A 56,689-nucleotide genomic window follows, 5' to 3' on the forward strand; every position below is an offset into this window, starting at 1 on the left:
CAAGCGGAAGATCGGATCGTTGGGAACATCGTGCCAATCGATCAGGTGCTTGATCACATAGTCATTGACCTTGAACGGCAGCACCCGCGCCACCAGGCTGATGGACTCCATCAGCTGCGGTGCATGCCTGACCAGTTGCGCAATCTGCCCGAGCCGCTGATGGCTGAACACGCGCATGGGCGGGGATGCCAGCTGCGTTCGACGCACGACGGGGGGCTCATTGTAGGTTTCATTGGCTGAAACCTTGGTTATCAGGTTGTCCATCAGCAGTTCCGACCTCGATTATTGAAGTTGTATTGAGTCAGTTTCCAGACGAAGCAAACCAGCGCCGGGTCGGTATGGGCCCGGCGTTTCACAGGGTTGAATTGAGGTTTACGCAGCGCCACCCTCACAGCTGGCAGCGGCCGCGTCGGGGCTCAAGGCCCAGCGGGCGACCGCGCTATCGGGCTAGCGGTCCTGGGCGGCATAGGCACGCTCAAGCTGGTCGAAACGTGACTTGTCCACCAACCGCTGGCGCTCGGCGAAGGGCACCACCAATGCCGGGTCTTCATCCAGGCGCCCGTGCTCGAGCAGTGCACCCAGGGCCCGCTGCATGCCCAACGCGGCACTCTGCAGGCCGGCATTGGCGTACAGCACGATGCCGTAGCCCAGCTCGGCGAGCTCGGCACGGTCAAGCGTCGGGGTCTTGCCACCGATCACGATGTTGATCAGGTTCGGCGTGCGGAACAGCCCAGGTAGGCGGCGAATGTCCTCCAGACGCTCGGTGGCCTCGATGAACAGGATGTCCGCCCCCGCCTCGACATAGCGATGGGCACGCTCGATGGCCGCCTCCATCCCCTCTACGGCGCAGGCATCGGTGCGGGCGATGATCATCAGGTTCGGGTCTTCGCGCGCATCCACTGCGGCCTTGAGCTTGCCCACCATCTCGGCGCAGCTGATGACCTCCTTGCCGCTGAAATGCCCGCATTTCTTCGGCAGTACCTGGTCTTCGAACTGGATCGCGTCCGCGCCGCTGCGCTCCAGTACCCGCACCGCATGGCGCACGTTCAGGGCGTTGCCGAAGCCGGTATCGGCATCGACGATCAAGGGCAGCGCGACGCTGTCGCGCACCCGGGCCGCATGGGCCGCCATCTCGTCCAGGCCAACGAACCCCAGGTCGGGCAGGCCCAGCGACATGTTGGTGACGCCGGCACCGCTCAGGTACAAGGCCTGGAAGCCGACATCACTGGCAATCCGAGCGCTCAGGGCATTGAACACGCCGGCTACCAGCAGCCCCTGGCGTGCTTCGACCTGGCGGCGGAACGCGGCTCTGCGCTGCATGCTTGAATCAGTCATGGAAACACCTCATTGAGAGAACTTGAACAGGTCCTGGGCGGTATGGCGCAACACATTCAGGCGCGCCAGCGGGTCCGGCACCCACTGCGCCAGGGACGCTTTCGCGGCGGCGAAGTCGACCCACTGGCGGTGCTGGGTATGTGGCCAGTCGCTGCCCCAGAGCAGCCGCGAACTGGAGAAGGCCTGCAGTAACAGGCGGCTGGCGCGCTCGCCGAACGCCTGCCCGGCAGGGTCGGCATGCCCTGCTGCGCAGCGATAGGCCCCAGACAGCTTGACCCACACCTGGCCGCTGTCGCCCTGGCCCAACAGGTACTGGAAACCCGGATCGGCAGTGCCCTGCCGGGGCTCCGGACGGCCGAAGTGATCGACCACCACCTTGCAGCCACTGCGCAGCATGGGGTTGAGCAGATAGGGCAAGTCCACAGCCTGACGCTGCACTTCGATATGCCAGTCCAGCGCCTTGATCCGTGCCATGAAGCGCTGCCACGACGGCTGCGCCAGGTCTGGCAACGCGGTGCCCAGCAGGTTCAGGCGCACACCGACCACACCGCACCTGGCCAAGGCCTCGAGCCGGGCCTCGGCGATTTCCGGTTCAACCACCACCACCGCGCGAAAGCGCTTGGGGTAACGCGCCAGCACGCCCAGCAGGAAGGTATTGTCGGTACCGAGAAAACTGGGCTGCACCAGCACCCCATGGGAAATCCGCTGCGCCGCCAGTTGCCGCGCATAGTCATCCACCGTGGCGCTGTAGTCGGGCGTATGACGCCGCTCGCGCAACATAGGCAGGCCCTGCACGAAGACATGGGCATGACCATCGATGGCGCTCACCGACGCGTCCGTGCGGGCATGCCAGCGATCGGCGAAACCATCGCCATCGGCGCCTGCCGCTTCGAACGGCGATCTGCTCATGACCTCGACGTCCCTGTCCATCACTCGCTCCTTGCTGCCCAACGCTCAAGGCATTGGATCCAATCGATGGCGCCATCCTATGAAAACCAGGGATTGATATCTATTATGCGAACGATCAAAAAACATAACGTGAGCGTATGGAAACCCGACATCTGCGTTATTTCCTGGCGATTGCCGACAGCGGCAGCATCACCCGCGCCGCCGAACAACTGGATATCGCCCAGCCAGCCCTGAGCCAGGCCCTGGTCCGCATGGAAAAGGAGCTTGGGGTCAAGCTGTTCGAGCGCTCACGCCGCGGCGCGTTGCTGACCCCCGCGGCCAGCGCCATCATCGATGACCTGCGCGCCAGCCTGGCCAACATCGACGCCGCCACGCAGCGCGCCCGCGCCATCGGGGCCAAGCGCGCCGGGCGCCTGATCATCGGCTTCGTGTCCACGGCACTGTTCGGCACCCTGCCCCGTGCCCTCGACCGGATGCAGGCACGCCACCCCGGCGTCGACATGGTGTTGCGCGAAATGAGCAATGCTGAACAGGCCCTGGCCCTGCAACGCGGCGAAATCGACATCGGCCTGCTGCATACGCCGGTGTCGATCCAGGGCAACATGCGCGAACAACGCATCAACCAGGACCCCCTGATCGCGGTACTGCCCAGCGACTACCCGGTGGGCGAGGATGGCAAGGTCGGCCTGGCGCAGCTCGCGGCCACTGGCCTGGTGTGGTTCCCCGAACAGCAGTTGCCGCTGATCCGCAACGCGATCCTCAGCACCTTCCGCCGCCAAGGCCACCCCATCGAGATCATCCAGGAAGCCAACCGCACCCTCACGGTGGTGGCCTATGTCGCCGCCGGGCGTGGTGTCTCGCTGTTGCCGGCCACGGTGCAAGCCCTGCATTTCGAAGGCACCCGCTACAGCCAGATCCGCGACGGCGCCGACCTGCCGCACTTCGAGCTCAGCGCCATCTGGCCGGCACAGTCCCGGGCGAGCATGGCCGATCACTTTGCCGAACTGCTGTTCGAGCCATGAGCGCAGCGCCGCCGTGCCCAACGTGAAACAATCCGCTGCCTCGCGGCAGCGGATTGTCATGGCAGGCCACGTGCGCAGCGGACACCCGGCACGTCTGCCGGGCGCCGCTGCGGGCAACGGCTAGCGGGCGTTGGCCGACACCGCCTCATGGGCGGCCTTGGCGCCGTTGATCAACGGCCCATAGCGCCGGCTGAACTCCTGGTTGTAAGGCACATGGTCCTTGTTGACCCCACTGTCCCAATTGACCGACCAGGTCATCAGCCCCTTGATCGACACACCCTTGGCATACAGGCGCTTGAACGCATTGGTCAGCGCCGTCGGGTTGCTCACATAGCCGGTGGCTGCGGCGTCGACGTTGGCCGGCAGGCCGATCACCAGCTTGTCGGGGGCAATGCGGGTGAAGCCGCGGGTGCCAGTGGCCAGGCTTTCGCTGAGGTAGAAGAGGAAGTCCTCCTTCAGCGCCTCGTTGTTCTGGGCAATCCAGGCGCCGCGGCCATTGTTGGCCTCCTCGACCCACAGCCCATCGCCACCCTGGTTGTAGAACTGCGGGGCGATGAAGTCGTAGTACCCCTCCAGCGCCTTGAGGTAGTCGACGTAGCGCCCGGCGCTGGTCAGGTAGGGAAACTCCGGCGCCATGCTGATGATGAAGTGCTTGCCCTGGGCCTTGTAGTGGTCCTTGACCAGCTTCAGCGCGGCAGGCAACACGGTCTTGTTACTGGCGAAATCAATCGCGCTCTGTTCAAGATCGATGTCCAGCCCGTCGAAACCGTAGGTTTCCACCAAGCGGATGATTTCATTGGCCAGTGGCTGCTCATGGCCCTTGTTCAAGGCAATATGCGCATCGGCGCCGCCCAGGGACATCAGCACTGCCCGGCCCTGGCTGTTGAGCACGCCCACCTGGCGGCGGAACTCGGCGTCGGACAGGTTGTACGGCTTGAAGGTCGGGATGCCGCTGCCTTTCATGAACGCCACCGCCACCACGTTGTAGTCGCGCGGCACCTCCTCCAGGCTCATGTTGGCGAACTGCCCGCGTTGGTAGCCATCGGCAGGGCCAGCCGGCCAGTTGTGCCAATAGCCCATGAGGATCTTCTTGCCATCCAGGCTCGGCATGCGCGAGGCGGCATCGTCCTGCCCCGCGGCGTGTTGGTTGAAGTCAATGTTTGCCATGTTCTAATCCTTCAGAACGCATGGAAGACGGCCGGCTTACTGGAAGTCGACGTCGAAGGCCTGGTAGAAGGCGTTGCCGGTGTTGGCGACGATCCACATCAGCACGATGACGTGACGGCCTTTCTTGTTGGCCGGCAGCTTCACTTCGTGGTCGACCTTGGCCTTCAACTCGCCGGCATGGCTGTAGTACGGCACCTGCGGGTAGAAGTCCTCGGCGAAGGGTTGCGCGTCGAGCTGTGCGCGGCTGATGCGCTGTTTCGGGTCCCAGCCATCCTTGGTGATCAGCCAGCGATAGCCACGGGTGGTGTGGGGCGCGGTGTACTTCCAGGTCACCTTGAACACTTGCCCGGCGTCGACATTGATCAACGGCCAGGTGAAGGCACGGTTGAGCTTCTTGCTCATTTCCTCGTCGGTGAAGTTGACGCAGTCGCGGGCGTCGGCCTTGCCGCCGCTGAGGATGTAGCCATCGGCCGGTGGCGCGACGCTGGGGTTGTCGGTTTGGAACGGCGCCGGGAACGGACCGGCGGCCAGGGCCGGGAAGTTCTTGCCACCTTCCATTTCATCGACCTGCCAGCCGCTCAGTACACCGAGATCGATGGCGACCATGCCGCGCGAGGCTGGGGTGGTGACACGACCGTGACGCAGTGGGCCTTGGGTTTGTGGTTTGTTCATGAGTATTGCTCCATTGAGTTTGAGAACTCTCCCTTTCCAAAGGAGAGGCCTTCACCCTAACCGAGCTGCTTTTTCTGTCCACGGGGGGCTTTTTCGTGCGCCAGCGCCCTGGTGCGCAAATCTCCAGCAAATACTGGATGCATATCCAGTATCGCTAGTTTTCACTGACTCGCCCTGGCGCGAAAATCCTACGTGCCAAGGGGATACCTGCCGATGTCGCGGCCGATCCACGCCTAGCCTTGCTGGCGAACCAGGCAACGCCGCCAGACCGATCACCCCGAGCCGCTGAAAAAATCCCCGCGCCTTCATCAAATCTTGAAAAGCCCTTGAATTGGCCTTGTCAAAGCGCCCGTAAGCTTGCGACGTCTGCTCGCCCACCCTGGGCGTCACTTGCCGAGAAGGATCGACCGCGTGCGCGTCGCCACTGGATTTCGTAAAACCCTGATCACCCCACTCGCCCTGAATGCCGCACTGGCCAGCGTGCAGGCGCAGGCCGACCAACAACCCAGCGCCACCGCTGGCATCTGGGGCGACAGCACCGATGTCACCCTGGGCCTGGCTGCGGTCAACGGCCCCCGCTACCTGGGCTCGAAACGCTCCAGCGCAGCCGTGCTGCCACAGCTGCGGATCGAGCGCGGGATCTTCTTCTTCGACCTCGAGGACGGCCTGGGCCTGCAATGGCAAGCCGCCTCGGGCTTTGCCGCCAGCGCCTCGATTGGCCGCGATGCCGGCCGCGCCGATGGCGACAGCCAACACCGCCATGGATCGGACACCCTCGCAGGCATGGGCGCAATCGGCGGCGCCAGCGTGCTCAACCTGCAGGTCAGCCAGCCGCTGAGCGACTGGCTGGCGGTAAGGGCCAAGGCCGAACTGCGTACCGGCGGGGAGCAACGCGGCGACCAATATGCCTTGGGCTTTGTCAGCACCTTGTTCGCAGGCGACCGCGACAGGCTTACCTGGAGCGTCGACGCCCACGCCGGCTCCGCACGTTTCAACCAGACCTACTTCGGCGTCAACGCCGCACAGAGCCGCAATACCGGGTTCGCCCGCTACAGCGCCGACCAGGGCATCTATGCCTACTCCTCCGAGCTGTCGTGGCTGCATGCCTTCGATGCGCACTGGTCGAGCGTCGCCGGTATCGAGCTGAGCCACTACACCGACCAGGTGCGCAACAGCCCGATCATCACCAGGTCCACCACCGCCACCAGCTACCTCGGCGTCAACTACAGCTTCTGAGCGCCCTTCGGCGCCACGCACCGCGAGACCCACGTGACCCGCAAACTGATCCTGATCATCGAGGACGACGCCGACAGCGCCAGCATCCTCGAGGCCTACCTCAAGCGCGATTTCTTCGAGGTGGCGCTGGCCAGGGATGGCCATGCCGGTGTCGAGCTGCACCACCGGCTCAGGCCCGACCTGGTGCTGCTCGACATGATGCTGCCCAGGCTCGACGGTGCTGAAGTGCTCACTGCCCTGCGCAAGCGCGGCGACACCCCGGTGATCATGGTCAGCGCCATGGGCGACGAGCCGGAGAAGCTCGGCGCCCTGCGCCATGGCGCCGACGACTATGTGGTCAAGCCGTACAACCCCAGGGAGGTGGTGGCCCGGGTCCAGGCAGTGCTGCGCCGCACCCAGGCCACTGGCACCCACCAGACGCGCCTGCGCTTCGAGGCGCTGTGGCTGGACCGCGACAGCCGCGCGGCGGGGGTGGTCCAGACCGATGGTCGGGAACGCGCCATCGACCTCACGCCGACCGAGTTCAACTTGCTGGCGTTGCTGCTGGCAGCCCCGCACAAGGCCTTCGGCCGCGACGAACTGCTGGCCCGTTGCCTGCCGGACAGCGACGCCCTGAGCCGGGTGGTCGACGCCCATATCCACAACGTCCGACGCAAACTCGAGTTGCACGGGATCACCGGGGTACTGGTGACCGTGCGCTCGGTCGGCTACCGCTTCCACTGAGGTGACTGCAATGAAACGTCCGCCAAGGCTATGGCAATGGGTCGGTTGGCGCATGGGCTTGATCGCTGGCGGCGCCGTGTTGTCGATGGCGCTGATCATGTGGGTGCGCTACCTGTGCTGGCAGCTCGAGATCGACGCCAAGATCCCGCTGCATGCGCGCACCCAGTTCGCCGCGTCGATGGCCGCGCCCCAGGGCCGTGAAGGCGAGATCTGGGCCTACATCAGCCGCTACTACAGCCTCGACGATATTCGTCCCGGCATCAGCGGTGCCGACTGGTGGACCATCGCCTTGCTGTTGAGCGCGGCGCTGCCGTTGATCCTGGTCACCGGTTTTCTGTTGCTGCGGCCACTGTCGAGCCGCTTCATCGCCATCGCCAAGGCCGCGCGCCAGGTCGCCGGCGGCAACCTCGACATCAGCCTGCCGATCAGCGCGCGCATGCCGCTGGAGGTGCAGCGCCTGGCTGGCGACTTCAACAGCATGACCCGCCGCCTGCGCCTGTACGAGCAGGAGGTCCAGGCCTCGAGCGCGGTGTTGGCCCATGAGCTGCGCACGCCGCTCAATGCCGCGATGGGCCGGGTGCGCGGCATGCTGGACACGGTGTTCCCGGCCAACCCGGAGCAGCTCGGCCTGGTCCTGCACCAATTGGAGCACCTGAACCTGCTGGTCGACGATCTGCTCCTGCTGTCGCTGGCCCAGGCCGGGCAGCTGCCGCTGCAGCCCTCGCGCTTCACCCTCAAGGCCCTGCTGGACGAACGCATCACCTGGTTCAAGCCACAACTGGCGGCGGCCGCGCGCAAGGTCTGGGTGATCGGCCTGCCGGCCGAGCAGATCCATGCCGACAGAAAGCGCATCGGCCAGGTGTTCAACATCCTGCTGGACAACTACCTGCGCTACGCCGCAGCAGGGGGCGACCTGTGCATCCAGTGCCAGGCGACGGCGCAGCGGCTGACCCTGAGCTTCCAGGATCGCGGCCCGGGCCTGTCCGAGCAGGATGTGCAGCGGGTGTTCCAGCGGTTCTGGCGCCAGGAACCCTCGCGCAACCGCCATGCCGGCGGCAGCGGGCTCGGTTTGTCGATCGCCCAGGCGATCTGCACCGCCCATGGTGGTTCGATCGAAGCCTACCAGGGCGTGCAAGGCGGCCTGGTGATCGAGCTCAGCCTGCCCCGTGGCTGAGGCTGGCAGCGCTTCATATGGCGCCGCGCTTACCGGCAACGGACAGCACGCATCCTCCCGGCAAAATCGGATTGAACAGGCGCGCCCGGCCCAAGGCCTAACGCAGGTCAGCCACCTCGAAGGAGCGCGCCATGACCCACCCCCAGCAACCCGATCCCTACGTCGATGAAATCCCCCACGACCCCGGCGAGCCGGTGCCCAAGCCTGAACCCGAAGCGCCAGCCCCCGACTGGCCCGAGGGCCAGGTGCCGCCAGAGGAGCAATCCGACGGCTGATGCATTGTGGCGCATGCGTGGAAGGTGAAATCCGTCCGGCCCCAAACCTGCGCGTGACGCCCAGCAACCGCACCTTGCGCAATCATTCACCGGCAACCAGGAGGCACGCCACATGAACGATCGCATTACCCGCCTGTTCACCGACACCACGCTGTTCGGTGTCTCCATCCTCAACCTGCTGCTGGCGCTGGGCGCAGCCCTGCTGACCTTCGTCATCGCCCGCGCGGCCATTGGCTTGCTGCTGCGCCGGGTGCAACGCTGGTCGGAGCATGACGGCGCCATGAGCCAGGTGCTGGCCAAGGTCCTGGCCGGCACCAGCAACGGCTTGCTGCTGCTGGCCTCGCTGCTGGTGGGCCTGGGCATGCTCGACCTGCCCGAGCGCTGGCTGACGCGGGTCGGCAGCCTGTGGTTCGTGGTCGCCGCGCTGCAGATCGGGCTGTGGGCCAACCGCGCCATCGGCCTGGGCCTGAGCCGCTACTTCAGCCGCCAGCACGGCGCCGGCCTGAACCAGGGCAGCGCCCTGGCCACCCTGTCGGCCTGGGGCGCACGGGTGCTGCTGTGGTCGGTGGTGCTGCTGGCGATGCTGTCGAACCTGGGGGTGAACATCACCGCCTTCGTCGCCAGCCTCGGCGTGGGCGGCATCGCCGTGGCCCTGGCGGTGCAGAATATCCTCGGCGACCTTTTCGCCTCGTTGTCGATTGCCGTGGACAAGCCCTTCGAGGTCGGCGACTTCATCGTCATCGGCCCGCTGGCTGGCAGCGTCGAACACGTCGGCCTGAAGACCACGCGCATCCGCAGCCTGGGTGGCGAGCAGATCGTCATGGCCAATGCCAGCATGATCGGCAGCACCATCCAGAACTACAAGCGCCTGCAAGAGCGGCGTATCGTCTTCGAGTTCGGCCTGTCCTACGACACCCCCACCGAGGCGGTAAAAAAAGCGCCGGGCATCGTCGAGGAGGCGATCAGGGCCCAGGAGCAGGTGCGCTTCGACCGCGCCCACTTGCGCGGCTTTGGCAAGGAAGCGCTGGAGTTCGAGTGCGTGTACATCGTCAAGGACCCCGGCTACAACCTGTACATGGACATCCAGCAGGCCATCAACTTCCGCCTGCTGGAACGCTTCTCGCGAATTGGCGCCAAGTTCGCCGTGCCGGTACGGGCGATCAAGGTCACGGCCCTGCCGCAACAGGCCAATATGCAGAACCTGGGCTAGGCAAGGCGCAACCGCGGTAGCAACCAACCTTGCTGGCGCACCTGGCACCGGCTGCGCCGGTGTTCGCCGGCAAAGCCGGCTCCTACGCCGAGAGCAGCCTACTGTGCCCTGTAGGAGCCAGCCTTGCTGGCGAACCAGGCGCCGCGGTGACACGGCGCAATCATCCTCTTTAGCCCAAACCATACTGGCGCAGCGCCCGGCGCAGGTCGCGGGTGCCGACCACACCCTCACGCGCCAGGGCCTGCAGGGCGACGAAGGTGATCCAGTCGCGCCCCAGGCCCTGGCCGGATGCCAAGGTATCGGCCCCCAGCGCGGTGAACGGCGCATCGACATGCGCAGCCAGCTGGTTCACCACGAATGCGTCGTAGCCGGTCACCGCCACCACCGGCACCCCTGTGCTGCCCAGGCACGCGTCCAGGTGCGAACGTCGCGCGGCGTGTTGCCGGTGCTGGCGGTTCCAGCGCAGCACCGCCGCCGCCTCGCGGGCCAGGCGCGTGTAGCTGGGGCAGCTCCACACCTCGCAGGCCACACCCCAATCCTGGGCGAGCTGGCGGGCAGCGGCGCAAACCTCCTGGAGCATCTGCCCGGCCCCCAGCAAGCGCACCTGCGGGGCTGCGCTGCCGCACAGCCGGTACATGCCGCGGTAGGCATCGCGGCGGTCGCAATCGAGGGTTTCATCCGGCGCGTCGTGCAGCGTCAGGTAGCAAAAACCCGGGCGCCCCTCCAGGTAGAACTCGCGCAGCGCCCCGGCCATGATCGCCTGCGCCTCGGCCCCGCAAGCCGGATCGAACGGCAGGCAGTGCCAGTTGGCCGCCAGCCACAGGGGCAACCACGGGTGTGCGCCCTTGGCCCAGCGCGAAGGCAGTGCCTCGATGTCGTTGAGGATGATGCCGCGATCGGCGGTCTGCGCGGTCAACATCTCCAGGTGGGCCGAGGTGGCCGAGCGGGTGAAGTAGAACAGTGGCCGCTCATCGTTGCGCGCGCTGTCGCTGAACCACAACGGCCAGGCACTGATGGCCAGGCCCGGTTGCTCGGGGTCGGCGCGGTCGTCGATCAGCCAGAACTGGCCGTGGCTATGCCGATCGCGCCGCAGTGTCTCGACCAGCCCGAGCGCCGCCCGGCGCGGCGAACCGGGCTCAAGGGCCGTGTGTTCAAGGCTGCGCAGGCAGGCCGCTGCCGCCTGGCCGGTGTGTTGCGTGCGTTGCAGATGCAGGGTGTCCATGGGGCGTCCCTCCCGATACCGCCCTTGCACGGGCGTGGTGGATGAGGCAATCTGATTGCAATTGCAATCAAAAAGGTAACACCGATGAAGACCTCCGCGCCACTGCACCTGTACACCGCCGACACCCCCAACGGCCAGAAGATCTCGATTGCCCTGGAAGAGCTGGGCCTGGCCTATGGGCAGACCTTCGTCGACCTGAACAAGGGAGAGCAGAAGACCCCGCAGTTCCTGCGGCTGAACCCGAACGGCAAGATCCCGGTGCTGGTCGACCAGACCCGCGACCTGGTGCTGTTCGAGAGTGCCGTGATCCTTACCTACCTCGCCGAACGGCAAGGCGCGCTGGCGGGCGACAACGCCGATGAGCAGCGCGTCGTGCAGCAGTGGTTGTGTTTCCAGATCGCCAGCGTCGGCCCCATGCTCGGGCAGCTCTGGTGGTTCCGCCACGGCTCGGGCAGCGACAACCGCGAGGCGCTGCAGCGCTACACCCGCGAGGCGTTGCGCTTGTATGGCGTGGTCGAGCACCAGTTGGCCGAGCGGCCGTTCATTGCCGGCGATCGCTACAGCATCGCCGACATCGCCCTGTTCACTTGGCTACGCACCCACGAGGAACTGGCCTTGGACCTGCAGCCATTCCCCGAGGTACGCGACTGGCTCGAGCAGATCGCCCAGCGCCCGGCGGTCAGGCTTGGCCTGGCCCGCTCGGGCGGCTACGCCTGAACTCAAGCCTGGGGCTCGGCCAGCAACTGCGCTGCCGGTTCGCTCGCCTGGGCCCGATGGGTGGTGGCCACGAAGTCTTCCTTGCGCAGCAGCAACAGCGCCAGCAGCGAGGCGACCCCGGTGGCCACGTAGAAGTACCAGGGCGCGGAGATATCGCCGGTGGCCTTGATCAGCCAGGTGGAGATCAACGGCGCGCTGCCACCGAACGCGGCCACCGGGATGTTGTAGGCCACGGCAATGCCGGTGGAACGGATGCGCGTGGGCAGCAGTTCGCTCATCAGCGCATAGGTGGACGATGCATACAGCCCGAACAGGATCGCCACCGCCATCAGCGGCCAGAACAGCGTGGCCGGCGTGGCATTGGGCGCGGCCTTGAAGAACCAGTACATGGCCAGGGTCGCCAGCACGCCGATCACCATCAGAAACGGCTTGCGCCCGTAGCGGTCGGTGAAGGCACCGCCGAACGGCATCACCAGCGCCGCCGACAGGCTGGCGACGAACACGTAGAGCAAGGTGGTGCCGCTGTCGAACTTCAGGGTGTTGGACATGTAGGTCGAGGCGAAGGTCAGCACCAGGTAGAAGATCGAGCTGTGCAAGGTGATGATGAAGAACACCAGGGCAATCGCCCGTTTCCACTGCCACACCTCGCGCAGCGGCGCCTTGGAGGTCTGGCCGGCCTCGACCAGGGCGACGAACTCCGGGCTGTCTTCGAGCTTGAGGCGGATATACAGCGAGATGAAGCCCAGCGGCCCTGCCACCAGGAACGGAATGCGCCAGCCCCAGTCCTGCATCAGCTCGGCGCCGAGCATCCAGGTCATGCCGTTGGCCACCACCCCGCCCAGCACCAGGCCCAGCACCGCAGTCACCATCAGCCAGCAGGTGGCGAAGCCCCGCCGCCCGGGGCCGGCGTACTCGGAAATGAAACTGGTGATGGTGCCGATTTCACCTCCGGCGGAGAAGCCTTGCACGCAGCGGATCAGCACCAGGATGATCGGCGCGGCGATGCCGATGCTGGCGTAGGTCGGCAGCAGCCCGAGCAGGAAGGTCGAGCCGGCCATCATCACCAGCACCGTGACCAGCGTCTTGCGCCGGCCGATCTTGTCGGCCAGCGGGCCGAAGAACAACCCACCCAGGGGGCGGATGAAGAAGCTCAGGGCAAAGGCCGCGAAGCTGGCCAGCAGGCTGCTGGTGGGGTCGTCGGAGACGAAGAAGGCCTTGCCGATGTACAAGGCCAGGAAGCCATAGACGCCGTAGTCGTACCACTCGATCAAGTGGCCCGAGGTGGCGCCGAGAAACGCCCGGCGCCGCTGGCGCAGGGTAGTGGAAGGTGACATGCCCATCACGGGAACTCCTGTCGTGAAACTGTCCATGAAAATGCAGCGATTGAGCGCTGGTGAGGGGTTTTATGGGTGATGCACTCCGCTACGCCAAGGGCTCGGTCGGGTCCTGCAACCACTGACGCAGGCGGGTTTTCAAGATCTTGCCGTAGCTGTTCTTCGGCAGCTCGGCACAGAACAGGTACTTCTTCGGTTTCTTGAACGAGGCCATGCGCGCCAGGAACCACTGGTTCAGCACCTGGGCGTCGAGGCTGGCGGGCGAACGCGGCACCACGAAGGCCACCACCGATTCGCCCCACTCGGCGTCGGCCTCGCCCACCACACAGGCTTCGAACACCTCGGGGTGCTGCATCAACACCTCCTCGACCTCCCGGGGGTAGATGTTGCTGCCGCCAGAGATGATCACGTCCTTGCTGCGGTCGGTGAGTGTGAGGTAGCCCTGGGCATCCAGGCAACCGATATCGCCGGTGCGCAGCCAGCCATCCACCAGGGTGGCCGCGCTGGCCTGCGGATTGGCCCAATAACCCTGCATCACCGCCGCGCCGCGCACGGCGATCTCGCCGGCCTGGCCGGGCGCCAGGGGTTGGCCGGCGGCATCCAGCACGCGCACCTCCACGCACGACTGGGCGCGGCCCACCGAGGCGGCGATGCTCGGCCAGTCCGCTTGGCTGCGGTCGGCAATGCGCTCACGGGACAAGGCGGTGATGGTCATCGGGCACTCGCCCTGGCCGTAGATCTGCACCAGCCGCGGGCCAAAGGTGTCGAGGGCCTGGGCCAGGTCGGCCAGGTACATCGGGCCGCCGCCGTAGACGATGGTCTTGATGCCCTCGCCGGCATAGCCCTGGTGGCGGGCCTGTTCGACCATGCGCTTGACCATGGTCGGCGCCGCGAACAGGCTCACCTGGCCCAGCGCCTGGGCCAGCTCGAACAGTTCCTCGGCCTGGAAACCGCGCGACTCGGGCACCACGTGTCGGGCGCCGCAGCGCACATGAATGAAGTTGTACAGGCCGGCACCGTGGGACATCGGCGCGGCATAGACCACGGCATCGTCGGCCGCCACCGGGTCGACGTCCAGCGGGTAGCACAGCGACATTGCCACCAGGTTGCCATGGGACAGCATCACCCCCTTGGAACGCCCGGTGGTGCCAGAGGTGTAGAACAGCCAGGCCAGGTCGGCATCCAGGCACGGGTGCGGCGCCTGTAGCTGGTCACCGGCCACTGCCGCGTCCTGGGTGGGCGCCGCCAGCTCGCGGCAGTCGCCAGGCAGGCCATCGAAGACGGCGCCGTGGTCGGTGTAGATCAGTCGTGCCCCGGCATTGCCGGCAATCCAGGCGGCCTCCAGGGCGTGCAACTTGCTGTTGATCGGCACCGCCACCGCCCCGCTCCACCAGATGGCATAGAGCAGCTCGAGGTAGCCGCAGCTGTTTTTCATCAGCAGCGCCACCCGCTGGCCCGGCGCGATGCCGTGCACCTGGCGCAGCTCCAGGGCTCGAGCCCTGACCCGGGCGGCGAACCCCTGGTAGTCGGCAACCTGGCGGGTGCCTTCGAACAGCGCCGGGCGAGTGGGCCAGCGTTGCGCCGCGTCGAGCAGCCAATGGGCGATATTCATGGCCTATACCCGCACCGCCTGCAACACGCTGGCATAGTTGGCCACGGCCATGCCGCCCATGTTGAACAGCAAGCCAAATTCCGCCCCTGGCACGCCCAAGCCGATGGGCCGGCCCGTCAGTTGGGCGAAGCCCAGGGCATGCATCGACACCCCGGTGGCGCCCACCGGGTGGCCCTTGGCCTTGAGCCCACCCGACAGGTTCACCGGCAAGCGCCCGCCCTGGCGCACGATGCCGTCGTCCAGCGCGCGGTGCCCCTCGCCACGCGGCGCCAGGCCCATGGCCTCGTAGATCAGCAGCTCGGCGATGGTGAAACAGTCGTGCACCTCGGCGAAACTCAGGTCGTTCAGGGTCACCCGGGCCTGGCGCAGCGCGCCATGGATCGCCCGTTGCGGCCCCTCGAAGGCCAGCACATCGCGCCGGGTCAGCGGCAGGAAGTCGTTCACATGGGTCATGGCGCGGATCGCCACCTGGCGGCGCATCGTCCGGGCACGCTCGGGCGAAGCCAGGATGATCGCCGCCGCGCCATCGCTGATCAGCGAGCAGTCGGTTAGGCGCAGCGGCGGCGCGACCAGCGGGTTGCTCGGCGACACATTGTTGCAATGCTCGAAGTCCATCACCCGGTGCATCTGCGCCAGCGGGTTGGCCATGGCATTGGCGTGGTTCTTCACCGCGATCGCCGCCATCGAGGCGTAGGGGCTGTGGTAACGGTCGGCATAGGCCTGCGCCACCTGCCCGAACAACTGGGCAAAACTCAGCCCGGCCTCGCCTGCAGCGTTCTGGTAGCCGGCGCCGGCCAAGGCCTGGGTAACCTCGGCGGTGCTGTTGTGGGTCATCTTCTCGGCGCCCACCACCAGCACCAGTTCGGCGGCGCCGCTGCGGATCGCGTTGATCCCGGCCTGGATCGCCGCCGCGCCGGAGGCACAGGCGTTCTCGCAGCGGCTGGCGGGTTTGAAGCGCAGTTGCGGGTCGGCCTGCAGCATCAGCGACGCCGGGAAGCCGTCGGCTACCAGGCCCGAATTGAAGTGGCCGAGAAACAGCGCGTCGATCTCATCGGCGTCGATTGCGCCGTCCGCGAGGGCGTCGCGGGTGACCTGGACAATCAGGTCTTCGAGGTTTTGCCCTTGCAGGCGACCAAACTGGCTGTGCGCAGCCGCGACGATGGAGACTGAATCGTGAAACATGGTGATATTCTTCTGTCCTTGAAGCGAGTATTCCCTACAATGGGCCAGCGGCCGAACCCCAGGCTAGTTGGGGCAACTACCTACGTCAGTAAGTAGTGGGCGATTCCCGGCATGGCCCCAAGCACCGAGGCAGGACGCCCGATGACTGTCGACACCCTTCCCCTGCAGGACCTCGAGCGCGTGGCGTTCCAGGCCTCTCCGGCCCCGCAGATGGTCACCGCCCATCGGCGCATGCTCGATTGCAACCAGGCGTTCGTGCGCTTGTTCGGTTATGAGCGGGAGGAACTGCGCGGCAACCTGACCTTGCTGCTGTACCCCTCCCATGCGGATTACCAGAGTATCGGCGAACGCAGCGAGCACTGGTTGAAGACCGGCCCGGGGGCGTTCTATACCGATGAACGCTTCATGCAACATCGCAATGGCGAGGTGTTCTGGGCCCGCGCCCATGGTTTCACCTTGACCCTGGACGACCCGTTCAAGCTGATGGTGTGGCATTTCGAGCGGCTCGACCGGCAACCGGCGCCAGCGGTGCGATTGACGCCGCGGGAACGGGAGATTTCGTTGCATGTCGTCAATGGCCTGACCTGCAAGGAAGTGGCGCGGGAGCTGGGGATTTCCCATCGCACGGTGGAGGTACATCGGGCGCGGTTGATGAAGAAGTTGCAGGCCAAGAACAGCGCGGAGCTGGTGTCGAAGATCATTTTCATCAGTTGAGTCTGCCGCGGCATTGTCAGCGCCTATGAGATCGAGCGCCGCCCGCGCGGCGCTCGATCTCATAGGCGCTGCAAGGCTACCGCCCTGCCCCCTGAAGCCCCACCCCAAATGCCCTACCCTGCCCGTTTCATCGATCACACTGATGATCACTATCACCCCGTCCACCTGTTGAACCCGCCGAACCGGCTTTTATAATCGCGTCCAATTTTCCCCTCCCCCTCGCCTGCATCAGGCGACTGTCCCGCTCGGAACCCCATACCCATGCCCAACCCTTCCCCCCACAGCCCTCCCGAACACAGCCAGCAAAGCCTCAAGCAGCAATGGCTGGCGATCCTCTCGGTCGCCGTGGGCGCCTTCGCCCTGGTGACCAGTGAATTCCTGCCGGTGGGCGTGCTCAACGACGTCGCCGGCGACCTGGGCATCAGCGCCGGCCACGCCGGCCTGATGGTGACCCTGCCCGGGGTCATGGCCGCCCTCGCCGCGCCCTTGCTGTCGGTAGGCATCGGCACCCTGGACCGGCGCTACCTGCTCAGCGCCCTGACCCTGATCATGATCATCGCCAACTCGGTGGTGGCCTACGCCACCGATTTCAACCTGCTGCTGCTCGGTCGCGTGCTGCTGGGCATCAGCATCGGCGGCTTCTGGGCCACCGCCATTGCCCTGAGCGGCCGCCTCGCGCCCAGGGGCGTAGGGGTGGCCCAGGCCACCTCGATCATCATGGTCGGCGTCACCCTGGCCACCGTGCTGGGCGTGCCGGTGGGCACCTGGCTCAGCGGCCTGATGGGCTGGCGCATGACCTTCCTGGTCACCGCCCTGCTGGGCATACCGGTGCTGCTGGCCCAGGTCCTGCTGCTGCCACGGCTGACCCCGGACAAGGCCATCCAGGTCAGGGACCTGCCGGCGCTGTTCGTCAACCCCCTGGCCCGGGTCGGGCTGATCGCCGTGTTGCTGATCGGCTTGGCCCACTTTGCCGCGTACACCTATGTCGCACCCTTCTTCAAGCACAACGCCAACTTCGATGGACCGACGATTGGCTCGCTACTGTTGCTGTATGGCGTGGCAGGGGTGATCGGCAACCTGTTCGCCGGCTTCGCCGCCAACCAGAGCGTGCGCCACACCCTGATGCTGGTGGCGCTGATGATCGGCGTCGGCACCGCGCTGTTCCCCTACTTCGCCACCAGCCTGACCGGCGCCGCCATGCTGATCGCGCTGTGGGGCTTCGCCTTCGGCGCCTTCCCGGCCTGTGCCAGCATCTGGATGTTCGTCGTCGCCCCCAAGGATGTCGAACGCGGCATGCCGCTGTTCGTCGCCATGTTCCAGGTGATCATCGCCCTGGGTTCGTTCTTCGGCGGGCAGATCGTCGACCAGCTGGGCAGCGCGGTGCTGTTCAGCCTGGCCACCGCCCTGGTCGGCTGCGGCCTGGTCACGGTGCTGGTGCTGGGGCGCAATGTCAGCAATCGCTTGGCGGCCCAGCCGTCCTGAAGCAGCGGTCGGCCAGCACTTGCCCCGCAATTGCGGCGCAGCCGCTGGCGTCCAGGCGCGGGGCAAGCCGCTGACCGCCGTTGTGCCAGGCGCCCCTGGCCAGGGCTCTGCAGCCAGGTCGGCGTCTACCAAGGCGCGCCAGATACCTCCGGTTGCAGCTGGCCCAGCCAGTAGCCGACATCCACTTCGTCGATCTGCTCGGGACGCAGGAACTGATCGGCGTACTGGCGGTAGACCCCGCTGCTCAGGAACAAGCGCAACAACTGGCCGTCGATATGGTTGTCGCGGGCCATGAACACCAGGATCTTCACCGACTCCGACAGGGTCTTCGGCGCCTTGTAGGGCCGGTCGGCCGCGGTCAGCGCCTCGAAGATATCGGCAATCGCCATCACCCGCTCGGCAATGCCCAGGTCCTCCCTGGCCAAGCGCCGCGGGTAGCCGCTGCCATCCATTTTCTCGTGGTGGTTGCCGGCAATCGCCGGCACCCGCCGCAACTGCCGGGGAAACGGCAGCGAGGTGAGCATGATGATGGTCTGCACGATGTGCTCGTTGATCTTGAAACGCTCTTCATCATTGAGCGTGCCGCGGCGGATCGCCAGGTTGTACAGCTCGCCATGGTCGCTGGCATTGGCCGGCAAGCGCATGTCGAAGCCCCAGGTGTTGCGCGGGTCGTCCCTGGCCACTGGCGGCTTGCGCTCGCCCCAGGGCACCTGGTGTTCGGGACGGTCGGCCAGCAGATACTCCTCCACAGGCAAGGACACCGGCGGCGGATTGGCGAAGCGGCTGTGTTCGTCGCGAGAGATGCCCAGGCGGTTGTCGAAATGCCGCAACCAGCGGCGTTGGCCAATGCGGCGCAGGCGCGCGATGTCGGCATCCTCCATGAACTCGCCGCCGATGTTGGCCTTGGCGACGAAGGCGAACTCTTCGCGCAGCTCGGCACGGCATTGCGCCAGTCGCTGCTGCAATGCCGGCTCTGCCTCGCCCTGGCTCAGCCCCTGCCAGTAGGCGATCTCGGCGTCGCGCCAGAGCACCTCGAAGCGCATGCGCACTTCATGGATACGGTTGTACAGGGTCTCAAGCTTGGTGGCCTTGTCCACCACGTACTCGGGGCTGGTGACCTTGCCGCAGTCATGCAGCCAGGCCGCCACGCGGAATTCGTAGCGCTCGGCTTCGCTCATGGTGAAATCGGCATAGGGGCCACGGTCGGCCTCCACCGCCTTGTCCAGCAGCATCTGCGCCAATTGCGGCACGCGCTCGCAATGGCCACCGGTATAAGGGCTCTTGGCGTCGATGGCATCGGCCAGCAACTTGATCATGCCGTCCAGCAAGCGCTGCTGGGCTTCCACCAACTGCCGGGTTTCGATGGCCACGGCGGCGGCGCCGGACAGCTCCTCGACAAAACGGCAAAACGGCTGGCCCATCTCGTCCTGGGGGTGTTCGAGCTGCAGGACCAAGATGCCGAGCAACTGCTTGCCACGATCGTTGAGCGTCACGGCCAGGCTGTGGCCTTGCAGGGCCAGGGCCTGGATCACGGTGGCCGCCAGGTCGCCGCCGTCGCTGACCTTCAGTTGCGCGGGGTAGGCCTCGCCCCGGCAGGCGGCGGCCAGGCGCAGGTGGCCCTGGTCGGCTTCCAGCAGGTACACCGCCCCCGCCGCCACGCCGGCGGCATCCACCAGGTGGCGCAACACGCCGTCGAGCATGCGTTCGAGCTGGCTCTCGCGGCTGAGGGTCAGGGTGATCGCCTGGAAGCTGCGGATCGTGCCGGACATGCGGCTGAGCACGCGGCTCAGTTCGCGCACCTCGCTGACCCGCGAGGTAACGCCCACCTCGCGGCTGAAATCGAAGTCGGCCAGCCCACGCACCTGCTCGGCCAGCAAGCGCAACGGGCGGCCAATGCGCTGCCCGAGCAAGCCACCGAGCAACAGCAGCAAGGCGATCAGCGCCGCCGTCCACAGCAGTTGGTCGAGCAGCACATTGCGCGCCCCGGCCAACAGTTCGTGGGCCGGCACGGCGATCAGCACTTGCAGGTTCTGCCCGGCCAGCGCCAGCGGCACGCGCATGCCGTACCAGGTCTGGCCATCCACCTGGTAAGGCTGCGGCCGGCTGCCATCGGGCAACGCGGACTGGACCTGCTGCAGGCTGGGCACGCCCAGCTCGGCAATATGCGACAGGCGCACGGCCTCGCCCTCGCGCACGATCACCCGTTGCAGCTCGGGATAGGCCACCACGCTGCCCTGATCGTCGACCACGGCAATTTCGGTACCGGGGGTGATGCGCAGGTCGCGGCTCTCGCTGGCCAGGTCGTTGACCGAGACATCCATGCCGATCACCGCCGCCCCGTCGACGCTGCGCAAGGCCATGCTCAGGCCGATCTCGCGGGTGGTGAAGAACACATAGGGCCGGGTGAGCACGGTGCTGGCTTGCCGGGAAGCTTCGACGAACCAAGGGCGCAGGCGCGGATCGTAGCGGTAGTCCGGTTTGTCCAGGGTCTTGAGCAGGGTCAGCGCGCGGTCGTAGAAGCGCCACTCGCCCAGCCGTGCGCCGCCCTCGCCATGGCTGACGCTCTGCACCAGGAAAGCCGTGCCAGGCGGCGCCTCGAGGCGCTGCTGCAACTGCGGGTCGCGCAGCCGTCGCACCAGCAGGAAATCACCATTGGGGTAGCCGACATAAGCGGCGCTGAGCATGCGGTTGGCGTTCAGGCTCTCGGCCAGCTGGGGCAGGCGCTCCAGGCGCTGGGCCAGGTCGCCGGCGACCGGGTTGAAGGCCAGCAGGCGGATGCTGCTCTGCACCGGTTCCACCAGCCGCCGGGCACGCTCCTCGATGGTCTTGCCCACCTGCAGGGCCGCATCGCCGGCGGTGGCCACCAGGGTTTGCCGCACACCGAGGTAGCCCTGCCAGGCCAGGGCCGCGCCAAGCAGCAACATGCCAAGCATGATCGCCAAGGCCACCAGTAGTTGCAGCGAGATACTGCGCCCACGGTGGTTCATGGTCGTTCGTCCCACGGCCTGTTGGCACGCCATGGCGCCAGCCAACCAGCCCGATCACTCAACACGCAACCCATCGCAGGCACTCCCTGTGTGGCAGTTTCAACAGTGTAATCAGCCGTTGCGATCACGCTGGCCGAAATGCGCCATCGCCAACCTGGCGCAGCGCATAGCGGCACAGCGCCATGTATCGCGCCAGGGCTTGCTCGACGACCACACATCGGAAGCCGCCAGCCGCTCAGGCCATCATTTTGCCACCGACCACAACCTGCCCTACGCTGGAGCTTGAGCCGTACCTGAAACCGCTTCAGCGGGGTAGCGTCCATGCACGCAGCCATAGGGTTTGCCCTCCTGTTCATCTGGGGTTGCTGCCCCGCCGCCGGGCCAGAGGCCGAGCCGAAGGTCTGGACGGCAACCACGGCCGCCGAACCGAGCATCCAGTACCTGGGCGTGGGCGGCTGGCTCATGCACTGGCGCGGCGAAGGGGTGATGCTCGCGCCCTCCTTCAGCAACCCGGCAACCCTGGTCGAGGGCGTGCCGCCGCTGTGGGTCAAGGCCGACAAGCAGCGCATCAATACCTACATGCGCCGCGCCCCCGCCGACGACGTCACCCTGCTGCTGGTCGGCCATGGCCATTACGACCATCTGCTCGACGTGCCCTGGGTCATGCACTGGTACGCGCGCAACGCCCAGGTCTACGGCTCGGACACCGTGGTCCACATGCTGCGCGCGTTCAAGGACCCCGACCGGGTCGGCCGCCAGAACTGGATCGACCCGGCACGGGTCAACAGCGCCAGGGGCTACATGGCCACCGTGCCTGGCTGTGCCGGCCGCGCGCCACCCGCCCGGCCCGGCTACTGGATCACCTCCAGTGGCGGGCATATCCGCGCCATGCCGATCGAGAGCATGCACGCTTCGCACCTGCTGGGGCATACCTTTGCCCAAGGCGACTACCACACCGACCTGGTCACGCCGCCTGCCAGCGTGTTCGGCTGGAAGCAAGGCCAGTCCATGGCCTGGTTGATCGACCTGCTCGGCGAGGACGGCAAGCCCGCCTACCGCATTCACTACCAGGACAGTGCTGCCAGCGCCCCGTGCGGCATCCTGCCGACACCGCCAGACGCCACGCCGGTCGATGTGCTGGTGCTCAGCGTTGGTTCCTGGCGCCATGCCAGGCACTACCCGCAGCGGGTGCTGGCGGCGACGCAGCCGCGGGTGGTGCTGCTCGGGCATTGGGAGAACTTCTTTGGCAACACGCCCGAGGCCCCACAGCCGATGAAAGGCCAAGCAGTCGCCCAGATGCAGCACAAGGTCGAAGCCCTTGCCCGCCAGCAGTCCCCGCCGGCCACTGTGTACCTGCCCAAGCCTTTCGCGCGGGTGCCCCTGCCACCGCGCTAGCCCACCCTGCCAGCTGGTGCCTGCCAAGCTATGCGCACAGGCCCGGCTTGCGTTTCCAGCACACTGGCGAAGGAAACAGCCATGCCCAAGCACACCCCTGCCCCTGCGCAACACCCGGCGCACGCCGTGCCGCCCAACCACAGCGCCGACCTGATCGAGGTTCGCCGTGACAAGCTGCGCCAGGATGGCGCAGGCATCGCCGCCAAACTCCCGGCGAACGGAGCGGACGTCTGGGGCCTGGCGCTCTCCGGTGGCGGCATTCGCAGCGCGACGTTCAGCCTCGGCTTGCTGCGCGGGCTGGCCCAGAACAAGTTGCTCAACCGCTTCGACGTGCTATCCACGGTCTCAGGCGGCAGCTACATCGGCAGCATGCTCGGGCGTCTTTATGCGCGGACTCGCCCGCACACCGCACAGCCTGGCGCCGATCAGGTCGAGGAGGCCCTCGCCCACGCCGACAGCCGCTGGTTTGGCTGGTGGTTGCGCTGCAATGGCCGCTACCTTGCCCCTGCAGGGTTCGTCGACCGCCTGCTGGCAATCACCCTGTACCTGCGCAACCTGCTGGCCCTGCACTTTGAATTCGGCTTGCTGGCCGTGCTGCTGGGCGGTGTGCTGGCCGCTTTCGACCTCGCCGTCTGGGGTGGCCTCGACCTGCTTGGCTATGGTGCCTGGGCGCCCGCGCTGTTCGACTGGCTGAACCTGCTGCAACCCTGGCTGCCGACGGCCTGGCTGGCGCTGCTGCCCCTGGCGCCGGTCGCGCTGCACCTGGTGTTCGCCTACTGGGACTCACAGTGGGTCCAGCGGCGAGCGGGCTGCTACTTTGCGGTCAAGATAGTCGGCGCGATCGTCCTGCTGGGCGCGGCCTGCCAACTCGGCCGGACGATCCAGCACTTCGCCGCCAGCCCGGCCACGGAGGGCCTGGATACGCTGCTGCTTGGCCTGGCGATCGTGGTCGTGGTGGTCTCGTTCACCTCGTTGCTCCACAGCCTGCTTGCCTGGCGGAGCCTGAGCCGCAGCAACGCGCAGTTGCTCAACCTTGGCAAGCCCGGCAAGGATGCCATGGCCGAGCTGCGTAATCGCTTGACCCAGCTATTGATGAATTGCCTGCGGGCCAGCCTGTTGATTCTCGCCCTGGGCATCGTCGAACGCCTGGCCTGGCTACTGGCCTTCCAGAGCCGCAGCTTCGAGACGCTCGACCTGGGTATCGCCCTGGCGGTCGCCTCCGGCATCGCCCAGGCCCTGATGCTCAGCCTCAGGGGCGCCAAGGGCCAGCAACAGGACGGCAAGCCTGCCAGCCGCCTGCTGCCGCTGGCCTTGCAGCTTTTGGGTTACTTGCTGACCGCCGCGCTGTTCGTCTGGTGGGTCTCTTTGCTGTTGAAAATCGTCTTCACCGCGGTATTTCCCGATCTGGTGAAATCCGATGGCACGCCGCTGAGCGTCATCGCGCCACAATTCGCCGGGGGCTGGCTGGCCCTGCTCTACCTCTGGGTCCCGCCGGCGCTCTATGTGGCGGCGACCGGGGCCAACCTGGGCTTTCTCAACCTGTCGTCGCTGCACACCTTCTACAAGGCCCGCCTGGTGCGCAGCTACCTTGGGGCCACCAACCCCTCGCGGTTCGGCGACCAGCAACCGGTCTCGGCCCTGGACCCGATCAAGCCGCACAACCTGACCACCAGCCAGATCCGCAACGTCGGCCAGGTCATGCCTGCCGACGATGTCGCGCTGGCCGATTATGCGCCACACGAGGCCGGCGGCCCGGTGCATATCATCAACACCTGCGTCAACCAGACCGCAGACCCGGACGGCCGGCTGTTCAATCGCGACCGCCAGGGCCTGCTGCTCAGCGTGCGCGCAGGTGGCGGTTCGCGCTTGAGCCAGGAAGGTTGGCGCAATGAGTTCAAAGGCATCGGCCAGCTCAGCCTGGGGGCCTGGATGGCGATCTCCGGCGCGGCGGCCGCGCCTGGGATGGGGCCGCGCACGCAGCGTGGCCTGGCGGCGTTGCTCACCTTCGCCGGCGTGCGGCTGGGCTACTGGCTTTCGCAACGTGAACGCGGCGGCGCGGCAGTCGCCGGCACTATCTTCAGCCGCATGCAGGCCAAATCCAAGGCGCTGCTGTCGGAGCTGTCCGCCACATTCGACGCAGGCCCGGACGCCAACTGGTTCCTCACCGATGGCGGCCACTTCGAGAATACCGGTGTGTATCCGTTGCTGCTCGAACGGGCGCGGGTCATCGTCCTGGCCGATTGCGGCGCAGACCCCAGCTACTCCTTCGAGGATGTGGAAAACCTTGTGCGCAAGGCGCGCATCGACATGGGCATCCGTATCACGTTCCGCCGGCCCAATGACCTGGCAGGCCTCCCGGCCGAGATACTGGGCAAGGACGCGTGCGATTGGAGCGAATGCCGGAAATACTTCGGCACGCTACAGGAGCTGACCCGGGACGACAGCGAGGCCTGCCTGGCGCTGGCCACCCTGGAGTACCCCGACGATACCTGCACCCGGCAGGCCATCATGATCCTGGTCAAGCCCAACATCTGTCGCTCGGTGCCCATGGACGTGGCCAACTACAAACGCCAGAACCCGGTCTTCCCCCAGGAGACAACCGGCGACCAATTCTTCAGCGAGAACCAGTGGGAATCCTACTTTGCCTTGGGCAACAACCTCGGCGAGCACCTCTGCGCCGACCTGTTGAGCCTGCTCAGGGAGCACCTGCCAGCCCTGTTCGACCTGCAGCCCGAGCACGCCGAGGGGCACTCGGCAATGCCGGACAAGCCCGCCGCCGAAGCGGCTTCGAGAAGTATCTGGGGGCGCCACGTCAGTACGGTCGGTGCCACCGTGGGCGCGGGGGTCGTCCTGTCGCTGGCAGTGGCCGGGTGGCAAGCCTATGAGGCCTACCGCTCGTCGCTGAACAACCGCATAGCCGGCGAACGCCAGGCCATGGTGGCGATCGCTCGGCTATGGGGCAAGCTGCCTGCCGGCGAGGTTACCGACTCGACCGGCACTACGGCCAGAAAGCTCGCCGCCGAACTGTTGCGCAGCGGTGACGCCTACTGCAAGAACGGCGAGGCCGGTTGGCTGATCAGGTCAGAGCTTGGCAAGCAGGTGATCAAGGATGCGGTGCAGGCCTGCTCGGCACTCAACCAGGGCATGGGGCAAGCCTGCCAGACCCTGGTGCAGGCCAGGGCCGGGCTGGATTCGCTGGATGCGGGGGCGTGCCTGATGCCAGCGCCCCGCGTTTCGACCGCGGTGTACTGGGGCTACGACTACAGTGCCCAGGCCGATTGGGAGCGGCTGCACCCTTGCTCGACACGGCGCAACACACTGGCTCGGCTGCAGACCGAGTTGCAGGAGACCTACAAGGTCCAGGCCAGCGACGAGCGCCCGGCGCAAGACCTGGCCGTTGTCCAGGAAGGCTGCCCGCTCAAGCCCAAACCTGTGGCGCAAATCGTGGCAGGCCAACCGTCGCCCGAAGTTGGCGCGATGACCGGTAGCGCAGCTGCCGAGCCGCAAGCGCCCGAGCCCATGGCGCTTCCAGCACCGGCGCCGACACCAGTGCCGCAGCCCGTGCCTGCACCGGCGGCTGAAGCTGAGCCTGAGCCCACCATCAGCCTGCCGATCAACAGCAGCGATATCTGCAAAGACACGACCATCTACATGCAGATTCACGGGCCCGAGATGCGCGACAAGGCACGCACCTATCGGAGCTGGTGGCATGACAAGTGGCAAGCCAATGTCCCACCGATCGAGGACGTGGTCGCGAGCGCATTTCGTGCGGCACGCCCGGCACCTGCGCCCGTCAGCGAAACCACTGTCCGTGTTCACGATTCATTGGGATACGCGTGCGCCGCAGCCATCGTCGCGGTGGTCAAACAGCAAACGGCCCAGCCTTGGCGACTCGAGCGGCTGTCCAGCGCATACAAAGGTTCCAGGGGCGTGATCGAGGTCTGGTTCAGCAACCCCGCACAACAGCGGGCGCAGCCTGACCAACAGCAACAATGACGGGCCGCCGGTAAGGTGAAGGAACTTTCATGTTGGCCACAACCCCGGCATGCCGGGGCGCAGGCAACGCAGGCCACCCTCCCTGGGGGTGGCTTGCCTTGAGCCTGCGCACCGGCTTGCGTAGCATCGCCGCCCCCGGACAACGCCCGTTACCCCACGGCAACGGGCGTGCGCGACTTCACGAGCTGCCATGCCACACCCCATCCCCCTCAAGGACCACGAAACGGAAAAGCACCTGGTCAACCGCCGGCTGCTGGCCTGTGCCGTCCTGGTGATGAGCCTGTGCGCGGTACTGGTGGGCCGCCTCTACGTGCTGCAGGTGCTGCAGCACGACCAGCAGAGCGCGGTCTCGGAAAACAACCGCGTGCACCTGCTGCCGATCCCGCCCGAGCGTGGGCTGATCTACGACCGCAACGGCGTGGTGCTGGCCGACAACAAGCCCAGCTTCAACCTGACCATGACCCGTGAGCGTGCCGGCGATTCGGCCAAGGTGCTGGACAACCTGGCGCAGGTCCTCGGCCTGTCCGAGGACGATCGCCAGCAGTTCGACAAGGACCTGCGCCGAGGCCGCAAGCCTTTCGAACCGGTCACCCTGCTGGTGGGCCTGAGCGAGCAGCAGATCGCCCTGATCGCGGTCAACCAGTTCCGCCTGCCGGGGCTTGAGGTCGAGCCGCAGTTCATCCGTGAATACCCGCTGGCCGAGCATTTTGCCCACTCGGTGGGGTACGTGGGGCGCATCAACGAGAAAGAGGCCAAGACCCTCGACAGCACCGAGTACCGAGGCACCCAGTCGATCGGCAAGACCGGCATCGAACGGTTCTACGAACAACAACTGCATGGCCAGGTGGGCTACGAAGAGGTCGAGACCAATGCCCAGGGCCGGGTGATGCGCGTGCTGCGCCACCACGACCCGGTGCCGGGCAAGGACATCGTGCTGAGCCTCGACGCCCACTTGCAACAGGCCGCCGAAAAGGCCTTGGGCGAGCGCCGGGGCGCGGTGGTGGTGCTCGACCCGGCCAACGGCGATGTGCTGGCGATGGTCAGCAACCCCAGCTTCGACCCCAACCTGTTCGTCAAGGGCATCAGCTACAAGCAGTACGCGGCGCTGCGCGATTCGATCGACCGGCCGTTGTTCAACCGCGTGCTGCGCGGGCTGTACGCGCCGGGCTCGACGGTCAAGCCGGAGGTGGCCATCGCCGGCCTCGACAGCGGCGTGATCACCCCCGCCAGCCGGGTGTTCGACCCTGGCTACTACGAACTGCCCAACTATGACCACAAGTACCGTAACTGGAACCGCAGCGGCGATGGCTGGGTGGACATGTACAGCGCGATCATGCGCTCCAACGACACCTACTTCTACGACCTGGCGCACAAGCTGGGCATCGACCGCCTGCACGACTACATGGCGCAGTTCGGCCTGGGCCAGAGAGTGTCGCTGGACATGTTCGAGGAGGCTCCCGGGCTGATGCCATCGCAGGCCTGGAAGCGCGCCACCCGGCGCCAGGCCTGGTTCCCCGGTGAAACACTGATTCTTGGCATCGGCCAGGGCTACATGCAGGTCACCCCGCTGCAATTGGCCCAGGCCACCAGCCTGCTGGCCAGCAAGGGCGCCTGGCATCGCCCGCACCTGGCCATGACGGTGGGCGGCGACAAGCCGCTCGACCCCAACCCGATGGCGGATATCGTGCTGCACGACAAACGCGCGTGGGACCAGGTCAGCCTGGGCATGCAGATGGTCATGCACGATCCGCGCGGTATTGCCCGTGCCTCGGCGGCAGGTGCCCAGTACCGGATCGCCGGCAAGAGCGGCACGGCGCAGGTGGTGGCGATCAAGCAGGGTGAACGTTACAACCGTGACAAGACCTTGGAGCGACACCGTGACAACGCGTTGTTCGTCGGTTTCGCCCCGGCCGAGCATCCGGCGCTGGTGGTGGCGGTGATGATCGAGAACGGCGAGGCTGGCGGCCGGGTGGCGGGGCCTGTGGTACGGGAGGTGATGGATGCCTACCTGCTGGATCAGCAGGGGCACCTGAAGGCCCGGTTTGCCAGTGGCGCAGAGGGGGTGCCGGGGGGGCATGGGTAGCGTGTCGAACAGCCCAGGCCACCCCGAAAACGCTCAACCCCAGCGCCGCAAAAAACCCACCACCGCCGCCAGCACCCAATCCGCCTGCTCCCGGTGCGGCACATGCCCGCCCCCAGGCAGCACCTGCACCTGCGCCGCCCCTGCCGCCAGCTCGGCAAGCCGCTGCGGATGCGCCAGGCTGCCGAACTCATCCAGATCGCCATGCAGGCTCAACAACGGGCAGCGCAGTTCGGCCAGCGCCTGGTCGAGGTTCCAGTCGGCGAAGTCCGCTGCGAGCCAGTTGTCGATCCAGGCCCGCAGCACCCACTCGGCCTTGTCGCCGTGGTAACGCTGCAAGCGCTGCAACTGCCCAGGCTCGGCGAACTGCTGCTCGGCGGCGCGAATCCCGGCCAGGGTGCGTGGCTCGACGAAGGCCTGGGCCGACTCGCTGATCACCCCCTGGCAGCGCTCGCCATGGGCAGCGGCGCAGGCAATGGCCATGCCGCCTCCGACACTGTGGCCGAACACGATGAACGGGCCGATCGCCCGCTGCGCCAACAACGCGGCGAACCCCTCGCCGGCTTCGGCTTCGACGAAGCCTGGGCGCAGGTTGCCGGGATGGGCATCCGAGCGGCCAAAACCAAGGCGGTCATAGGCGATGACCGGGTGCCCGCTGGCCAGGGCCAGTTGCTCGGGGAAATCCCGCCACAGCGCCACGCAACCTAGCGAATCATGCATCAGGATGATGGGCACCGCGTGGGCCGTGGCTGGGGTCCAGGCCTGGGCGTAGAGGCGCCCTTGCGGGGTTTCGAGCCAGTGGGTTTGCACGGCGACAGCGGTCATGCGGGCTCCTGCGTCGGGTTCCGGTCGAGGCAGGCATGGTAACGCTTGCAGGCGGCGCTGGGCCATGGCCAGCGTGCGCCCCGTAACCAATGGGTTTGCGGCGCGGTGCCAGCGCGGCGGTCCTGCGCCTGCCCTAGCCCCTTCAGGCCCCGGCAGCACCCTTCAGCTCGAGCCGATTGCCATCAGGGTCGAAGCAATACAGCGATAGCCCCTCGCCGTCGGCGCCATAGCGCGGCTGCGCGGCCTGCACCTCAACCCCGGCGTCCTGCAACATCCGGCGCAGCGCCAGCTCATCGAACGGCGCGATGCGCAGGCAGAAATGATCGAGATTATGCCCCGTGGCGCCAGGCGCCGGCCCGCCTTGCTGGCCCAGCGGCCCCTCGACCGCCACCAGGTCGATCAGGCTGTTGCCGGCCGCCAGGTGGACCATCCCCAGCGTTTCCCGGCGCCTGCGCACCGGGCAGCCCAGCAGGTCGTGGTAGAACCTCAAGCTGCGCTCCAGGTCGGCAACCCGCAGGACGATATGGTCGATATGCAGAATCTCGAAAGCAGGCATGGTCGCGCTCCCTGAGCAGATGCTGCCTAGGCTCTGTACGAAAAGCCTTGATACTCGTTCATGCTGCGTTGAAAACCGCCTCGCAATGCTCATGTACGCCAGTACACTGCGCTTGCTCGGCTGTTTTCGCCTTGCCTGACCTTCGTCTCAAGACTTTTCATACAGAGCCTAGACCATAGCAGCCCGCTACTGCCCGCGCAGATCCTCGAAGAACGCCTGGCGCCCCTGCACCTGGCTCGAGGCGCGCGGTAGCGCCGCGGCCTCGGCGCTGGGCTTCTCGACATGCCAGTAGCAATGCTTCACCGCCCGGGTCACCGCCACATAGGCCAGGCGCTGCACCTCTTCCTTCTGCGCCGTGTCGAAGGCCTGGGCATCGCCGGGCTTGCCCAGGCCGGCCAGGCGATAGGCCTGGTTCTTGTAAGGCGAGCTGGTCAGGTACTGGCAGTCGCCGAGCATGAACACGGCGTCGGCCTGCAGGCCCTTGGCGCTGTGATAGGTCAGCTGGCGCAGCCGGCGCTGGCTGGCAGGCAAGCTAGAATCAGCTTTAACAACATCAATTAAATACTTTTCAATCAATGATTTATCACTTGTTTTTCGAAACAACATCATCACTGATTCGCCCTGCTGGTAATGCTCGATCAGGGTCTGGGCCAGCGCCGCCTCGTCGCGCTCGAACACCTTCACCGGCGATAACGGCAACTCGGCCGCCAGGCCGCTGGCGCGGGCCTTCTTGCCACTGATGGCCGCAGCGCCTTTGACCAGGTGCTCGGCGGCATCGATGATGTGCTGCTGGCTGCGGTAGTTTTCCACCAGCATCACCCGGGTGTTGGCCGGCGACGGGAACGCCTTGGTGAACGCCATGAAGTACTGCGGTGAACTGCCCCGCCAGCCGTAGATCGACTGCCAGTCGTCGCCCACGCACATCAACGAAGCATGCTGGGCCACCCGACCGTTGTGCATCGCCGGGCCGCGCCGGCGGATCTCGGCAAGGCAGGCGCGCAGCCAGCTGACGATCTGCGGCGAGACGTCCTGGAACTCGTCGATCATCAGGTGCGCCAACGGGCGCAGCAAGGGGTCGGGCAACAGCGCGAGGTTTTCCGGGTTGTTCTCGCCGAACAGGGCGAACATGCGGTTGTAGGTCATCACCGGCGGCGACTGGGCCAGCAGGTGCGCCTCGAAGGCTTTCCAGTACAGGGCCAGGGCCTCGAAGAAAGCCGCGTCGCTGTCACCGGGCGGGAAGCTCATGGCCGCCACTGCGCTGTTGACGTCCAGGCCGAGGTTCTCGATAAAGCCCGCGGCGCTGACGAACGCGTCGAGCAGCGGCGCCGCGGCCAGCTCGCCCTTGACCTTGTACTCAAAGCCGGGGCCGGCAACGGCATCCCCCGCCAGGGACGCGGCCAAACGCTTGGCTGCCGAGTAGTTATCAAGCCATATCAATGGCTTATCGCAGAAAGCTTGAAACAAGGTGCGCTTTACCGCCCATTCCGCACGCACCGCAAGCTTGGCGCCGGGGCGCTGGTACTGGGCACTCTCGCTGGGGTCGAAGCCCAGCACCACCCAGGCGTCCAACCCCTCCAGGCGCCCATGCACATGGAAGCGGCTGCCACGGATCTGCACGGTCTCGCGGCACGGCTCGATGCCCTTGATCGGCCAGGCGCCGGCAGCGAACCACAGGTCCTCGAGCACATCGCACAGCTCCTCGTCACGCTGCGCCGCCAGCTGGGTGACCTGCGCGCGCTTCTGCACATCCGGGTGCTCCGGGTCCAGGGGCTTGAGCAGCAGTGCCTGCTGGCGCAGGCTGCCGACCAGCTCGGCGAAGCGTGGGCTATCGGCCAGCAGGTCGCGGTAGCACAGGTTGAGTTGCTGGCGCTGGGCGTCGTTCAGGCGCAGGTCGAAAGGGTTGCTCTCGGCGTTGGCTTCGGCCCCGGCGGGCATCTCGTTGCCCAGGGTCTCGAAGGCACGCACCTGGGCAAAGCCCGGCAGGCTGCGCACCAGCGGCAGGATGCGCGAGTGGAAAGTGCGCACCAGCTCGCGGCCCTGGGCCGGCGACAGGGCCACCTGCCACAGGCCGAACACCTGCAGCAGGCGCTGGATGAAGTCCTTGCGCGACTCGCGGGTGAAGGTCACCACGGTCAGGGCGTCGAGCTCGAAGCCCAGGTAGTGGCGCAGCAGCAGGATACGCAGCACCAGCGAAGTCGACTTGCCAGCGCCGGCCCCGGCCACCACGCAAGTGGAAGGCGTGTCGCTGAAAATCAGCTTCCATTGCGCGGCGCTCGGTTGCGCGTCGGCCGGCAGGCGCTGGGCCACGTCGGCCTTGAAGCGCTTTTTCAACTCAGCGGTCAGCGGCAGGCGCCAGTCATCGAACAGCTTGTCGTCCTCGCCCGGCACCGCAGCCTGTTCCGGACGGGTGTCGCGAATGATCAGCACCTGGCGCCCGGCCTCGTAGCCCTCCACCCGGCCACGCTCGTACCCTTCGCGTAGCCCATCGGCATGGCCACTGCGCTGGCCGCTGGCGTGCCCAAGGAACCACGAGTCACGGTGCTGCGCCTGCAGGCGGCTCAAGCCGCGGCCCAGCAGGCGCGCGGCGAGGCGGCGCAGCCAGGGCAACTGGGCGGGCGGGGTCAGGTCGGCCGGGGCCTGGGGATGGGCGTGGGGCACGGTCACTCCGTTGAAGATCGAAACAGCGGGCATGTTCGCCTCATCCGTCGCAAAGCGCCAGCGAATGCTTATGGATCATGGGATTAGGCGATGAATCGCAGGTAGCCTCGAAGCCTAAACCATCCATTAAACTGATCAAATTAAGTCGATATTTACGCTTTTTTTCGATCTTTTAAACACCGATCATGGCCCCATTCCACCGATTCAGAGGAGCACCATCATGCTGCAACTGCGACCCTTCGAACGGCTGGGCCATGCCAACCACGGCTGGCTCGACGCCCACCACCACTTCTCGTTCGCCGAATACCACGATCCGGCGCGCATGCACTGGGGCAACCTGCGGGTCTGGAACGATGACCTGATCGCTGCCGGTGCCGGCTTCCCGCCGCACCCGCACCGCGACATGGAAATCATCACCTACGTCCGCGAAGGCGCCATCACCCACCAGGACAGCCTGGGCAACAAAGGCCGCACCGAGGCCGGGGATGTGCAGGTAATGAGTGCCGGTAGCGGCATCGTGCACAGCGAGTACAACCTGGAGCAGGTCGATACGCGGATCTTCCAGATCTGGATCATCCCCGAGAACCTCGGCGATGCGCCGTCCTGGGGTACCCGGCCCTTCCCCAAGGGGGAGCGTGGTGAAGGTTTCGTGACCCTGGCCAGCGGCCGCGCGGGGGACGAAGGCAACCTGCGCATCCGTACCGATGCCCGCCTGGTGGCAGCTACCCTGAAGGCTGGGGAAAGCGCCGAATATGCCTTCGACCCAGGGCGCCGCGGCTACCTGGTGCCGGCCAAGGGCCGGGTCGAGATCAACGGCTTGCAGGCCAAGGCCCGCGATGGCGTGGCGATCGAGCAGGAAAGCGTGCTGCGAGTGACCGCGCTGGAAGACAGCGAGATCGTCCTGGTCGATGTCGCCTGAGTGCAGGCCCCAGCTTGCTGGCGAACCAGCCGAGGCGGTGGATGGCACCGGCTGCGCCGGTGTTCGCCGGCAAGCCGGCTCCTACGCCGCCCGCGACCTGCCCGCCCGTAGCCAGCCTTGCTGGCGAACCAGGCGCCACGGTGGATGGCACCGGCTCTGCCGGTGTTCGCCGGCAAGCCGGCTCCTACACCGCCCGCGACCTGCCCGCCCGTAGGAGCCAGCTTGCTGGCGAACCAGCCGAGGCGGTGGATGGCACCGGCTCTGCCGGTGTTCGCCGGCAAGCCGGCTCCTACGCCGCCCGCGACCTGCCCGCCCGTAGGAGCCAGCCTTGCTGGCGAACCAGGCGCCACGGTGGATGGCACCGGCTCTGCCGGTGTTCGCCGGCAAGCTGTTGTGGCTCAATGTTTTTGGACCATGATGTAGGAGCATCAACCTAAGGACGCATCATGGGTTTTCGTAACGTTCCTGCTGAAGAAAAGGCCGAAGCTGTTCGCTTGGTCGTGGAAATGAACTACTCCGTGCCCAAGGCATGTGAGCAGATGGGAGTGGGGCCCACAGCCCTGCGACGCTGGGTTCGAGCATGGCGCAAGGAGCATGAAGGAGCCACGCAAACGACTCGGCCTCAAGACCAGGAACTCATTGATTCACTGAAGGCCAGACTAGAGCTGCTGGAGGCCGAGAACGACGTTCTAAAAAAGCAGTTGCCCTCTCATCTGAGGGCACTGTTCTGCCGAAGAAAGTGATCGCACGGCTCAAGGGTCGACTGTCCACGCGTCATTTGTGTCGACTTCTGAGCGTGCCACGTAGCAGTCACTACGCGAGCCGTAAGCCTCGGCTGATCAAGCCCATTGCGCGACGCTTGAAAAGGAAATACGCCAATTGCACAGGACATTTCGCGGTGCTTTGGGTAGTCGAGGTTTTTCAAGGAACTGCGAAAAAAAGGGTTCGCGGTCGGGCGCTATCGCATGCGTAGCTTGATGAAGAGGCTGGATCTGCACTGGAAACGCCCGCGCTACGCGCATTATCGGCGAGCCACGAAACCAGCCCCTACAGCTGCCAATCTCCTGGATCGCCGCTTCAACCCCGTGCATCCCAACGTGCGGTGGGCGGGAGATATCACCTACATACGGGCAGGTGGACGCTGGCTGTACATGGCAGTGGTGATGGACCTGTTTTCCCGCCGGATCGTGGGTTGGGCCTGTTCGAAAACAGCTGATACCGATCTCTCGCTCCGGGCCTTGCGGTTAGCTGTTGCCCTGCGCAAACCGGGTTCTGGATTGATGTTTCATTCTGACCAGGGGTGTCAGTACACCTCTGATCGTTTTGTAGGGTATTTGGCTGAAAAGAGTATCGTGCAGAGCATGAGCCGACGAGCCAATTGCTGGGATAACGCCGTTGTAGAACGCTACTTCAGGACGTTGAAGCAGGACTGGGTACCGGAGGATGGTTATACAAATCACAGAGAGGCGGAGAAAGATGTGATGGAGTTTATTGCTCACTACAACCATCACCGCTGTCACTACGCTTCGAACGATCTGCCACCAGCTACTTTTGAGGAGCTGGCGGCCTAAAAGCTCCTACGTCGTGGTCCAAAAAAACTGGACCACTACAAGCCGGCTCCTACGCCGCCCGCGACCTGCCCGCCCGTAGGAGTCAGCCTTGCTGGCGAACCAGGCGCCACGGTGGATGGCACCGGCTCTGCCGGTGTTCGCCGGCAAGCCGGCTCCTACGCCGCCCGCGACCTGCCCGCCCGTAGGAGCCAGCCTTGCTGGCGAACCAGGCGCCACGGTGGATGGCACCGGCTCTGCCGGTGTTCGCCGGCAAGCCGGCTCCTACGCCGCCCGCGACCTGCCCGCCCGTAGGAGTCAGCCTTGCTGGCGAACCAGGCGCCACGGTGGATGGCACCGGCTCTGCCGGTGTTCGCCGGCAAGCCGGCTCCTACGCCACCCGCGACCTGCCGCCCGTAGGAGCCAGCTTGCTGGCGAACCAGGCGCCACGGTGGATGGCACCGGCTCTGCCGGTGTTCGCCGGCAAGCCGGCTCCTACGCCACCCGCGACCTGCCCGCCCGTAGGAGCCAGCCTTGCTGGCGAACCAGGCGCCACGGTGGATGGCACCGGCTGCGCCGGTGTTCGCCGGCAAGCCGGCTCCCACGGCGGTTACGGCCGGTAGCACACCCGCTCACTGCACCGGCAGGAAGTTCATCAGCAACAGGCTCTGCGCATAATTAAGGCCAATACGCCGGTAACGCTCATCGAGCATCTGCGCCAGCAGGTCGAGGCGCGCGACCACCTTGCCGAACTCCACGGCAAAGCTCAGGTTGCTGCCCTGCTCGGAAATCTCGTTGGAGAACAGCAACAACACCCCGTTGGCATCCTGGCGCTGGCTGAGCATCCAGGTGGCCTTCTCGATATTGCGCGCCGCGTTGTTGATGAACAGCGGGTCGATGGCGTCGGTCATGTAGAACTCGGTACGCCCGCCGTGGGCGGTGACCAGCATGCTGCCGATGGCATAGATGAACGCACCGACCCGGTCACCGCGAAACTCCGGGCTCAGGGCATAGCTCAGGGCCGCCAGGTCGCGGCGCTCGCCCAGCTGCGGCAACGGCTGGCGCTGCTCGATGGCAATGCGGATCTGCCGCGCGGCGGTGGTGGCATCGAGGTAGCCAGACTGCTTCCACTGGCTGGGGTTGCGCAGGTACAGCTTGTTCATCAGCAGATACAGGCTCTGCAGGTTGTCGCGCATGGCCAGCGTCGCCATGCGGTCGACACTGGTCTGGAACAGCTCGTCGGGCTTGCCGTTGCGCAGCTGGGTGAACAGGTCGCTGCCCTGTTGCTGACTGCAGCCGCACAAGGTCACCAGGGCGCCCGTCAACAGCAGGCAGGGGGGAATCAGGGCAAGTCGTCGTACAGCCATCGGCACCGCTAGCAAGGGTCGGCCGCCACGGGAATCGCGGCGGCCTGGCCATGCATAGAACGCACAAATGCGAAAAAGTGCGATGCCGGCGCCCGTCACATGGCGTGACGCAGCATCGCCACCACCTGCGCATGCAGCGCCGGGTCACCGCACGCCACCACGCAACCGCCGTTCTGCGCGCTGCTGCCATCCCAGGCCGTGATCACCCCGCCCGCCCCTTCGATGATCGGCATCAGTGCCTGCACATCGTAGGGTTGCAGGCTGGCTTCGACGATCACGTCGACGAACCCCGAGGCCAGCATGCAGTAGGCATAGCAGTCGCCACCGTAGCGCATCAGCCGGGCCTGGCCGGCCACCTGTTCGAAGGCCGCCTTGCGCGCCGGGGTGTCGAACATGTCCGGGGTGGTGCACATCAGTGTGGCAGTGGCCAGCTCAGCGCAGGCCCGGGTCTTCAGTGGCGTGCCGCTGCGCCAGGCGCCGTCGGGCGTACCGATGAAGCGCTCGCCGGTGAACGGTTGGTTCATCACGCCGATGACCGGGCGCTCGCCGTCGTTGAGGGCGATCAGCGTGCCCCACAATGGCAGGCCGGTGATGAAGGCACGGGTGCCGTCGATGGGGTCGAGTACCCAATGCAGCGGGCTGCTGCCCGCTAGCGTCCCTTGCTCCTCGCCCAGGATGCCGTGCTGCGGGTAGCGTGCCTGGATTAGCGTGCGCATGGCGTCCTCGGCGGCCTTGTCAGCCACGGTGACCGGGTCGTACAGGCGCCCGCCCTTGTCCTCGACCTCAAGGCTTGCGCGAAAGTACGGCTGGATCGCGTGGGCAGCGGCATCGGCCAGCTGTTCGGCGAAGGCGCGCAATTCGCCAATCTGTGCTGCGCTCAGGGACATGGGTCGGGCCTCGTTGGAGAAAGGGCTGGCATCATACCCGACTCAATGGTCGACTGTGACGAACGCGCAGCATTGATATTGTTATGCCATTATTCCAGCTTCATTTAACCGTCACTCAATCGTTGTACTAGGATAGCAAGCAGCGCCAACGGCCCCGCCGCCAGCCAAGGATGCTGGCTACAGGCGTGCATGGCCTTTCGTACCACCGCACCTCATGGATGACACGATGAATTCGCACCTGCTGTTTCCGCAGATCGGCAAAGTCATTGCCAGCACCGGCAGCCGCCACTTCCCCCGGCACCTGCACGACTTGATCCACACCCACCTGACCATCGACGCCACCCATATCCGCCAATTGCGGGTGGCGCCTGCCTGTTCCGCCCATGCCGACGCCACCCTGCTCAGCGAGACGGTGTTCACCGCCGGCGAGCCGAGCGACGCCTTCGATGACCCGGCACGCCTGCACCTGGCGCGGCGCAAGGATGGCTACCACTACGAAATCACCGTGCTGCGCGCCGACCCGCGTTACGGCTTCTCCGCCATCGAGCGCAGCCGGCTGGAGGATATCTCGCCGTTGTTGTTGCCCATGCTGGAAAAACACATCAGCGCCTTGCAGCCGCCCGCGCCGCAACCCAGCGAACCCGAGAGCCTCGAGCAACGCTTCGTCGAGCGCCTGCGCCAGACCGGCATCCCCCTGTCGGAGCGCGAAATGCAGGTGTGCCGAGGGCTGCTGGCCGGGCATACGGCACCGCAGCAGGCCGAACGCCTGCAGTTGAAGGTCAATACCGTGGAGAGCTACCTGCGCCGCGCGGCGATCAAACTGGGGATCGGCGGGCGCCATTCGTTGATGCGCTGGATGTACGGCGAAGGCTGAAGCTGGCGCGCAGGAGCCAGCCTTGCCAGCGGCTGCGCCGGCTCCTGCGGCCCGACCAGCGCCCCGATCAAGGCCAGGTCCAATTGGCACACCACGGGTGCACCTTGGCCAGGTGATGGAGCACGCAATGGCATGCGAACCCGCGCTCAGGCGCTCAGCCCTTGATCGCCCTCTCGATGGCGGCGATGTCGATCTTGCCCATGTTCATCATCGCTTCCCAGGCGCGTTTGGCCGCGGCCCGATCGCTGCCGGCCACGGCCTGGGTGAGGAGGCGCGGGCTGATCTGCCACGACAGCCCCCACTTGTCCTTGCACCAGCCGCAGACGCTGGCTTGGCCGCCGTTGTCGACGATGGCGCTCCAGTAGCGGTCGGTTTCCTCCTGGGAGTCGGTCGCTACCTGGAACGAAAACGCCTCGCTGTGGCGAAAAGTGTCGCCACCGTTGAGGCCGAGGCAGGGTATGCCCATCACGGTGAACTCGACGGTGATCACGTCGCCTTCCTTGCCGCTGGGGTAATCCCCCGGGGCCTTGTGCAGCGCAGTCACCCGGCTGTCGGGGAAGGTGTTGGCGTAGAAGGTGGCGGCGGCTTCGGCGTCGTTGTCGTACCACAGGCAGATCAGGTTCTTGGGGGTCATGGCGGTGCTTCCGAGATTTCAGGGCGGTGCCCCGAGTCTAGCCCCGGTGGCCGGCGGGGCGGCGCGCCTGCGATCGGTGGCGGGGCGCCGCCGAGCTCGAGCGCCGCACGGGCGCCAGGCAACAGCCATTGGCGCACGCGCTGTATGCCGCGTTTGCCGCTCATCTGTATCTGCCACAGCAGCGCAGACGCGCCTAGGCTCTGTATGAAAAGTCTTGAGACGAAGGTCAGGCAAGGCGAAAACAGCCGAGCAAGCGCAGTGTACTGGCGTACATGAGCATGGCGAGGCGGTTTTCAACGCAGCATGAACGAGTATCAAGGCTTTTCGTACAGAGCCTAGTGGGGTGTTGCGCAAAAAACGTCCCTGAGCGGCGGTGTTTTTTGCACTTGAGCACACCCATCACGCGCGACCCAGGGGGCGTATTTGCAAAACGCCACACCAGGACCGAAGCCTCCATCATGAGAACCTCAGATGCACGACATGCCTTCGCACATCGATGTTCGCGGCCTGACACCCCGCCGCCTGCAGCCCCACGATGAATCGATGATCTGCCGCCAACGCCAAGCCATGTTTCACGAAGCCGGTGGCGACCCTGCGCAACTGCGCAGCATGACCGAACATTTTGCCCCCTGGCTGCGACCGCGCCTGGCCGATGGCCGTTATTACGGTTTCGCCTTGCTCGATGGCCAGGCCGTCGTGGCAGCCATCGGCCTGATGGACATCGACTGGCCACCGCACCCGGCACACCCCACCCAGGATCGACGCGGCTATGTGCTGAATGTCTACGTCGAGCCCAGCCATCGCCGTCGAGGCCTGGCCACGGCGCTGATGCGCCTGGCCGAAGCCGAGTTCGGCCGGCGCGGGCTGGGGTTCGCCGTGCTGCATGCCACCGACGTCGGCCGGCCGGTGTACGCGGCGCTGGGCTGGGCGGCCACCGCGGAAATGGCCAAGGCCTTGCACCCGGCGCCCTGATAGTTTTGCCAGTTGCGCGGTTTGACGGCGGATGCGACAACCTTCAAGGTCACAGCACTGCCTGACCCTTGCAAGGAGCCAAACGATGCATTTCGACCTGATCCAGACCCTGAGCCTGGCCGGCAAACCCGACGTTGCCAACGACGACCGCATCGGCTGCGCCGATCGCCACGCCTGGGTGATCGACGGCGCCACCGACCTTGGCCAACCCGGCCTGCTCGGGGCTCGTGGCGGCGCGGCCTGGCTTTCGGGCACCGCGCAGCGGGCCTTTGCTGGGGCATCAGGCAGCTTGGAGAACATCTGCACCGGCGTGTTCGAGCAGATCGCCCAGGCCTACCAGCACGATCGCCAACGCGAACCCGTGGCCCTCTGGGAATTGCCGCGCGCGGCTTTCGCCGCCGTGGCACTGGAGGGCAACCAACTGGTCTGCGCGCACCTGGCCGATTGCGTGGTCCTGCATCGCAGCGCCGAGGGTGTGCGCTTCCTGACTCCCGATCCCGACCACAAGGCCGAACGTGCCGAAGCCGCCGCCCTGGGCCCTGGCACCGGCGCCCACGGCGTGCGCACCGAGGCCGTGGAGCTCGACCGCCGCGCCTCCCGCGAGCGCGCCCGGGCGGTGCTGGGGGTCGATGCGGCGCAGTCCGTGCAAGACACGCGGTACGAGCGCGTTCCAGCAGCACCTGGGGACGATGTGGTGTTGATGAGCGACGGCTTCGCCGCGCTGTTCGACACCTATCAGGTCTGTGACCCCGCCGCTTTCATCAGACGCTTGCACAGCCACGGGCTTGCCGATCTGGGCCATACCCTGCGCACGATCGAGCACCTGGATGATGTCTGCCTGCGCTATCCACGCTTCAAGATGAGCGACGACGCCTCGGCGATCTGGCTGCGCATCGCCGGGCCACTGCCGGCGAACCAGGCCCCGCGCTAGCCGCCGCGCCGGCATCGGCGGGCATGCCCGCGCCCAGGTTCCGCGTCTGTGTGTACCTGCCCAGCCAGCAAGGCTGGGTGATCGCCTGCGAGGAAACTCTCGGCGCACTGCGCCGGTCACAGCCTTTGAGCATGCAACAAGGACCGCAACCCAAAGGAGACTGGACATGCCCTACCCTCATCGCAAAACCCTGCTCCCGCTGGCCCTGGCCAGCGCCCTGCTGGCCGGCGCGCCATTGGCCTACGCCGACGACATCCTGCTGGTCGGCAACAAGGCCGATGCCAGCGTCTCGGCCCTGGACACCCGCAACGGCCAGGAACTGCTCCGCCTGCCGGTCGGCAGCGGCCCCCACGAAGTGGTGGTCAGCGGCAACGGCCTGCTGGCGGCGGTCGGCAACTACGGCGCGCAAGGCACCGCCAACAACAGCCTGAGCGTGATCGACTGGCCCAGCCGCACGGTGGTGCGCACCATCGACCTGGGCCAGGACTCGCGCCCCCACGGCATCCGTTTCCTGCCCGACAGCCAGCGGGTGGTGGTCACCACCGAGGACAGCGAGCGCCTGCTGATCGTCGATCTTGCCCAGGGCAAGGTGCTCGACCGGATCGAGGTCGGCGGCGGCAAGCCACACATGGTCGCGCTGTCACCCGGTGCCGACCGCGCCTATGTCACCCATGTCGAGGGCGGCAGCCTGTCGGTGGTCGACCTGCTGCACAAGAAGAAGATCGCCGAGATCCCCACCGGCCAGGGCAGCGAAGGCGTGGCGGTGACGCCCACCGGCACCCAGGTGTGGGTCAGCAACCGCGCCGGCGATGATGTGGCGATCGTCGACACCCAGCGCCTGGAAGTCACCGACCGCATTCGCACCGGGGTGTTTCCGATCCGCATCGCCATGACCCCGGACGGCAAGTACGCCCTGGTCACCTGCGCCAAGTCGGCGGAGCTGGCGGTGATCGATGTGGTCGCCAAGAAAGAGATCAAGCGCATCGGCCTGGCTCGCGCAGGCGCCGAATACCGGCGTACGCAATTGGGCGAGGAAGCGCTGCCGATCGGCGCGGTGGTGTCGCCGGACGGCAAGCGGGTCTACGTGGCGATCAGCGGCGGCGACGAAGTGGCGGTGATCGATACCGCCAACTGGAGCGAAAAGGCCCGTTGGAAAGCCGGCCCCGAGCCCGATGCCCTGGCGATCGTTATCCAGCCGAAGGAAAAGAGCTGACGGCCAGCAAAAAAAGGCGCCTCGTACGAGGCGCCAAACCATTCACCTGCAACCAAAGGAGCTCACGGGCTTCTCAAGGTGAATCCGGGTCTATCAGAGAATCGACAACGGGTACTCGACGATCAGCCGCACCTCGTCCAGGTCCGACTCGAAGGCCGTGGCACGGGTGGTGGCCTGACGCACCCGCAGCGACAGGTCCTTGGCCGCGCCGGTCTGCACCACGTACTTGACCTCGATATCGCGCTCCCAGCGTTGCTGCCCGGTGAGCGGGGCGCCGTTGCCGTCGCGGCGCATGTAGTAGGCGTTGGCGTTGCTGTAGTCGGCATCGCTGCCACGCCCGTAGCGGGTCATCAACGACAGGCCCGGCACGCCGTAGGCGGCCAGGTTCAGGTCGTAGCGCAGCATCCACGAACGCTCCTTGGGCGAGTTGAAGTCGCTGTACTGGATGGAGTTGTCGAGGAAGATCGAGTCGGACTGGCGCAGGTAGTCGAAGTCGTCGTCGCCGTTGTTGCGCTGATGGCTCAGGGCCAAGGTGTGCGCGCCATAGCGCACGCCCAGCCTGGCACTCCAGATGTCGTTGTCGAACTGCCCCAGGCGCTGGCGCCCCTCGTCCTTGGCGTTGTAGAAGTTGAAACCGCCCAGCAGCGCCAGTTCGTCGCCCAGCGGCCAGGTGATGCTGGTGCCGGCGTAGTACTGGTTCCACACATCCTTCAGGCGGCTGCCGAACAGGCTGACACTGACATGCTCATTGAGCGCGTAGTCGCCACCGCCGTAGGCGATCCATGGCGCGTCCACCGGGCCGCCGTAGAAGGTCACGAAATTGTCGCGCAAGTCGCTGGACATCGGCTGGCTCATCGCGTGCAGGCGCCCGGCCTGCAGGGTCAGGCCCCGCAGGCTGGTGTTTTCCACGGTCAAGCCGCGAAAACTCTCGGGCAACAGGCGCGAGTCGCCGGCAGCCACCACCGGGTTGAGCGGGAACACGTCGCCCACCCGCACTAGCGTGTCGAACAGGCGCACCTTGGCCGCGCCACCGAGCTTGGTGTATTCGTCGCGGGCCCGGCCATCGCGGTCCACCGGCAGCACGTCGAACGAACTGCGCCCGCCGTTGCGCCCGCCCCCGCTGTCGAGTTTCAGGCCCAGCATGGCGAAGGCATCCACGCCAACGCCCACGGTGCCCTGGGTGAAGCCCGATTCGAAACGGCTGATCAGCGCATGGGCCCAGGCTTCGGAATAACCGTTGTCGCCAGCCTTGCCACTGTTGTAGGTCGGCGCCGGGCCGTCGCGGTGGTCGCGGTTGAAGTAGAAATTGCGGTTGAGCAGGCTCAGGCGGCTGCCTTCGATGAAGCCTTCGGCCTGCGCCGGATCGGCCCAGGCACCAGGCCCGAAGCCGGCCAGGGCCACCAGGGTGGCCAGGGAAAGGATGGATTTGTCGGTCATCCGGTGCGCCTCGTAGTGTGGCTGTTCTTGTTGTCGGGCCTTGGCGCGGTGTGCCAGATGCCGGCATCCCCAGCCCCTGGGCCGAGGCTGATGCTCGCCGCTGGCGGATAACGGGAAGGTGAAGGCGAGATTACAATCGCGTCATTTGCGCGCCGGCCTGGCGCCTGCCGGCGAACACCGACGCGACCGGCGCCAGGGGATCAAGCCCCCGGCCCCGGCGCCAAGGCCTCGTCGTCTACACTTGTGCCGGCACACAAGGACCGGTACCCGACGAGGCCCACATGAAGAAAGTCCCCACCCTGCTGGCCGGCCTGCTGCTGGCCTTCGGCATGGCCAGCACCGACTCCGCCGCCGCCGCCGAGCCGAACGCCACCCTGCATTTCGGTGCCATCACCTGGGAAAGCGGCGCGCTGACCACCGAGATCCTGCGCCTGATCGTCGAGCACGGCTACGGCTTCAGCACCGACACCCTGCCCGGCAGCACGGTCAGCATGGAGGTGGCCCTGGCGCGCAACGACCTGCAGGTGATCGCCGAGGAATGGGCCGGGCGCAGCCCGGCCTGGGTCAAGGCCGAACAGGCCGGCCAGGTATTCGCCCTGGGCGACACGGTAAAAAACGCCGAGGAAGGCTGGTGGGTACCGGCCTACGTGATCAAGGGTGATCCTGCACGCAACCTGAAACCCCTGGCCCCGGACCTGCGTAGCGTCGATGACCTCAAGCGCTACCCCGAGGTGTTCAAGGACCCCGAAGCCCCCGGCAAGGGCCGTTTCCTCAACAGCCCCAGCGGCTGGACCTCCGAGACCGTCAACAGCCAGAAGCTCAAGGCCTATGGCCTGGACGGGCTGTACAACAACTTTCGCAGTGGCTCCGGCGCCGCCCTCGACGCCGAGATCACCTCGGCCATCCGTCGCGGCCAACCGGTGCTGTTCTATTACTGGAGCCCAACGCCGCTGATGGGCCGCTACCAGCTGGTTCGGCTTGAAGAGCCGCCGTTCGACGCCGCCGCCTGGGCCACCCTGAGCGATGCCGCCAACCCCCAGCCCCAGGGCAGCCGCTCACTGCCGGCCAAACTGTCCATCGGCGTGTCGAAGGCGTTTCGCGATAACTACCCGCAACTGGTTGCCGTGTTCGAGAAGGTCGACCTGCCCATCGCCACCCTGAACAAGGCCCTGGCCCACATGAACGAAACTCGGCAAAAACCCCGTGAAGCGGCTATCGCCTTCCTGCGCGACAACCCGCAGGTCTGGAAGGCCTGGCTGCCGGCCGAAAACGCGGCCAAGGTCGAGGCCGGCCTGTGAGCGGTAGCTTTCCCGAAGCCTTGCAGTTCTCGTTCGCGCCGGTGGTCAACCGCCTGGTCGATTGGCTGGTGCTGCATTACGGCGATCACCTGCGCAGCCTCTCCGATCAGTTGCTGCAGCTACTGGTGGGGCTGGAGAACCTGCTGCGCGCCCTGCCCTGGTGGTTGCTGTTGCTGCTGGTCGGCCTGCTCGCCTGGCACGCCAGCCGCAGCCTGGCCAGGGCCCTGGGGCTGACCGCGCTGCTGACGTTGATCGGCGTGCTGGGGCTGTGGGACAAGCTGTTGCAGACCCTGGCCCTGGTACTGGTGAGCACCGGCCTGTGCGTGCTGCTCGGCGTACCGTTGGGCATTGTCCTGGCCACCCGCCCGTTGGCCCGGCGCCTGCTGCTGCCGGTGCTCGACGTGATGCAGACGCTGCCGGCCTTCGTCTACCTGATCCCGGTGCTGATGCTGTTCGGCCTGGGCAAGGTGCCGGCGGTATTCGCCACCCTGATCTACGCCCTGCCGCCCCTGGTGCGCCTGACCCAGCTGGGCCTGGCACAGATCGACCCGTCACTGCTGCAGGCCGCCCATGGCCTGGGCGCCGGGCGCTGGCAGCGGCTGCGGCGCATCGCCCTGCCCCTGGCGCTGCCGAGCATCATGGCCGGGCTCAACCAGTCGGTGATGATGGCCCTGTCGATGGTGGTGGTGGCCTCGATGATCGGCGCCCGCGGGCTGGGTGAAGACGTGCTGGCCGGGATCCAGACCCTCAATGTCGGCCAGGGCGTCGAGGCGGGCCTGGCGATCGTCGCCCTGGCCATGGTCATCGACCGCATCAGCCAGGCCTACGGGCAGCCCAGGCGCTGAGCCAGGTATTCGCGTATCGTGTCCGCCATGCCAGCCACCGGAGCCTGCCTCGCGTGTCCCTCAAAGCCCTGCGCACCCTGGTCACCATCGCCCGCCACGGCACCTTCGCCCGTGCCGCCGACCTGCTGAGCCTGACCCCGTCGGCCGTGAGCCTGCATATCAAGACCCTCGAGGACGAACTGCAGGTGGCCTTGTTCGACCGCAGCCGTCGGCAAGTGGTGCTCACCGAGGCCGGCCAGTTGGCCGTGGCTCGCGCCGAGGGGATTCTTGCCGCCTACGACGAACTGGCCGACACCCTGGCCAGCGGCCCGGCCCTGCGCGGCCGGCTGCGCATCGGTGCCATCCACACAGTGCTGGCCCGGCGCCTGCCGCGGGCGCTGGTGTGGATCAAGGCGCACCACCCGCAACTGCATGTCAGCGTGGTCTCCGGCATGTCGGCGGAGCTGGCGCGGCGGGTCGAGGATGGCGAGCTGGACGCGGCCATCACCACCGAGCCGGTCAGCCCCTATCCGCAGAGCCTGCACTACGTGCCCTTGTTCGAAGACCGCTTCTGGGCCATCGCCAGCGCCGAGCTGGCTGGGCAGAGCCTGCCCGCGTTGCTCGCCAGCCAGCCGTTCCTGCGCTTCGACAAGCGTGCCTGGGCCGGTCGGCAGATCGAGCAGGAGCTGCGCCGCCAGCGCCTGCAAGTCAGCGAGCAAATGGAACTGGACAGCCAGGAAGCGCTGGCGCGCATGGCCGCCATGGGCCTGGGGGTGGCGATCATCCCCATGAGCGACGACGACCTGGCCCGCCTGCCGGCAGCCAGCGTGCTGCCCTTCGGCGAGCCTCAACTGACCCGGCGCATGGTGCTGCTCGAACACGAGAAGAGCCAGCGCAGGCATTTGAGCGCGGTGCTGAAAACGGCGCTGGAGGCCTAGCGGCTGTTTCGCCAGCACGCGCTGCCTGCAGGAGCCGGCTTGGCGGCGAAAGGGGCGCAACGCGGCCCCAGCAACAATGCAGTTTTTCTCAACAGTCGCTGCAGAAAACACCGTTTTTTCTGTGCACTGCCCTCCGCTACCCTGTGCCGGTACCCGTTCACGGACTGCCCGCCATGCTCCACCTGCTGCTGACCACCCTGGTCCCGATCATCCTGCTCATCGCCCTGGGCACCTGGCTGCAGGTCCGCGGCTTTGTCGCCGAGAACTTCTGGCCTGGCGCCGAGCGCCTGAGCTACTACGTGCTGTTGCCCTCGCTGTTCCTGCATGGCCTGGCCAGCGCCAACCTCGACGGCGTGCCGGTGCTGGGCATGGTCGGCGTGCTGATGCTCTCGACCCTGCTCGGCGCCCTGTTGCTGCTGCTCTACCAGGGCGCGGCAAGCCATGACGGCGCCGATTTCACCTCGGTGTTCCAGGGCGGCGTGCGCTTCAACAACTATATCGGCGCCACCCTTGCCGCCGGCCTCTACGGCAGCGCCGGGATCGCCCTGGCGGCGGTGGCCAACGCCGCCATCGTGCCCCTGGTGAACCTGCTCTGCGTGCTGGTGTTCGCCCGTTTCAGCGCCCGCCACAGCTCGCCGGCCACGGTGCTCAGGGCAATCTTCGCCAATCCACTGATCGTCGGTTGCGCCGGCGGCCTGCTGCTGCGGGTGAGCGGCCTGGGGCTGCCAGCGGGGCTGGAGCCGACGGTCAAGGCCCTGGGCCAGGCCGCCTTGCCGCTGGGCTTGCTGTGTGTCGGCGCAGCCCTGGGTGGCGCGCGCCTGGGGCAACAGGTCAAGCCACTGCTGGCGGCCTCGCTGTTCAAGTTCCTGGTCATGCCGCTGACCACCTGGGGCCTGTGCCGCCTGCTCGGCCTGGGCGGCCAGGCGGCGGTGGTGGCGGTGCTGTTCCAGGCGCTGCCCACCGCCTCGTCTTCCTATGTGATGGCCCGCCAGATGGGCGGCAACGCGCCGCTGATGGCGACCATCATCGCTTTGCAGACCGTGCTTGGCGCCGCGACCCTGCCGTTGGTGCTGAGCCTGGCGCTGGGTTGACGCCGTTTGGCTAGACTCAGCTCAGCCCTCCCCAAGGAAGCGCGACCATGCCCCCTGCCTGGATACTGTTCGGCCTGTCACTGCTCGCCAGCCCCCTGCTCCATGCCGCCGACAGCCCCAAGGCAGCGATCGCCGAAGACAAGGCGCAAGCACTCGAAGAAAAGGTGGTCGAAGACGCGCCGCCGCCAAAGCCGCAGGAAACCCTGAAACCCAGCGAGGTACAGGCCGTCGACCCGGCCGGCCAGGCACCGATGGACGACAGCATCACCTGCCTGGCCCGCACTATTTACTGGGAAGCCAAGGGCGCCGATGACCGGGACATGCGCGCGGTGGCCAGCGTGGTGCTCAACCGCCTGGGGCACGACGGCTTCCCCAACAGCATCTGCGCGGTGGTCAAGCAAGGCGTGGAAAGCAAGAGCTGCCAGTTTTCCTGGTGGTGCGACGGGCGCCCCGACCAGGTGGAGGAAGCCGAGCGCTATGCCGTGGCCAAGGAAATCGCGCGCAAGGCGCTCAACCAGCAACTCAAGGATCCTACCGGCGGCGCGCTGTACTTCCATGACCGCAACGTCAAGCCCGACTGGGCCAAGGCCTACCGCAAGAGCGCCGAAACCCGGCACTTCCTGTTCTACCGGCCGAACCCGGCGTTGGCCCATTGAGCCATGGCAAATCGCACTTTCCCGATTACCCACGGTCTACTCCCTCTTTTGCCGCTCGCAATCGATTGCCGGGCGTTTTCACGCATCGCACAACGCCGGGCCAAACGCCGCGCGCTTGTGTAGGATGAGCAGCGCAGACCCGACGCTGCCAGTTACAGGGAGATCCACATGCGCGTCCCATCCGTTGCCTGCCTCTTCGGCCTGACGCTGGGCCTGCTCGCCAGCAGCGGCGCCCAGGCCTTCACCGGCGAAGAAGCGCAACTGATCGATACGATCAACCGTTACCGCAGCCAGGCCCAGCGCTGCGCTGGCGAAGCCTCGCTGGAACTGCCGCCGCTCAACAGCGACACGCGCCTGGCGCTGTCGCCGGAAGGCACCCGCGACCTGCAGCAGGCCATGACCCGCGCCGCCTACCCCATGGTCAACGTGCAAGCCATCAGCCTGTCTGGCCCGCGCGACGCCAAGGCGGCGATGAAGGCCGTCGAGGAAAGCTTCTGCCAGGTGGTGCTCGACCCGCAGTTCGTCGATATCGGCGTCAGCCAGGAAGGCCGCGACTGGCGCATCGTCCTGGCCCGGCCACTGCTCAGCGGTCGTCTGGGCGACTGGCAGGCCGAAGGCCAGAAGCTGCTGCAGGAAGTCAACGCCGCGCGCAACCTGCCGCGCCAGTGCGGCGGCCAGCCCTACCCGGCCGCCCCGGCCCTGACCTGGAGCACGACCCTGGCCGGGGTCGCCGCCACCCACACGCGCAACATGGCCAACCAGAACTTCTTCGACCATATCGACCGCGACGGCCGCACCCCAGGCGACCGCGCGGAGCTGGCCGGCTACCTGTACCGGCAGATCGGCGAGAACATCGCCGCCGGGCGCGACACCGCGCGCAAGGTGGTCGATGGCTGGCTGGCCAGCCCTGGGCATTGCGCCACCCTGATGAACCCGGACTTCCGTGAACTGGGCGCGGCCTATGCCGTGGACCCGAAGAGCGATGCCGGCATCTACTGGACGGGGTTGTTCGGTACGCCGCAGTAGGGCACGAAAGATCCGCCTGCCATGCACACCCCCTGTGGCAGCATGGCCATGGAGGCGCACCGCCGCGATCTCACGACCTGCGCAACGCCTGCGCCGTGCAGCCAAAGCGCCGCCGCACCCACTTGCCCAGGTAACTGGCGTCGCCCATGCCCACTTCATCGGCGATCTGCGCCAGGCTGTGGCTGGAGTTGAGCAGCCGCCAGCGCGCCTGCTGCAAGCGCATCTCCAGCCACCAGGCCTTGGCACTCATGCCATGACTGGCCTGGAACTGGCGGTCGAGCTGGCGCCGACTGATACCCAGCTCGGCGGCCAAGGCCTCGATGGTCACTGGCGCCGCCAGGTGATGGCGCATCAGCGCGCTTGCCCGTTGCACCGCGCGCGCCTGCTCCGGCCCTGCCTCCAGCGAACGCAGGGCATGGCGGCTGTCGCGGCTCTCGTCCACCAGCATGTCGGCCAGGCCCTTGAGCGCCCGGGCCCGGCCACTGGACTGGGCGATCAGGGCCACCGCCAGGTCGATGGCGGCGGTGCCGCCGGCACAACTGATGCGCGCGCCATCGAAGCAGTACAACTGCTCGGTCAGCACCTGTAGCTGCGGGAACGACGCGCGAAACTCGGCCTCGTGGCGCCAGTGCAGCACCACCTTGTGGCCCTCCAGCAAACCGCAGGCGGCCAGCAGGAACGCCGCGTTGTCGATGCTCACCAGCTTCACCCCCGCCTTCACCGCCTGGCGCAGCAAAGGTTTGTAGCGCGGGGCCAGCGCCGCGGTGGCCGCGGCATTGCGCCCACCGAACAGCACCAGGTAATCGAAGTCGCTCCAGTCCAGCTGTTGCGCGGTCAGCTCCACCTGCACCACCGCGCCACTGCTCGATTCCACCGGGGTGGCATCGAGCCCGAGGATGCGCCAACTGCAGTAGCGCTGGCGGCTGTAGTCCTCGTCATCGGCCGAAAACCGCAATTTGTCGAGAAAACCGCCAAAGGGCAGCAGCGCGAACGCCGGCAAGGGCAGGATCAGCAAGCGTAGGTCGGGTGTCATCGGGCGTCCAGATAGAACCGTTGAATGTCCAGATAATACCCGCCCATTGCAACACTGTGCCCTACACTGGCGCCCTGAATTGGTTAAAGGCACCTAGGCATGGCACTCGACACCTGGCTCATCTACCTGCTGGCCAGCATTGGCCTGTCGCTGACCCCCGGCCCCAACAGCCTGCTGGCCCTGACCCACGGCGCGCTATACGGTGCCCGGCGAACGCTGTTCACCATTGTTGGCGGGGTGTTCGGTTTCAGCGCCCTGATCGCCCTGACCATGTTCGGCCTGAGCGCCCTGCTGCAAGCCTCGGCCTCGCTGCTGGGCGTGCTCAAGTGGCTGGGCGGGGCCTATCTGCTGTGGCTGGGCATCCAGTTGTGGCGCAGCCCGGCGCTGCACCTGGAGCAGCCCCAGGGCAGCGCCCGGTTGAGCAATGCCGGGCTGTTCCGCCAGGGCTGCCTGTCGGCCATGGCCAACCCCAAGGTGCTGTTGTTCTACGGCGCCTTCCTGCCTCAGTTCATCGACCCGCAGCGTGGCTTGCTGCTGCAGTTCGTGGTGATGGCGGCGACCTTCGCCAGCGTCGAGTGCCTGGTCGAATACCTGCTGGCGCGCCTGGCGTTTCGTATTCGCCCGTGGCTGGCCAAGGGTGGCCGGGGCTTCAACCGTTGTTGCGGGGGATTGTTCGCGGTAATCGGCGTGGCCTTGCCACTGGGGCGTTAGCCGGACGTGACCGGCCCGCTCGCGCAAGGCCCTGTCGCTCAACGGCCTCGCCCATCCGCGACCAGCAGGAACACCGCCAGCGCCACCGCCGGCAACCCCGCCCCCAGCAGCGCCACGCCGCCCCAGCCGAACTGCGCGTATACCCCGCTGGCCAGCGCCGAGCCCACGGCCCCGCCGAGGAAGATGCTGGTCATGTACAGCGCATTGAGCCGCCCGCGGCTGGCCGGGTCCAGCGCATAGACCTCGCGCTGGCCGATCACCATGTTCATCTGCACCGTGAAATCCAGCAGCACCCCGGTCAGCCCCAGGCCAATCACGCTCATGCCCGGCGCGCTGACACCAATCACCAGCGCCAGCGGCGCCAAGCCCATCGCCAGCAGCGACGCCCGCCGCCCATGCCCGGCATCGGCCAGGCGCCCGGCCAGCGGCGCCGCCACCGCGCCCACCGCCCCGACCAGGGCGAACAGGGCAATCTGGCTCTGGCTCAGGCCATGTTCCTGCGCCAGCGCCAAGGGCACGGCGGTCCAGTACAGGCTGAAGGCGGCGAACATCAGCGCCTGGTACAACGCCCGCTGGCGCAGCAGCGGATAGCGGCGCAGCAGCACCAGCAGCGAGCGCATCAGCCCGGCGTAGCTGGCCTTGTGCTCAGGCACCCGGCGCGGCAGGGTCAGCGCCAGCAGCAGGATGATCGCCAGCATCACCCCGGCGGCGCCGATGAACACCACGCGCCAGCCGAAGTGATCGGCCACCAGGCTCGACAGCGGACGCGCCAGCAGGATACCCAGCAGCAAACCGCCCATGATGTTGCCCACCACCCGCCCGCGCTGCTGCTCGGGGGCCAGGTGCGCCGCCAGGGGAATCAGCATCTGCACCGACACCGAGCTGAAACCGATCAACCCGGCATAGGCCAGGAACGCAGCCCCCTGGCCGTGGCCACGGGTGCCGGCCAACAAGAGACTGAGCGTGGCCAGTAGCGCGGTGGCGACCATCAGCCGGCGGTTTTCCAGCAAGTCGGCCAACGGCACCAGCAGCAACAGGCCCAGGGCATAGCCCAGCTGGGTCAGGGACACGATCAGGCTGGCACGCTCGCCGGACAGGCCCAGGTCCGGGGCGATCAGCCCGACGATGGGTTGCGCGTAGTAGATATTGGCGACGATGGCGCCGCAGCAGAACGCCAGCAGGATCACCAGGGCCCGGCTCAGACCGGGGACCGAGGGCTGGGCGACAGCCAGGGAAGGATGCATGGGGCAATGCCTCGCAAACGACGGAAAGTGCGCGCATAGTGCCGTGCCCGCCCCCGGGCGAGAATCCACCGCCTGCGCAACGGGCTTTTGCGCAGCGCGCAACGGTTCAGCCTGCCAGCAGTGCCTCGCAGAACGCCACGAACGCCATCACTCGCCGCGAACCGCGGTGGTTGGGCAGGTACAAGGCATTGATCCCGGTGCTGGCGATGCCGGGGCTGACCTCCCAGTCGGCGAACAGGCGGTGCAGGCGCCCGGCCTCGACATCGCCGCGCACCAGCCAGTCGGCCAGCAGCGCGACGCCACTGCCGGCAATGGCGGCCTCGCGCAACAGGTCGGCGTTGGCGCTGCGCAGGGGCCCGGCGACATTCAGCTCCAGGGTCTGCTGCCCCTGGCGCAGCCGCCAGGGCCGGGCAGCCTGGCCGTAGCGAAAGCGCAGGCAGGCGCAATCGGCCAGTTGTTGCGGCTGCTGCAAGGGCGCCCGCGCCGCCAGGTAAGCCGGGCTGGCCACCAGCCAACGCTGGAAATGCCCCAAGCGGCGGCACACCAGTTCGTCGCTGGGGGCAGGCTCGCCGAGGCGGATGGTCAGGTCGTAGCGACCCTCGAGCAGGTCGTCGAAGCGATCGCTCAGGTCGATGTCCAGCTCCAGCCCCGGGTGGCGCGCCAGAAACGCGCCCAGGTGCGGGGCGATCACCCGCCGCCCGAACTCCACCGGCAGGCACAGGCGCAGCACCCCCACCGGCGCCTCGCCACGGTCGGCGACGCTGGCATCGGCATCGGCCAGGGCCTCGACGATATCCCGCGCACGCTGGTAGTAACCGGCACCGGCTTCGGTCAGGCTCACCTGGCGGGTCGAGCGATTGAACAGGCTGGCGCCCAGGTCCTGCTCCAGGGCGTCGACCAACCGCGACACCGACGAGGTCGCCACGCCGAGCTTGCGCGCGGCGGCGGAAAACCCCCGGGCCTCGACAGTGGCCATGAACGCCTTGATCGCCAGCAGCTTGTCCATTGCACTTTCCCTGGGGCAAAGCCGGGAACCTTCCTACAATCTTGCCGTGCAATCAACTCCATGGAGGTCTTCATGCCTGGCAACCTGTTCACCGCCCTGCCGCCCCTGGACGCCCAGGCCGAGGAGCAATTGAGCACCCTGCTCGAACGCCCGGGCGTGCGCATCGAGCGCATCGTTTCCACTGGCCAGGCCAGCCCGCCCGGCTTCTGGTACGACCAGGACGAAGGCGAATGGGTGGTGCTGCTCAGCGGCAGCGCCGGGCTGCAGTTGGCGCATGAAAACCTGCCTCGCGTGCTGCGCGCTGGCGATCACCTGGACATCCCCGCCCACTGCCGCCACCGGGTGGCCTGGACCGAACCCGGCGTGGCGACGGTGTGGCTGGCGGTGTTCTATCGCGCCTGAAGCGCAGCACCGCGCGGCGCCGGCCGCTGCAGCTGGTAGAAGCGCCAGGGCAGCAGCAGCGCCGCCACCGTCAGGCCGCTGGCAAAGCCGACCCACACCCCTACCGCGCCCAGCGCCGAATGGAACGCCAGCCAGTAGCTCAGCGGCAGCGCCAGCAACCAGTAGCTGACCATCGTCACCCCCACCGGCCAGCGGTAATCCTGCAAGCCGCGCAGGGCCCCCAGCGCGGTGGACTGCAAGCCGTCGGCCACTTGCATGGCGGCGACCACCACGAACATCGGCACGGCGATGGCGATCACCTGCGGGTCGTCGCTCATGGCCTCGGCGATGCGCCGGCCAAACAGCGCCAGCAGCACCGTGGCCACCAGCATCCAGGCCGTGACGCTGATGAAGGTGGCGCTGCCGATGGCGCGGATGCGCGTGGTCTGGCCACGGCCCTGGGCCTGGCTGATGCGGATGCTCACCGCCGCCGCCATGCCCAGCGGCAGCATGTACAGCAGCGCGCCGATCGACTGCACCACCTGATTGGCCGCCAGGGCCGCGTTGCCCAGCCAGCCGAGCATCCAGGCGGCGATCACCACCGCGCCGGCCTCGGCCAGGTAGCCCAGGCCCAATGGCCAGCCCTCGCCGAGCAAGGTCTTCCAGCCCAGGTGCGGCCCCTGGGGCGCCAGGCGGTAGCGTGCCAGCGAGGGCGCCAGGCACCAGTAGGCCAGGGCCAAGGCGACCGCCAACGACTCGGCGATCACCCCGGCGATCCCCGCCCCGACCAGGCCCAGGGCCGGCAGGCCGAAATGACCATGGATCAGGCCATAGCTCAGCGGGATATTGAACAGCACCGCGCTCATCACCAGCAGCACAGCCACCCACGGCCGGCCGATGGCCTCCAGCACGTCCTTGAACACCACCGCCAGGCAATAGGGGATCAGGAACAGCGCCATGGCCTGCCAGTACGGCGTCAACAGCGCCACATCAGGCAGCGGCACGCCCAGCCATTGCAGCAGCGGCAAGCTGGCGAGCATCACCAGGCAGCCGAGGCTGCCGACCAGCAGGCCGTAGCCAAGCCCGCTACGCAAGGTGCGCGCCACATCAGCCGGGTCATCGGCGCCATGGGCATGGCCGACGCGCACACTCAGGGTCGCGAGCATGCCGTACAAGCCTGCGTGGAAAATCAGCCCGGCGCTGCTGGTCAGGGCGACACAGGCCAGTACCACGGTGCCCAGCGATGCCAGCAGCACGGTGTCGGTCAGGCTGATCAGCTCGGCGGCCGACAAGCCCAGCACCAGGGGCAAGGCCAGGCGCAGCAGGCCGGGCAGTTCGCCCAGCCAGGCCACCGGGGTCGATGAAACACGGGCAGTCACCGTCACAACCTCCAATTGACATACGCTGCGTATGCTAATGCCATTTATTGACATACGCAACGTATGCTAATTTGCGCTGCATCGCTTTCGCCTTGGAGTTCCCATGCCCGCCCCTCGCCGCAGCCGCGCCGCCATGAGCGCCGACACCACCGAACGGCTGATTGCCGCCGCCCGCCGCCAGTTCGCCGAAAAGGGCTTCGCTGCCGTGGTCATGGACGACCTGTGCGCCGAGGTCGGCCTGACGCGTGGCGCCCTGCACCACCATTTCGGCGGCAAGGCCGGGCTGTTCAGCGCCGTAGTCCAGCACCTGCTGGACGCGATCAACCAGGCCCTGGATGCCCGCTACGACAGCCATACCGACCCGTGGGAGGGCTACATCGACACCTGCCTGCACTACTACGACCTGCTGCACGACCCGGCCTTGCGGCGGATCCTGCTGCAGGACGCCCCGGCCGTGCTCGGCCCGCGGTTGCGCGAGCTGGAGGAAGCCAGCTACATCGGGCCGATGGTCCAGGGCCTGGTGGAGTTGCAGCAGGCCGGGCGGTTGCGGGCGTTCGATGCCGTGGCCATGGCCCATTTGATCAACGGCGCGATGGGCGACAGCGGGATGTGGGTGGTTGCCCAGGACGATCCGCAACAGGCCGCCGAGCGGGTGAAAGCAGCGCTGCGCTGTTTGCTGGAAGGCTTGCAACTGTAGGAGCGTGCTTGGCGAGGCAGGCGCCGCAGTGGCTGGCACCGGCTGCGCCGGTGTTCGCCGGCAAGGCCGGCTCCTACGCCGTCTGCGGCCTGCCCGCCCGTAGCCAGCTTGCTGGCGAAGCAGGCGCCGCGGTGGATGGCACCGGCTATGCCGGTGTTCGCCGGCAAGCCGGCTCCTACGCCGTCTGCGGCCTGCCCGCCCGTAGGAGCTTGCTGGCGAGGCAGGCGCCGCGGTGGATGGCACCGGCTGCGCCGGTGTTCGCCGGCAAGGCCGGCTCCTACGCCGTCTGCGGCCTGCCCGCCCGTAGGAGCCAGCCTTGCTGGCGAAGCAGGCGCTGCGGTGGCTGGCACCGGCTGCGCCGGTGTTCGCCGGCAAGCTGTTGTGGCTCAATGTTTTTGGACCATGATGTAGGAGCATCAACCTAAGGACGCATCATGGGTTTTCGTAACGTTCCTGCTGAAGAAAAGGCCGAAGCTGTTCGCTTGGTCGTGGAAATGAACTACTCCGTGCCCAAGGCATGTGAGCAGATGGGAATAGGGCCTACAGCCCTGCGACGCTGGGTTCGAGCATGGCGCAAGGAGCATGAAGGAGCCACGCAAACGACTCGGCCTCAAGACCAGGAACTCATTGATTCACTGAAGGCCAGACTAGAGCTGCTGGAGGCCGAGAACGACGTTCTAAAAAAGCAGTTGCCCTCTCATCTGAGGGCACTGTTCTGCCGAAGAAAGTGATCGCACGGCTCAAGGGTCGACTGTCCACGCGTCATTTGTGTCGACTTCTGAGCGTGCCACGTAGCAGTCACTACGCGAGCCGTAAGCCTCGGCTGATCAAGCCCATTGAGCGACGCTTGGAAAAGGAAATACGCCAATTGCACAGGACATTTCGCGGTGCTTTGGGTAGTCGAGGTTTTTCCAAGGAACTGCGAAAAAAAGGGTTCGCGGTCGGGCGCTATCGCATGCGTAGCTTGATGAAGAGGCTGGATCTGCACTGGAAACGCCCGCGCTACGCGCATTATCGGCGAGCCACGAAACCAGCCCCTACAGCTGCCAATCTCCTGGATCGCCGCTTCAACCCCGTGCATCCCAACGTGCGGTGGGCGGGAGATATCACCTACATACGGGCAGGTGGACGCTGGCTGTAC

50 protein-coding genes and 1 pseudogene (2 of these 51 only partly in view) are annotated in these 56,689 nt (G+C 66.6%); 30 read left to right on the forward strand and 21 right to left on the reverse strand.

Going from position 1 to position 56,689, the window contains the following annotated elements; translation table 11 throughout:
* The 3 genes from KSS95_RS16090 to KSS95_RS16100 form a co-directional block, all read right to left on the reverse strand.
* Positions 1-207, reverse strand: the beginning of a protein-coding gene (locus KSS95_RS16090; RefSeq protein WP_225935514.1) for a KamA family radical SAM protein. Its footprint begins 1,140 nt before the window's first position; only the first 207 of its 1,347 coding nucleotides appear in the window; the start codon lies at positions 205-207; its stop codon lies beyond the left edge, outside the window.
* A 240-nt stretch (positions 208-447) separates the two neighbouring features.
* Complete coding sequence (locus KSS95_RS16095) at positions 448-1,335, reverse strand: isocitrate lyase/PEP mutase family protein (protein WP_217848064.1); 888 nt, start codon at positions 1,333-1,335, stop codon at positions 448-450.
* A gap of 9 nt (positions 1,336-1,344) precedes the next feature.
* A complete protein-coding gene (locus tag KSS95_RS16100; protein WP_225935515.1) occupies positions 1,345-2,265 on the reverse strand; it encodes an amidohydrolase family protein in 921 nt (306 codons plus the stop codon).
* A 116-nt stretch (positions 2,266-2,381) separates the two neighbouring features.
* On the opposite strand from KSS95_RS16100, the gene KSS95_RS16105 reads away from it, so the two are divergent.
* Positions 2,382-3,266, forward strand: coding sequence for a LysR family transcriptional regulator (locus tag KSS95_RS16105; protein WP_217848065.1), 885 nt, complete (start codon positions 2,382-2,384; stop codon positions 3,264-3,266).
* A gap of 120 nt (positions 3,267-3,386) precedes the next feature.
* On the opposite strand, the gene KSS95_RS16110 is transcribed toward KSS95_RS16105, so the two are convergent.
* Positions 3,387-4,433, reverse strand: a complete 1,047-nt coding sequence (locus tag KSS95_RS16110) for a chitinase (protein WP_217848066.1) — start codon at positions 4,431-4,433, stop codon at positions 3,387-3,389.
* A 36-nt stretch (positions 4,434-4,469) separates the two neighbouring features.
* Positions 4,470-5,105, reverse strand: coding sequence for a lytic polysaccharide monooxygenase auxiliary activity family 9 protein (locus tag KSS95_RS16115; protein ID WP_217848067.1), 636 nt, complete (start codon positions 5,103-5,105; stop codon positions 4,470-4,472).
* Between the two features lie 411 nt (positions 5,106-5,516).
* Here KSS95_RS16115 and KSS95_RS16120 point away from each other — a divergent pair, with 411 nt between their 5' ends.
* The 5 genes from KSS95_RS16120 to KSS95_RS16140 all read left to right on the forward strand — a co-directional run bounded on the left by KSS95_RS16120 (position 5,517) and on the right by KSS95_RS16140 (position 9,723).
* The gene (locus tag KSS95_RS16120) at positions 5,517-6,341 is read left to right on the forward strand and encodes a MipA/OmpV family protein (protein WP_217848068.1); all 825 of its coding nucleotides are present in this window, start codon (positions 5,517-5,519) and stop codon (positions 6,339-6,341) included.
* Positions 6,342-6,374: 33 nt separating this feature from the next.
* On the forward strand, positions 6,375-7,064 hold the full coding sequence (locus KSS95_RS16125; protein WP_217848069.1) for a response regulator: 690 nt from the start codon (positions 6,375-6,377) through the stop codon (positions 7,062-7,064).
* Positions 7,065-7,074: 10 nt separating this feature from the next.
* On the forward strand, positions 7,075-8,238 hold the full coding sequence (locus tag KSS95_RS16130; protein ID WP_217848070.1) for an ATP-binding protein: 1,164 nt from the start codon (positions 7,075-7,077) through the stop codon (positions 8,236-8,238).
* Positions 8,239-8,369: 131 nt separating this feature from the next.
* Complete coding sequence (locus tag KSS95_RS16135) at positions 8,370-8,513, forward strand: hypothetical protein (protein ID WP_217848071.1); 144 nt, start codon at positions 8,370-8,372, stop codon at positions 8,511-8,513.
* A gap of 112 nt (positions 8,514-8,625) precedes the next feature.
* Positions 8,626-9,723, forward strand: a complete 1,098-nt coding sequence (locus KSS95_RS16140; protein ID WP_217848072.1) for a mechanosensitive ion channel family protein — start codon at positions 8,626-8,628, stop codon at positions 9,721-9,723.
* A gap of 169 nt (positions 9,724-9,892) precedes the next feature.
* Here the strand turns inward: KSS95_RS16140 and KSS95_RS16145 are convergent, their stop codons facing one another.
* A complete protein-coding gene (locus tag KSS95_RS16145) occupies positions 9,893-10,945 on the reverse strand; it encodes a transketolase-like TK C-terminal-containing protein (protein WP_217848073.1) in 1,053 nt (350 codons plus the stop codon).
* An 84-nt stretch (positions 10,946-11,029) separates the two neighbouring features.
* Between KSS95_RS16145 and KSS95_RS16150 the strand changes: the two genes are divergently transcribed.
* On the forward strand, positions 11,030-11,662 hold the full coding sequence (locus KSS95_RS16150; protein WP_217848074.1) for a glutathione S-transferase family protein: 633 nt from the start codon (positions 11,030-11,032) through the stop codon (positions 11,660-11,662).
* A 2-nt stretch (positions 11,663-11,664) separates the two neighbouring features.
* Here KSS95_RS16150 and KSS95_RS16155 read toward each other — a convergent pair whose 3' ends face one another.
* The 3 genes from KSS95_RS16155 to KSS95_RS16165 form a co-directional block, all read right to left on the reverse strand.
* On the reverse strand, positions 11,665-13,002 hold the full coding sequence (locus KSS95_RS16155) for an MFS transporter (protein ID WP_217848075.1): 1,338 nt from the start codon (positions 13,000-13,002) through the stop codon (positions 11,665-11,667).
* Positions 13,003-13,084: 82 nt separating this feature from the next.
* Positions 13,085-14,608 carry a class I adenylate-forming enzyme family protein gene (locus tag KSS95_RS16160; protein WP_217848076.1) on the reverse strand — a complete coding sequence of 508 codons (1,524 nt, stop codon included), beginning with the start codon at positions 14,606-14,608 and terminating at the stop codon, positions 13,085-13,087.
* A 3-nt stretch (positions 14,609-14,611) separates the two neighbouring features.
* Entirely contained in the window at positions 14,612-15,790 is a 1,179-nt protein-coding gene (locus KSS95_RS16165; protein ID WP_217848077.1) for an acetyl-CoA acetyltransferase, read from the reverse strand.
* Positions 15,791-15,931: 141 nt separating this feature from the next.
* Here KSS95_RS16165 and KSS95_RS16170 point away from each other — a divergent pair, with 141 nt between their 5' ends.
* Both KSS95_RS16170 and KSS95_RS16175 read left to right on the forward strand, forming a co-directional pair.
* Entirely contained in the window at positions 15,932-16,504 is a 573-nt protein-coding gene (locus tag KSS95_RS16170) for a LuxR C-terminal-related transcriptional regulator (RefSeq protein ID WP_217848078.1), read from the forward strand.
* Between the two features lie 261 nt (positions 16,505-16,765).
* Positions 16,766-17,986 carry an MFS transporter gene (locus tag KSS95_RS16175; RefSeq protein ID WP_217848079.1) on the forward strand — a complete coding sequence of 407 codons (1,221 nt, stop codon included), beginning with the start codon at positions 16,766-16,768 and terminating at the stop codon, positions 17,984-17,986.
* 125 nt (positions 17,987-18,111) lie between these two features.
* On the opposite strand, the gene KSS95_RS16180 is transcribed toward KSS95_RS16175, so the two are convergent.
* On the reverse strand, positions 18,112-20,973 hold the full coding sequence (locus tag KSS95_RS16180) for an HD domain-containing phosphohydrolase (RefSeq protein WP_217848080.1): 2,862 nt from the start codon (positions 20,971-20,973) through the stop codon (positions 18,112-18,114).
* Between the two features lie 321 nt (positions 20,974-21,294).
* Between KSS95_RS16180 and KSS95_RS16185 the strand changes: the two genes are divergently transcribed.
* The 3 genes from KSS95_RS16185 to mrdA all read left to right on the forward strand — a co-directional run bounded on the left by KSS95_RS16185 (position 21,295) and on the right by mrdA (position 28,447).
* Positions 21,295-22,368 (forward strand): MBL fold metallo-hydrolase, encoded by a 1,074-nt coding sequence (locus KSS95_RS16185; RefSeq protein ID WP_217848081.1) that lies wholly within the window; start codon positions 21,295-21,297, stop codon positions 22,366-22,368.
* 81 nt (positions 22,369-22,449) lie between these two features.
* Complete coding sequence (locus KSS95_RS16190; protein WP_217848082.1) at positions 22,450-26,364, forward strand: patatin-like phospholipase family protein; 3,915 nt, start codon at positions 22,450-22,452, stop codon at positions 26,362-26,364.
* Between the two features lie 190 nt (positions 26,365-26,554).
* Positions 26,555-28,447 (forward strand): penicillin-binding protein 2, encoded by a 1,893-nt coding sequence (gene mrdA / locus KSS95_RS16195; RefSeq protein WP_217848083.1) that lies wholly within the window; start codon positions 26,555-26,557, stop codon positions 28,445-28,447.
* Positions 28,448-28,480: 33 nt separating this feature from the next.
* On the opposite strand, the gene KSS95_RS16200 is transcribed toward mrdA, so the two are convergent.
* From KSS95_RS16200 to KSS95_RS16210, 3 genes are all read right to left on the reverse strand, one after another.
* Complete coding sequence (locus tag KSS95_RS16200) at positions 28,481-29,269, reverse strand: alpha/beta fold hydrolase (RefSeq protein WP_217848084.1); 789 nt, start codon at positions 29,267-29,269, stop codon at positions 28,481-28,483.
* Positions 29,270-29,411: 142 nt separating this feature from the next.
* A complete protein-coding gene (locus KSS95_RS16205) occupies positions 29,412-29,825 on the reverse strand; it encodes a VOC family protein (RefSeq protein ID WP_217848085.1) in 414 nt (137 codons plus the stop codon).
* Between the two features lie 186 nt (positions 29,826-30,011).
* Positions 30,012-32,516: a UvrD-helicase domain-containing protein gene (locus KSS95_RS16210; RefSeq protein ID WP_217848086.1), complete on the reverse strand. Its 2,505-nt coding sequence runs from the start codon at positions 32,514-32,516 to the stop codon at positions 30,012-30,014.
* 187 nt (positions 32,517-32,703) lie between these two features.
* Between KSS95_RS16210 and KSS95_RS16215 the strand changes: the two genes are divergently transcribed.
* The 3 genes and pseudogenes from KSS95_RS16215 to KSS95_RS16225 all read left to right on the forward strand — a co-directional run.
* Positions 32,704-33,402, forward strand: a complete 699-nt coding sequence (locus KSS95_RS16215) for a pirin family protein (RefSeq protein ID WP_217848087.1) — start codon at positions 32,704-32,706, stop codon at positions 33,400-33,402.
* Positions 33,403-33,848: 446 nt separating this feature from the next.
* Entirely contained in the window at positions 33,849-34,145 is a 297-nt protein-coding gene (locus KSS95_RS16220; protein WP_217848088.1) for a transposase, read from the forward strand.
* Positions 34,146-34,328: 183 nt separating this feature from the next.
* A pseudogene (locus KSS95_RS16225) lies at positions 34,329-34,973 on the forward strand (IS3 family transposase); the annotation flags it as partial.
* 608 nt (positions 34,974-35,581) lie between these two features.
* On the opposite strand, the gene KSS95_RS16230 reads toward KSS95_RS16225, so the two are convergent.
* Positions 35,582-36,316 (reverse strand): hypothetical protein, encoded by a 735-nt coding sequence (locus tag KSS95_RS16230; protein ID WP_217848089.1) that lies wholly within the window; start codon positions 36,314-36,316, stop codon positions 35,582-35,584.
* Between the two features lie 95 nt (positions 36,317-36,411).
* Positions 36,412-37,203, reverse strand: coding sequence for a histidinol-phosphatase (gene hisN / locus KSS95_RS16235; protein ID WP_217848090.1), 792 nt, complete (start codon positions 37,201-37,203; stop codon positions 36,412-36,414).
* 226 nt (positions 37,204-37,429) lie between these two features.
* Here hisN and KSS95_RS16240 point away from each other — a divergent pair, with 226 nt between their 5' ends.
* Positions 37,430-38,077 (forward strand): helix-turn-helix transcriptional regulator, encoded by a 648-nt coding sequence (locus tag KSS95_RS16240; protein WP_217848091.1) that lies wholly within the window; start codon positions 37,430-37,432, stop codon positions 38,075-38,077.
* A gap of 154 nt (positions 38,078-38,231) precedes the next feature.
* On the opposite strand, the gene KSS95_RS16245 is transcribed toward KSS95_RS16240, so the two are convergent.
* Entirely contained in the window at positions 38,232-38,711 is a 480-nt protein-coding gene (locus KSS95_RS16245; protein WP_217848092.1) for a VOC family protein, read from the reverse strand.
* Positions 38,712-39,182: 471 nt separating this feature from the next.
* Here KSS95_RS16245 and KSS95_RS16250 point away from each other — a divergent pair, with 471 nt between their 5' ends.
* The 3 genes from KSS95_RS16250 (at position 39,183) to KSS95_RS16260 (ending at position 41,827) form a co-directional block, all read left to right on the forward strand.
* Positions 39,183-39,683: a GNAT family N-acetyltransferase gene (locus KSS95_RS16250; protein ID WP_217848093.1), complete on the forward strand. Its 501-nt coding sequence runs from the start codon at positions 39,183-39,185 to the stop codon at positions 39,681-39,683.
* An 85-nt stretch (positions 39,684-39,768) separates the two neighbouring features.
* Positions 39,769-40,614 carry a protein phosphatase 2C domain-containing protein gene (locus KSS95_RS16255; RefSeq protein WP_217848094.1) on the forward strand — a complete coding sequence of 282 codons (846 nt, stop codon included), beginning with the start codon at positions 39,769-39,771 and terminating at the stop codon, positions 40,612-40,614.
* 166 nt (positions 40,615-40,780) lie between these two features.
* Entirely contained in the window at positions 40,781-41,827 is a 1,047-nt protein-coding gene (locus KSS95_RS16260; protein ID WP_217848095.1) for a YncE family protein, read from the forward strand.
* A 93-nt stretch (positions 41,828-41,920) separates the two neighbouring features.
* Here the strand turns inward: KSS95_RS16260 and KSS95_RS16265 are convergent, their stop codons facing one another.
* On the reverse strand, positions 41,921-43,264 hold the full coding sequence (locus tag KSS95_RS16265; protein ID WP_217848096.1) for an OprD family porin: 1,344 nt from the start codon (positions 43,262-43,264) through the stop codon (positions 41,921-41,923).
* Between the two features lie 281 nt (positions 43,265-43,545).
* Between KSS95_RS16265 and KSS95_RS16270 the strand changes: the two genes are divergently transcribed.
* The 6 genes from KSS95_RS16270 to KSS95_RS16295 all read left to right on the forward strand — a co-directional run bounded on the left by KSS95_RS16270 (position 43,546) and on the right by KSS95_RS16295 (position 49,097).
* Complete coding sequence (locus KSS95_RS16270; protein WP_217848097.1) at positions 43,546-44,562, forward strand: ABC transporter substrate-binding protein; 1,017 nt, start codon at positions 43,546-43,548, stop codon at positions 44,560-44,562.
* Complete coding sequence (locus KSS95_RS16275; RefSeq protein ID WP_217848098.1) at positions 44,559-45,407, forward strand: ABC transporter permease; 849 nt, start codon at positions 44,559-44,561, stop codon at positions 45,405-45,407. The genes KSS95_RS16270 and KSS95_RS16275 overlap by 4 nt, the downstream gene beginning before the upstream one ends.
* Before the next feature lie 53 nt (positions 45,408-45,460).
* Positions 45,461-46,324: a LysR family transcriptional regulator gene (locus KSS95_RS16280; RefSeq protein ID WP_217848099.1), complete on the forward strand. Its 864-nt coding sequence runs from the start codon at positions 45,461-45,463 to the stop codon at positions 46,322-46,324.
* A gap of 173 nt (positions 46,325-46,497) precedes the next feature.
* Entirely contained in the window at positions 46,498-47,415 is a 918-nt protein-coding gene (locus KSS95_RS16285; RefSeq protein ID WP_217848100.1) for an AEC family transporter, read from the forward strand.
* Positions 47,416-47,462: 47 nt separating this feature from the next.
* Positions 47,463-48,071, forward strand: coding sequence for a cell wall hydrolase (locus KSS95_RS16290; protein WP_217848101.1), 609 nt, complete (start codon positions 47,463-47,465; stop codon positions 48,069-48,071).
* Positions 48,072-48,239: 168 nt separating this feature from the next.
* Positions 48,240-49,097: a CAP domain-containing protein gene (locus KSS95_RS16295; protein ID WP_217848102.1), complete on the forward strand. Its 858-nt coding sequence runs from the start codon at positions 48,240-48,242 to the stop codon at positions 49,095-49,097.
* Positions 49,098-49,167: 70 nt separating this feature from the next.
* On the opposite strand, the gene KSS95_RS16300 is transcribed toward KSS95_RS16295, so the two are convergent.
* Positions 49,168-50,130, reverse strand: coding sequence for a GlxA family transcriptional regulator (locus KSS95_RS16300; RefSeq protein WP_217848103.1), 963 nt, complete (start codon positions 50,128-50,130; stop codon positions 49,168-49,170).
* Between the two features lie 99 nt (positions 50,131-50,229).
* On the opposite strand from KSS95_RS16300, the gene KSS95_RS16305 reads away from it, so the two are divergent.
* Entirely contained in the window at positions 50,230-50,841 is a 612-nt protein-coding gene (locus KSS95_RS16305; protein WP_217848104.1) for a LysE family translocator, read from the forward strand.
* A 38-nt stretch (positions 50,842-50,879) separates the two neighbouring features.
* Here the strand turns inward: KSS95_RS16305 and KSS95_RS16310 are convergent, their stop codons facing one another.
* Positions 50,880-52,085 carry an MFS transporter gene (locus KSS95_RS16310; RefSeq protein WP_217848105.1) on the reverse strand — a complete coding sequence of 402 codons (1,206 nt, stop codon included), beginning with the start codon at positions 52,083-52,085 and terminating at the stop codon, positions 50,880-50,882.
* A 106-nt stretch (positions 52,086-52,191) separates the two neighbouring features.
* Complete coding sequence (locus tag KSS95_RS16315; protein WP_217848106.1) at positions 52,192-53,091, reverse strand: LysR family transcriptional regulator; 900 nt, start codon at positions 53,089-53,091, stop codon at positions 52,192-52,194.
* Positions 53,092-53,163: 72 nt separating this feature from the next.
* Here KSS95_RS16315 and KSS95_RS16320 point away from each other — a divergent pair, with 72 nt between their 5' ends.
* The gene (locus KSS95_RS16320; RefSeq protein ID WP_217848107.1) at positions 53,164-53,493 is read left to right on the forward strand and encodes a cupin domain-containing protein; all 330 of its coding nucleotides are present in this window, start codon (positions 53,164-53,166) and stop codon (positions 53,491-53,493) included.
* Here KSS95_RS16320 and KSS95_RS16325 read toward each other — a convergent pair.
* A complete protein-coding gene (locus KSS95_RS16325) occupies positions 53,481-54,851 on the reverse strand; it encodes an MATE family efflux transporter (RefSeq protein WP_217848108.1) in 1,371 nt (456 codons plus the stop codon). The genes KSS95_RS16320 and KSS95_RS16325 overlap by 13 nt on opposite strands.
* Before the next feature lie 103 nt (positions 54,852-54,954).
* Here KSS95_RS16325 and KSS95_RS16330 point away from each other — a divergent pair, with 103 nt between their 5' ends.
* The 3 genes from KSS95_RS16330 to KSS95_RS16340 form a co-directional block, all read left to right on the forward strand.
* A complete protein-coding gene (locus tag KSS95_RS16330; RefSeq protein ID WP_217848109.1) occupies positions 54,955-55,548 on the forward strand; it encodes a TetR/AcrR family transcriptional regulator in 594 nt (197 codons plus the stop codon).
* A 434-nt stretch (positions 55,549-55,982) separates the two neighbouring features.
* Positions 55,983-56,279 (forward strand): transposase, encoded by a 297-nt coding sequence (locus KSS95_RS16335; RefSeq protein WP_217848110.1) that lies wholly within the window; start codon positions 55,983-55,985, stop codon positions 56,277-56,279.
* Positions 56,276-56,689: the 5' portion of an IS3 family transposase gene (locus KSS95_RS16340; RefSeq protein ID WP_217848111.1), read on the forward strand. The gene runs 420 nt beyond the window's last position; 414 of the gene's 834 nt are visible here — the first part of the coding sequence; the start codon lies at positions 56,276-56,278; its stop codon lies off the right edge, out of view. The genes KSS95_RS16335 and KSS95_RS16340 overlap by 4 nt, the downstream gene beginning before the upstream one ends.

Origin of the sequence: Pseudomonas muyukensis (genome assembly GCF_019139535.1) — a bacterium.
GTDB classification, from domain to species: Bacteria; Pseudomonadota; Gammaproteobacteria; order Pseudomonadales; family Pseudomonadaceae; genus Aquipseudomonas; species Aquipseudomonas muyukensis.

Bases quoted from the DNA above. Each gene is read 5' to 3' on its own strand.
- KSS95_RS16255 (WP_217848094.1), top strand. From the start codon at position 39,769: ATGCATTTCGACCTGATCCAGACCCTGAGCCTGGCCGGCAAACCCGAC.
- KSS95_RS16315 (WP_217848106.1), bottom strand. From the start codon at position 53,091: ATGGACAAGCTGCTGGCGATCAAGGCGTTCATGGCCACTGTCGAGGCC.
- KSS95_RS16260 (WP_217848095.1), top strand. From the start codon at position 40,781: ATGCCCTACCCTCATCGCAAAACCCTGCTCCCGCTGGCCCTGGCCAGC.
- KSS95_RS16245 (WP_217848092.1), bottom strand. From the start codon at position 38,711: ATGACCCCCAAGAACCTGATCTGCCTGTGGTACGACAACGACGCCGAA.
- KSS95_RS16100 (WP_225935515.1), bottom strand. From the start codon at position 2,265: ATGGACAGGGACGTCGAGGTCATGAGCAGATCGCCGTTCGAAGCGGCA.
- KSS95_RS16330 (WP_217848109.1), top strand. From the start codon at position 54,955: ATGCCCGCCCCTCGCCGCAGCCGCGCCGCCATGAGCGCCGACACCACC.
- KSS95_RS16310 (WP_217848105.1), bottom strand. From the start codon at position 52,085: ATGCATCCTTCCCTGGCTGTCGCCCAGCCCTCGGTCCCCGGTCTGAGC.
- KSS95_RS16140 (WP_217848072.1), top strand. From the start codon at position 8,626: ATGAACGATCGCATTACCCGCCTGTTCACCGACACCACGCTGTTCGGT.
- mrdA (WP_217848083.1), top strand. From the start codon at position 26,555: ATGCCACACCCCATCCCCCTCAAGGACCACGAAACGGAAAAGCACCTG.
- KSS95_RS16220 (WP_217848088.1), top strand. From the start codon at position 33,849: ATGGGTTTTCGTAACGTTCCTGCTGAAGAAAAGGCCGAAGCTGTTCGC.
- KSS95_RS16160 (WP_217848076.1), bottom strand. From the start codon at position 14,608: ATGAATATCGCCCATTGGCTGCTCGACGCGGCGCAACGCTGGCCCACT.
- KSS95_RS16205 (WP_217848085.1), bottom strand. From the start codon at position 29,825: ATGCCTGCTTTCGAGATTCTGCATATCGACCATATCGTCCTGCGGGTT.
- KSS95_RS16200 (WP_217848084.1), bottom strand. From the start codon at position 29,269: ATGACCGCTGTCGCCGTGCAAACCCACTGGCTCGAAACCCCGCAAGGG.
- KSS95_RS16335 (WP_217848110.1), top strand. From the start codon at position 55,983: ATGGGTTTTCGTAACGTTCCTGCTGAAGAAAAGGCCGAAGCTGTTCGC.
- KSS95_RS16190 (WP_217848082.1), top strand. From the start codon at position 22,450: ATGCCCAAGCACACCCCTGCCCCTGCGCAACACCCGGCGCACGCCGTG.
- KSS95_RS16210 (WP_217848086.1), bottom strand. From the start codon at position 32,516: ATGCCCGCTGTTTCGATCTTCAACGGAGTGACCGTGCCCCACGCCCAT.
- KSS95_RS16270 (WP_217848097.1), top strand. From the start codon at position 43,546: ATGAAGAAAGTCCCCACCCTGCTGGCCGGCCTGCTGCTGGCCTTCGGC.
- KSS95_RS16145 (WP_217848073.1), bottom strand. From the start codon at position 10,945: ATGGACACCCTGCATCTGCAACGCACGCAACACACCGGCCAGGCGGCA.
- KSS95_RS16180 (WP_217848080.1), bottom strand. From the start codon at position 20,973: ATGAACCACCGTGGGCGCAGTATCTCGCTGCAACTACTGGTGGCCTTG.
- KSS95_RS16265 (WP_217848096.1), bottom strand. From the start codon at position 43,264: ATGACCGACAAATCCATCCTTTCCCTGGCCACCCTGGTGGCCCTGGCC.
- KSS95_RS16215 (WP_217848087.1), top strand. From the start codon at position 32,704: ATGCTGCAACTGCGACCCTTCGAACGGCTGGGCCATGCCAACCACGGC.
- KSS95_RS16295 (WP_217848102.1), top strand. From the start codon at position 48,240: ATGCGCGTCCCATCCGTTGCCTGCCTCTTCGGCCTGACGCTGGGCCTG.
- KSS95_RS16115 (WP_217848067.1), bottom strand. From the start codon at position 5,105: ATGAACAAACCACAAACCCAAGGCCCACTGCGTCACGGTCGTGTCACC.
- KSS95_RS16240 (WP_217848091.1), top strand. From the start codon at position 37,430: ATGAATTCGCACCTGCTGTTTCCGCAGATCGGCAAAGTCATTGCCAGC.
- KSS95_RS16305 (WP_217848104.1), top strand. From the start codon at position 50,230: ATGGCACTCGACACCTGGCTCATCTACCTGCTGGCCAGCATTGGCCTG.
- KSS95_RS16290 (WP_217848101.1), top strand. From the start codon at position 47,463: ATGCCCCCTGCCTGGATACTGTTCGGCCTGTCACTGCTCGCCAGCCCC.
- KSS95_RS16095 (WP_217848064.1), bottom strand. From the start codon at position 1,335: ATGACTGATTCAAGCATGCAGCGCAGAGCCGCGTTCCGCCGCCAGGTC.
- KSS95_RS16230 (WP_217848089.1), bottom strand. From the start codon at position 36,316: ATGGCTGTACGACGACTTGCCCTGATTCCCCCCTGCCTGCTGTTGACG.
- KSS95_RS16130 (WP_217848070.1), top strand. From the start codon at position 7,075: ATGAAACGTCCGCCAAGGCTATGGCAATGGGTCGGTTGGCGCATGGGC.
- hisN (WP_217848090.1), bottom strand. From the start codon at position 37,203: ATGTCCCTGAGCGCAGCACAGATTGGCGAATTGCGCGCCTTCGCCGAA.
- KSS95_RS16150 (WP_217848074.1), top strand. From the start codon at position 11,030: ATGAAGACCTCCGCGCCACTGCACCTGTACACCGCCGACACCCCCAAC.
- KSS95_RS16135 (WP_217848071.1), top strand. From the start codon at position 8,370: ATGACCCACCCCCAGCAACCCGATCCCTACGTCGATGAAATCCCCCAC.
- KSS95_RS16165 (WP_217848077.1), bottom strand. From the start codon at position 15,790: ATGTTTCACGATTCAGTCTCCATCGTCGCGGCTGCGCACAGCCAGTTT.
- KSS95_RS16185 (WP_217848081.1), top strand. From the start codon at position 21,295: ATGCACGCAGCCATAGGGTTTGCCCTCCTGTTCATCTGGGGTTGCTGC.
- KSS95_RS16285 (WP_217848100.1), top strand. From the start codon at position 46,498: ATGCTCCACCTGCTGCTGACCACCCTGGTCCCGATCATCCTGCTCATC.
- KSS95_RS16320 (WP_217848107.1), top strand. From the start codon at position 53,164: ATGCCTGGCAACCTGTTCACCGCCCTGCCGCCCCTGGACGCCCAGGCC.
- KSS95_RS16175 (WP_217848079.1), top strand. From the start codon at position 16,766: ATGCCCAACCCTTCCCCCCACAGCCCTCCCGAACACAGCCAGCAAAGC.
- KSS95_RS16170 (WP_217848078.1), top strand. From the start codon at position 15,932: ATGACTGTCGACACCCTTCCCCTGCAGGACCTCGAGCGCGTGGCGTTC.
- KSS95_RS16300 (WP_217848103.1), bottom strand. From the start codon at position 50,130: ATGACACCCGACCTACGCTTGCTGATCCTGCCCTTGCCGGCGTTCGCG.
- KSS95_RS16105 (WP_217848065.1), top strand. From the start codon at position 2,382: ATGGAAACCCGACATCTGCGTTATTTCCTGGCGATTGCCGACAGCGGC.
- KSS95_RS16110 (WP_217848066.1), bottom strand. From the start codon at position 4,433: ATGGCAAACATTGACTTCAACCAACACGCCGCGGGGCAGGACGATGCC.
- KSS95_RS16155 (WP_217848075.1), bottom strand. From the start codon at position 13,002: ATGGGCATGTCACCTTCCACTACCCTGCGCCAGCGGCGCCGGGCGTTT.
- KSS95_RS16250 (WP_217848093.1), top strand. From the start codon at position 39,183: ATGCACGACATGCCTTCGCACATCGATGTTCGCGGCCTGACACCCCGC.